The sequence below is a fragment of the Curtobacterium sp. UCD-KPL2560 genome (assembly GCF_001705035.1).
Classification (GTDB): Bacteria; Actinomycetota; Actinomycetes; order Actinomycetales; family Microbacteriaceae; genus Curtobacterium.
In genome coordinates, this window is record NZ_MCIG01000014.1 from 1 (window position 1) to 53,305 (window position 53,305).

Sequence of the window (53,305 nt, forward strand, 5' to 3'; positions counted from 1 at the left end):
GGGGCACGGGGCGGGCACGGGGGCGCCCGGGAACGACGAAGGCCCCGCCGCAGTGCGACGGGGCCTTCTGTGTTGTGCGCTCGAAGGGACTCGAACCCCCAACCTTCTGATCCGTAGTCAGAAACGATGTGCCCTATCCGACTTGCAATCTGTCAGATGTGCCTACTATCGTGTCACACGTGCTTCCAACGGCTTGCACAAGCCGATACCGATGTCTACACGGATCGGCCACACCAGCCCGGGAACACGAAAGGGGGCCGCGACCCTGCCAGGTCACGGCCCCAGCCCCACCAGTGAGTCAGCACCAGAGGAACACCATGCACCGTACGACGAACCGCCGACGTAGAAGAACGACGCACACCGGCGTCCTCAGCGACGGCCGATGGGGCGCGCACGACAGAAGATGAGCCGGCGCCGCGGGCGCCCACCAGGAGGACCGCGTGACGAACCGCACCCGCGGCAAGGGCGAGGGCGCCGTCTACCGCGTCCCCGCCGACAAGGCACTCCCCCTCGAGTACTGGACGGCGAGCGTCGAGCTCCCCGCACGGGACGGGAAGCGGCGCCGGAAGGTCGTCCGGTCGAAGGACAAGGCCACGGTGCTCAGGAAGCTCCGGGCCCTGCAGCGCGACCTCGAGCGGACCGGTGACCTGCCGACGGCATCGATGACGCTCGAGGCGTGGCTCCACATCTGGTTCGAGCAGATCGCAGTCGAGCGCGTCCGGCCGAAGACCGCGGCGACGTACCAGTCGCTCATCGTGCAGCACATCATCCCCGCGATCGGGGGCGTCCGGCTCGACAAGCTCGAGCCCGCCCACGTGCGGCGGCTGCGCGACGCGATCACGGCGAAGGGCCGAGCTCCATCGACCGCGCTGCAGGCGCACCGGGTCCTCGCGACCGCGCTCCGCGACGCCGAGCGAGAGGGGCGCGTGACGCGGAACGTCACCACGCTCGTCGACGCGCCCCGCCGAGGCCGCGTGTCGCTCGTGACCCTCGACGCTGCCGCCGGCATCCGCATCCTCGACCACGCGTCGAAGGACAGCGTCCGCATGGGCTCGCGCTGGGCGATGGCTCTCCTCACCGGCGCCCGCCAGGGCGAGTGCCTGGGCCTCGAACTCGACCGAGTCACCGCCGACCGGCTCGACATCTCCTGGCAGCTCCAGCGACTCACCTGGTCGCACGGCTGCAACCCGCCGGAGCCCCGCCGACCGCGCTGCGGTCGCATCCGCGGGACCGACTGCCCGGACCGGTACCTCCGCGCACCCGCCGACCACGAGGTCCGCCACATCAGCGGCGGCCTCTGGTTCACCCGCCCGAAGTCAGCCGCCGGCTGGCGGACGATCCCCCTCGTCGAGCCGCTGCGGTCGATCATCGAGCGGCGGCTCGAGGTCGCGGCGTCCGAGCCGAACCCGCACGGTCTCGTGTGGACGGCCCCGCCGAAGCGGGACCCGTACGTCGAGACGCCGCGCCCGCTCGACGGGGCACCCATCGACCCGGCGAAGGACAACTACGCCTGGCACCAGCTCCTCGCCGACGTCGGCGTCCGCGACGCTCGGCTCCACGACGCGCGCCACACGACCGCGGACCTTCTGCTGCAAGCCGGCGTCGCCGAGCCGGTCATCATGGAGATCCTCGGGCAGTCGACGCTCTCGGCGATGCGCGGCTACCTGAGCCGGGGGAACCACACGCTCCTAGGCGACGCTCTCTCCCGCATCTCCGCCCGCCTGACGACGGACGTTCCACCAGACGCGCCAGAGCTTTCCGCTCACGCCTAGCTCCGCGGCGATCTTCGCCGGGTCCTGCGTCCACGCGCAGATTTCCGCCGCCTCCTCGTCGTCGATGAGGTGGAGCGCGGCGTACCGATCGGCTTGCACCTCGTGCTTCGGTCGGTCGTCGCGGTGGCCGAGGTCGGCGTGTCCGATCTCGTGAGCGAGGGCCGACCGGTCGTGCACGGCACGCATGCCGGACCTGATGACGATGAGGTTGTGGTCCGGGTACCAGAAGCCGTTCGCGGATCGGATGGGGCGGTGGATGACGTCGATCCCTAGCTGCGCTGCGTGCTCGTAGGGGTCGTACCGTCCCACTCGTTCCCCCAGTCTGGTCAGTCGCTCTCGTCGGTGTCGGACTCCGGGTCGCGGGGGTTGGCCGCGCGCGCCTCGGTTGTCGTCTCGAGCTGGTCCGCGCTCCAGGTGCGCAGGTCGGTCACATTGTGCGTGGCCTCCACCGACATTCGCTCAGCGTCTCGGAGCGCCTCGGCGTACAGCACGTCAGCGGGGACGCCGATCGCCTCGGCGACACGCTGGAACGACTTCGACGGGATGTCGACCTTCCCGTTCATGTACCGCTGGATCGTCGACAGGCTGATGCCGGAGCGCTCCGCGATCTGCTCGCGGTTGAGGCGCTGCTTCGCGTACGCGCCCCGCAGGACGGCCGCGAGGGCCTGGTTGATGAAGTCCGAGGGCTGGGGCACGACACCAGAGTAGCGGCGGAAACTGCCACATCTGACAAAAAAGTAGTCGAATCGGCTTGCACAAGTCAGAAGTGACGGGTAACTTGCCACATGTGACAAGAAGACTCCCCGCCACGGACCCGGCTCAGCGCATCGCTGACGCCATCGTCTCCCGTGGCACCGACACGGCCACCGTCGCTCTCGCCGCCGGCCTGCCCGTCTCGGACCTCGAAGACCACCTGCGCACGGGTGATCTGACGATGGCCGAGATCGTGCGGGTCGGCGGCGTCCTGCGTCTCGGGCCGTCTGACCTCTACGGAGCCACCGCATGACCCAGACCACCATCGACGACGCCCCTGCCGTCGAGCTCCCCCAGCTCTCGGACTACGTGAAGTTCGAGAAGCTCGCGTACGCCGTACCGACGTTCGCGACCCTCGTGGAGGTGTCCGAGGACACCATCCGGAGGAACATCGACGCCGGTGCCCTGACGGTGAGATACCCGACGACCGCCGGCCGCAAGCCGATCGTGTTCATCGAGGACGCCGTCAACTGGCTGCGCCACCTCCCGACCGAGAAGCCGAGCGCAGCATGAGCACCCTCGTCGCCCACCGCTCGCACACCGGCACCCTGAGCGCGCGGAAGCCAGCGGACCTCCGCACCGAACTGGACCGAGCGATCGTCCCGGCCTCGGCCGCCGCGCGGGCCAGCGTCACCGCCACCGTGAAGGCGCGGTGCGGTGAGCAGGCCGCGCAGGTGCTCGCGATGCTCGGGCTCCCGGTGGCGTCGTGAGGGCCGTGCTGGCGCTCGTCGCCCTCTCGTTCGTCGCCGCGCTGTTCGCGTCCGCCGCCGACCGGTACTCGGTCGTCTGGGCCGCGCTCGCCTGGGCCGTCGTCGTCCTGTTCGTCGCCGCCCTCCTCCGCCTCCACTCCGTCATCAACGCCGAGCCGGCCGACGAGTGACCAGGGCGCACGGCGTCTGCTGCGCCTGCCCTGTCTGCTGGCCCACCTCATCGAGCCCGCTCGACGACGACCGCGACGGCAAGGCCATCGCCAGGGCCGCCGAGCTCGACGACCCGACCGACTGCGACTGACCACCGCAGCGCCTCTCCGCGCCCCACTCCGGGAGCGCGTCATCAGCCATCCCCTCAAGGAGAACATCGTGACCAACCCGAACCCCGCACCACTGCGAGTCCTCGCGCTGAACGTCGAGAACTACAAGCGCCTCACCGCGGTCGAGATCAGACCGGACGGCGACGTCGTCCTCATCGGCGGCCGGAACGCGCAGGGCAAGACGTCCATCCTCGACGCGATCTACGCCGTGCTCAAGGGCGGCGCCGCTGCCCGCGAGACGGTGCAGCCGATCCGCGACGGCCAGGACACCGCGGTCGCCCGGCTCGAGATCGGCGACGAGCACGGCACCGTCGCCTACGTCGCCACCCGCCGGTGGACGAAGGACGACGCCGGCACCCTCACCGTCGAGTCGTCCGACCACGCGCGCTTCTCGTCGCCGCAGAAGCTCCTCGACGGGATGCTTGGCTCGATCACGCTCGACCCGCTCGCGTTCACCCGCATGGACGCGAAGAAGCAGCTCGCGACGCTCATCGACGCCCTCGGCGACTCGCTCGGGTTCGACCCCGTGAAGCTGGACGCCGAGCGGAAGGGCGTCTACGACCGCCGCACCGAGGTCGGCCGGGCCGTCACCCGCCTCGAGGGGCAGCTCGGCAGCTACCCGGCGCCGGACCCGACGGTCCCCGCCGAGGAGGTGTCCGCCGCGGACCTGCTCGCGACGGTCGAGGCCGTGTCGCGGCAGAACCGCGCGATCGACACGGCGATCGAGACCGCACGGCAGGCGCGTGCCGACCGAGAACGGGCGGCCGACGCGCTCGTCGCCGCGCAGAACGCCCTCACGGCTGCGACCACCCGCGCGACGGAGACGGTCGCGGCGGCTCGGGCGCTCGGCGACCGGGACGACCCGCAGCCGTTCCTCGATCAGCTCGCCGAGCTCGACAAGGTGAACGAGCGGGTCCGGCAGCAGCGCGACCGCGCCGCCCTCGCCGAGGAGCTGTCCGACCGGAAGCGGGAGCAGGCGCAGCACACGCTCCGCCTCGAGGAGATCGACCGGCAGAAGGCCGACGGCATCGCTGCCGCGAAGCTGCCCGTCCCCGGGCTCGGCTTCGACGCCGACGGCGTGACGCTCAACGGCATCCCGTTCTCGCAGGCGTCCACCGCCGAGCAGGTGCGAGTCTCGACCGCCCTCGCGATGGCCGGCGACCCGACGATCCGCGTCATGCGCATCGACGGCGGCGAGTCCCTCGACTCCGATTCGCTCGCGATCGTCGAGCAGCTCGCCGCGGAGAAGTCGTACCAGGTGTGGATCTCCCGGGTCGACGAGTCTCGGTCGGTCGGCTTCACGATCGAGGACGGGACGGTCGTCGCGTGAGCGCCGCAGAGGCCCGCGCTGCCCTCGAGGAAGCGCATCAGCACCAGCTTCGGGGCCACGACTACGACGCCAACCAGTCGATCGCGAAGGCGCAGGCTCTTGCGACGATCGCCCTCGCCGAGGAGCAGCGGACCGCGAACCTCATCGCCCTGTTCGACGAGGAGGGCCCCGAGGTCTTCCGTGCTCCGGAGATCCCCGCGACGAGCATCGGCACCCCGGTCGAGCTGCGGCAGGCCCGCCGCGCCGCGAGCGAGGCGGTCCGGACGCAGTACCTCGTGCTCGCCGCCGACATCGCGGAACGGCTGGATCTGTCGTGATCGCGCTCGTCGTCCTCGGCGCCGTCACCGGCGCGCTCGGATGCACCGCTTTAGTGCAGTGCCTCGCCCCCATGTTCGACCGCTCGCACGAAGGGAGCACCCACCGATGACCTGGCAGGACCGCATCATCGTCGACGGCCGCGACCGCGACCTGTGGCTCGGCGCACGCCGGCAGGTGATCGGCGCGTACGACGCGAAGAAGCTCGCGAAGCCGACGAGCGTCGACAAGTACCTCGCGTCGAAGCTCGCCGAGAAGTCGTTCACTGGGAACGCCTACACGGAGGAGGGGCACCGCTGGGAGCCGCTGATGCTCGCCTACGCGGGCATCCCGCAGAACAGCGCGCTGATCCACTCCCTCGACGAGCCCGGCCACGCGGCGACCCCGGACGGGCTCCGCGTGAACCCGGACGGCCGGCTCACCCTCGCCGAGTGCAAGGCCCGCCTCGGCCGGATCACGGACGGCCCCGAGCGGGAGGAGTGGCGGCAGCTCGCGTGGCAGTTCCGCGTCCTCCCCGAGGCCGACGAGATCGAGTTCCTGTGGGTCGAGCTCGTCAAGAACGAGCACGGCGAGTGGGACCTCCGCGAGGGTCTGCACGGCATCCCGCGCCGGCTCGTCGTCACCCGCGACCACCCGAAGGTCGTCGAGGCGCTCGCCCTCATCGTCCCCATCGCCACTGACCTCCTCGCGCGGCTCCGCGTCGCGCTGACCTACGAACGGAGAGCCGCATGAGCACCGAGATCACGACGTACGTCCGGGCGACGCTCGCCGAGAAGCGCGACTACGTGCAGACGATCGCGCAGGCCGGCGAACTGCTGCCGAAGGGCCTCTGGCACAACGTCCGGAACCCCGACACGAACATGATGGAGCAGCGCCCCTCCCCCGGGAAGGTCATGCTCGTCGTCGAGACGGGCCTGATGCTCGGCGTGCACCCGATGGCCGCTCTGCAGGGCATAGACGTCATCGAGGGCCACCCGACGATCAAGCCTGCGCTCATGTCGGCGCTGCTCCGGCAGGCGGGGCACTCGCTCCGCATCCGGCAGACCGGCTCCGTCCGCGGCGGCGACCTCGCCGTCACGACGACGCTGATCCGCAAGGACGACCCGGAGTTCCCTTACGAGTACACGTGGACGCCGCAGGACGCCGTCGACGCGGGCCTGCTCGACTCGTACGCGCCGGACGCCGAGGGCGTGTGGCGGCCCCGGGCACGGTCGAAGGACGGCAAGCCGCTGCCGTGGGAGCTGTTCACGGCGCGCCTCTGCCGGTGGCGATCGCTGTCCGACGCCGCGTCGGCTGGCGGCGAGGACGTCCTCATGGGCCTGCACTACACGGCCGAGGAGCTCGGCGCGACCGTAGACAGCGAGGGCGCCGTGGTCGAGGCAGGCCCCGCCGAGCCCGCGACTCCGGCCCGTGCCTGGTCGGATGAAATCGCGGCCGCGACGACGCACGAGCAGGTCGAGGCGGTGCTCGACGAGGCTCGCGCCAGCGACGAACTCACGGACGCTCTGCGCACCGCGGCGATGACCCGCCACGGCATGCTCGGCGCCCCGGCTGCGGAACCGGCAGAGCCCGACGTCGAGCCCATTCCTGAGGTCGAACCTGAGCCCGTCGTCGCCCAGCCGACGGGAGAGCCTGCGCCGGTGTCCTCGCCTGAGCTCTCCGACGACGCCTGGTTCGAACAGGCTGAGGCGGACGCTGCCCGGTACGGAGGCCAGCCGTGAGCACGCAGGACATCGCTCGGATGGACACCGGCGAGATCGTCACCTACGAGCCCGTCACACCGATCGAGCTCGAGTTCATGATCCGCGAGCTCGGCGAACGGCTCGAGCGGGCCGTGCCTGCGATCAAGCAGATGTGGCACGAGCGGTACGAGGCCGAACGAGCGCTCATCAAGGCGCGCGCCGAGGCGCTGCTCCGGTCGAAGGCGATGAGCGTGACCGAGAAGCGCGCGGAGGCGGACCTCGCGGTCATGCCGCACCGGCTCGACTTCGACCTCAAGAAGGAGACCCTGCACGCCGCCGAGGAGCTGCAGAAGGCCCTCGCTGCCCGCCTCATGGGCCTGCAGAACATCAACAAGGTGCTCGGCCAGGCCTACGGCGCCTCGCGCTGACCCACAGACCACCGGCCGCCCGGCCGGTTCATCCCAGGAAGGGAACACCCATGTCCAAGGACGAGACGCAGAAGAAGCCCGGGAGCTTCGCCGCGTTCCTCGCGTCGACGAGACCGAAGACGGACCTCGAACTGCACGAGGAGCTCACGAAGCTCGTCGCCGCGATCGAGGAGACGGGGAAGGGCGGCACGATCACGCTCACCCTCGAGCTCAAGCCGATCGACGACGCCGTCAGCGCCCTCAAGGTCAACGACAAGATCACCGTCAAGCGGCCCGAGAAGAACCGTCAGGGGTCGATCACGTACGTCGACCGCGACCACACGCTGTCCCGCCGCGACCCGTCGTCGATGCCCCTCTTCGACGACGACGACATCCGCAATGCACCCGCCCACGACCCCGCCACTGGGGAGATCAAGGAGCTCGACGCATGACCAACTACACCGACACCCCCGAGGCCGCCGTCGTCGCGGACCTCGCCCGCCAGGCCGCCAGCGCGGAGGCTCTGTCCCCGGGCGTCGTCTACGGGACGGCCGGTCACGACGGGTCGACCCGCGTGGTCGACACCGACGCCTACGCCGACTCCCCCCGGCACATCACCGCGGCTCGCGTCGTCGGCGACGCCGAGTCGTTCGTCCGGTACGTCGAGAAGCATGTCATCGACGGGCACACCGAGGTCTACGCCGACACCCCGACGTCGAACGTCATCGCCGTGCTCGACTCTCACGACGCATCGCAGGGCGGGTGGCAGAAGCACACCGCGCGCCTCGAGCTGCGGCACACGAAGTCGTGGGATGCGTGGACGAAGGTCGACGGGAAGCTCCTCGAGCAAACCGAGTTCGCCGAGTTCATCGAGCAGCAGGCCCTCGACGTCCGGAAGCCGGACACCGCGGTCCTCATCGAGCTCGCGCAGTCGTTCCAGGCGAAGTCGTCCGTCGACTTCGAGGGCGGCGAGCGGCTCGACTCCGGGCAGGTGCGGCTCAACTACAAGGAGACCGTCTCCGCCCGCGCCGGCCAGAAGGGGCACATCGAGATCCCGACGGAGCTCGAGCTGCTGCTCCGCCCGTACATCGGCGGCCCCGTGTACCTCGTCGTCGCGCGGTTCCGGTACCGGCTCCGCGGATCGCAGCTCGGTCTCGGGATCGTCCTGCAGCGCCCGCAGGAGATCCTCGACGCCGCGTTCGCCGACATCGTCTCCGAGATCCGCGACGGCAAGACCGTCACGAAGGACGGCGAGACGACCCAGGTGCACGACGGCATCCCCGCGAGCGTGCCGGTCTTCTCCGGCCGCCCGTAGCTCAGCCGGGGCGGTGGCCTCTTGCACAGGCCACCGCCCCACCCACACTCCACCCCCTTGCGAGAGACACAGCATGGAACCCCAGGATCGCACGGTCGCCCCGCTCGTCGGCGGACTCGACCTCTCCCTCACCGACACCGGAATCGCGACGATCACCGCGGATGGCCGGATCATTGTCAGCCGCGCCCGCTCCGCAGGCAAGAAGACCGACTCCCTCGCCACGAAGGCCCAACGCTTCGAGCAGCACGCCGACGCCATCTGCGCTGCGGTCGCTGACTGCGCGGACGTCGTCGTCGAGTCGCCCGCCTACGGCATGCCTCAGGGCGCCGTGGATCTCGGCGGCCTCCGTTGGCTCGTACTCACCCGTCTGGTCGCCGCTGGCCACCGCGTGCACGAGATCAACCCGATGCACGTCAAGAAGTACGCGACCGGGGAGACCCGCGCGGACAAGGACGTTGTGCTGGCCTCGGTCGTGAAGCGGTACCCGCAGGCCGACGTGACGAACAACAACACCGCGGACGCCGTCGTTCTCGCCTCGATGCTCGCCCGCCACGTCGGCCACCCCGTCGAGAACGAGCTGTCGCAGGCCCGCTGGGACGCGTTCGGGAAGGTTGCGTGGTCCGCTTGAGCTCCTACAGCCAGACGAGCGAGATCGCGTCAGCCGCGGCACCAGTGATAACACCTGAACCGACGATTACGGCGTCACGGAGCGCGATGGTGGGCGCGTTCCTCAACGATCGTGCCTGCGCGCGCAGAATCGAGTTCGCCTGGCCGTACGAAACCTGGTCAGGATCCTCGGGTGCCCGCGCAGCGTCGAAGTCGCGCTTGTCCTGGGTTGCGGAGCGATACACCCGCCACAGCCCGAGCAGCGTGAGCACGACCGAAGCGAGGATGAGCGCTCCGACGAGCAGCTTGAGCGACAGCATGCGGCTGAGCGTAGCGGGAGCTCCAACGTGATCGGCCCGAAGGCCGACCAGCCGACCACCACGGATGCGCGGCGCGCGTACGCGATCGTGACCGAGCGCGACGAGCAGCAGTGCCAGCGGTGCTGGCGCGGCGGCGTCGCGCAGCGGGACCACCGGAAGAACCGCTCGCAGGGCGGCCGGACGGCGGCGTCGAACCTGCATCTGCTCTGCCCGGACTGCCACCTGTGGAAAACGGACCACCCCACCGATGCCGCGCACGACGGCTGGGGCGTCCCGGGATGGGCCGAGCCTGAGGCGTTCCCGGCCCGCAGGTGGGTGCGCACGGGCGTCGGGACGCTCCGACAGGCATGGGTCCTCTACGACGACGAGGGCGGCGTGCACGAGATCAGCGCCGCCGAGGCGCGAAGACGAATGGAAGGAGGTGGCGGCTGATGCCTTGGTTCAAGGTCGACGACGGGCTGCCGTCCTCGAGGAAGGTGCTCGGCATCCCCCGCCGGGACCGCCTCGCGGCGATCGGGCTGTGGACTCTGGGCGGCGCGTGGAGCGCGAAGGAGCTGCAGGACGGCGCCGTGCCGAGCTACATGATCGTCGAGCTGGGCGGTACGCGACGCGTTGCCGAGGCTCTCGTGACCGCCGGCCTCTGGTCGCGCACCTCGACGGGCTACTCGTTCGTGAACTGGGACGAGTTCCAGCCCACGAAGGCGGACGTCGTCGCCGCTCGGGAGAAGAACGCCGAGAAGCTGCGGAAGTGGCGGCGTCGTAACCAGGAGCAGAACCAAGAAGAAACCGGGTCCGTAACCGGGTTACAGGACGGTTCGGATGAGGTTCGTAACCCTGCCCCCGTCCCGTCCCGTCCCGACCCGACCTCTCCTCCTACCGGAGGAGAAGACGTCGCGGACCGCGCCGACGTCACCGAGCTCTGCGAGCTGCTCGCGGACCTCGTCGAGGAGAACGGCTCGAAGCGGCCCGCCGTGACGAAGGCGTCGCGCGACTCGGCCCGGCTGCTCCTCGACCGCGATGGCCGCGAGCTCGACGCCGCGAAGCGCCTCGTGCGGTGGACGCAGGGCGACTCGTTCTGGCAGGGCAACGTCCTGTCGATGCCGACCTTCCGCAAGCAGTACGACCGGCTCCGGCTCGCCGCGAACCGCCAGCTCGAGGAACGGCGCCAGAGCTCACCGCGCACCAACACCCGCGACGCCGAGCTGCTCGCGTTCGCGACCGCCGCAGACACCTCGACCCCCACGAGACAGGAGATCACCCGATGATCGAGCCCGAAGTGCGCCGCCTCCTCACGCTCATCTCTGGCGGCTACGACAACCGCAAGCTGTCGGCCGTCACCGCTGAGGTGTGGACGATGGAGCTCGGCGACGTCGACTTCGATGTCGCGTGGACCGCGGTCCGCAACCACTTCCGGAAGCCCGCGCCCCGCGAGTACCTGGATCTCGGCGTGCTGCTCGAGCAGATCCGGGTCGACACCCGGCAGACACCGGCGGCGATCGAGGAGGACGTGCGGTCGGCGAAGGCGCGCGGCTTCATCGAGGCATCGTGGCCGGCCCGGCAGGCGCTCCCCCGCGACGTCGCTGCTCGGCTCGCTGCGGCACGCATGGAGTTCGCGATCGCGGCGGAGGCCATCGAGGCGGGCGTCGTCGAGACGCCTCGAGCGTTGACGGTGGGGACGGTCGGGCGGGAGGTGCCCGGATGAGCGACGACGCGTGGGCGAACTTCGTCGCGCAGCTCGACCCGGCCGCCGTGGAGGCGGAGCGGATGCGGGTGCACGGCGACCTCGACGCCGAGCGGCCGTGGTCTCGGCAGGACCACGAGGTCCGGTTCGCCCACGACTACGTCCGTCGCGACTTCTGGGCGCGGATGCGCGGCGAGGTTGAGCGGCGCACGGTCCGCAGCCAGATCGCGGACGCCGACCGGGAGATCCGCGCCCGCGGCTTCGACCAGGGCGTCACGGCGGCGGACGACAGCGACATCGAGGCGGCCATCCGGTCGTACTCGCAGAGACAGGCGGCCGAGGCCGCAGACGCAAGGACAGCAGCATGACCGACAAGACCGTGAAGGCCACCGCCTTCCTGCAGATCGAGCCCGAGTGGCCGAGCTACCTCGGCGCGGGCGACCGCGACAACCCCGCCAGCGTCCGCGGCGCGAAGGTCGTCGCCGTCACCCAGCGCCGCTCCCCGAAGCCGCGCGCCGGTGTCCTGGAGGTCGCCGTCACCGTCGAGATCCCCGCGAGCGCGTTCGTGCCCCTGCGCCCGGAGGCGACCATCGTGATCCCCGCGGACCTGACGATCGCGCACCCCGTCGTCGTCGAGGCCACCGACCCGAACGAGGAGGCCCGCTGATGGCCGGCGAGACGATCATCACCGTCGTCGGCAACCTCACCGCCGACCCGGAGCTGCGGTACACGCAGAACGGCCTCGCGGTCGCGAACTTCACGATCGCGAGCACCCCGCGAACCCTGAACCGACAGACGAACGAGTGGGTCGACGGCGATGCGCTGTTCCTCCGCGCGTCCGCATGGCGAGAGTTCGCCGAGCACATCGCCGGCAGCCTCACGAAGGGCGCTCGCGTCATCGCGCAGGGGCGGCTCCGGCAGCGGAGCTATCAGGACCGTGACGGGCAGCAACGCACGAGCATCGAGCTCGAGGTCGACGAGATCGGCCCGTCGCTCCGCTACGCGACCGCGCAGGTCGTCCGGGCGGCGCGCGGCGGGAACGGCGCCGCGACCGGCGGCGGCCAGCAGCCCGGGGCGCACTACGGGCAGCAGGTCGACCACTCGGCCACGGGCAACGCGTACCAGGGCAACGCCTGGCCCGCGGACCAGGCGGGCCAGCCGGGCGGCGCCCAGGGGCAGGACGTGTGGGCCGGGCAGCAGTCCTTCGACGACGAGACGCCGTTCTGATGCCGCTCACGCAGGGCAACGACACGGGCGGCTACGACTTCGGCGACCCGAAGTCCCCGAGCTACCTCACCGCGGCCGAGCAGCGGGCCGCCCGCGCACGACAGCTCCGCGAGGAGCACGACACCAGGAGAGCCCAGTGACCACCACCACACCCGAGGTCGACGACGAGCTCGCGATCGCGCTGCTCGTCGAGCGCGCACGTCGCCGCCTCGCCGAGGCCCCCGAGCTCGTCGAGTACGTCCGCATCCGCCGGCTCCCCGGCGGCGCGGTCCGTGACGGACAGCCGGGCGCTCCGTCCCGCACCCCGCCCGCTCCGCTGCACGTCGGTGCGCTCGACGACGCCGACGCCCTGTACGTCGACCTCGTCGGACACGTCCGCCGGTGGGCCCGCGACTTGTCGATCACGACGCTCAAGGTCGCGCTCCGCTCCGGGCAGTGGACCACCGACGGGGTGCTGCTCGGCTTCCGGTCGACCACCACCCCGCCCGGCGCCGCCGAGCTCACCCGGGACCTCACCGGCTGGCTGCTCCTCCACCTGGACCGGATCGCCGCGCACCCCGGCGGCCCCGAGTTCCTGTGGGACGTCGCGCACGCCGTCGAGCTGGTCTACTCCCGGTTCCCGCTCGAGGCCCGCCCCGACCGGCCACACTGGAAGCGGCCCTGCGAGCAGTGCGGCGAGTACGCCGTCACCGCCGACTGGTCCCCCGACGCGGAGATCCGTGACGTCACCGTCTGGTGCGAGTCCTGCTCCCACGTCCTCGTGTCCACGGACTCCGCCGGCACCGTCCACGTCCGCGGCACCGAGTCCCCCGACCAGCGCACCGCCGGCCGGAAGGTCGCCCGCATCGTACGGCAGATCGCCGTCGGCACGTCCGTCCCCCGCATCGAAGGAGCACCCGCATGAACGCCCTGCAGAACCTCATCGACGTCGCGACCGGCAAGACCATGCACCTGTTCGACGGCCCCTGCCCGGACCACGTCGAGGGTTGGGACAGCCGCGACGACGAGTGCCCCGCCTGCCGGGTCATCGTCGCCGCCGAGCGCCAGCAGACCCAGCCGCCCGCCCCCGCGGTCACCCCGCTGGAACCGCTCCACCTGACCGAGGCAGGGGCCGCGTCGTTCCACGCCGCCATGCAGGACCAGCACGTGCCCGCCTCGCTGCCGACGCGCGAGCAGATCGCAGAAGCGATCCGGTACGTCTACGACGTCGAGATAGCGAAAGTCACGACGCCGGGCAAGCCGTACCCGGCGGACTACCGGGCGGCCGACGCCGTGCTCGCCCTGCTCTCGCGGCCGACCCCGACCGCCGAGGAGGCGGAGTGCGGCGCGCGCCACCCGCACTTCCCGGCAGTCACCTCGTCGTGCACGCAGCCGCTCGGCCACGACGGGCCGCACGCCAGCGTGGACGGCTACATCCAGTGGCCGGAGGAGGGCGACCGTGGCTGACCCGTGCACCCCGTCGACCGAGCACGTCCGCGCGGTGTACGCCGGCCAGCACGGCGCGATCCTGGCGGACGAGCACGGCCGTGAGTTCGACCGGTGGCTAGCCGAGCACGACCGAGAGAGGATGACCCCCATGACGGACACGAACTGGGACGAGCTGCCCTGGATCGAGCGAGCGACGATCGTCGCGACCGAGAGCCTGTGGCGAGACGCCGGCACCCGCTTGACCTACGCTGCTGAGTCCGCACGGAACCCGGCGGACACGCGGGTGTCGTCGAGGACGCTCACCCACTACGAGGGGCGCGTGCAGGGCCGGCACGCCGATCTCGGCGAGGTCTCGTCGGACGGGACGACCGTGACGACCAGGGTCTCGACGCCGAAGGTGGCGAGCCGCTGGGTCGACGAGCCGCGGTGACCGGACTCGACCCGAAGCGGCTCGTCACCCTCCGCGACGCCGAGAAGCTCGTCGGCCGCTCCCGCCGCACCCTGCTCGCCTGGCAGGCCGACGGGATGCCGACCGAGCTTCTCGGCGGGACCCGGCACGTCCGCGTCTGCGACCTCCTCGACTGGCAGCGGGAGAACGGCCGCCGCCACGGCCGCGCACGCGATTACCTCTGACACCCGAACGGGGTACACCCGAACTGCACCCCCAGGGTGATATGCTTCGCATGCACCACGACTCGGCCCGGACATCTGTCCGGGCCGTTCGTGTATCCGGGCTACCGGCGGCGCGGCGAGCGTCGATCAGCGGAACCACACATCGTGCTCTCTCGCAGAGCGCGCGCCTCGCGCCTCGGCGCCCCTCCGCACTCGCCCTCGATCTTCCCCGTGCCCGCCGACACGCACCGCTACCGCACACGCCGCAACCGGACAACCGCAGCCCAGCCCCGCTGCACTCGTCGCCTTGCTCACCGAGCGGGCTTCCGGACGCCGCCAGCGAACCACCGCACGCGGCGCGAGCACGGGGAACCCCTCTCCGGGGTAGGGCGTCAACGCGTGTCCCGCCATGCACGCGAAGGTCCGCCGCAGTACGGCCGCTGATTCTCCCGGCCGAGACGACCTGCGCCCACCCCTGAGACCCCGACCACGAGGAGACACCCGTGCCCGACACCGTCGCCACCTGCCCCCGCTGCGGATGGGCCTCCGAGCCCACCGCCGACCCGGCACCCGCGCTCGCCTACCACCAGGCGAACGACTGCCCCGAGCGGTAGCCCCGATGGCCGGCCTCAACCTCGGCGCCGACTTCAACGCCGCGCTCGTCACCCTCGCAGGGTGGGACCAGAACGCAGTCGACGCCTCGACCCTGTCGATCGCGTTCGTGAACCAGGGCGGCCAGACCACTATCCGCGCCACCGCGACCGCGAACGTCGACACCAACGCGCTCAACGCTCTCATCCGCGAGTACATCCCCGCACCACCCGAGCCGACCCCCGTCGACCCGCCCGCCACGGACACCGATGTCCTCAAGGCCACCACGGATGAGCCGGCCGCCTGACGCGGACGACCCGCACCTCACCGCGCACCGCACCCGGCGCAACCGCAGACCCGACCCGCCCCTACACCCCGAGACCCTCGCGGAACTCGACCTGGTCATGGACGACGTCATCGAAGACCGGAGCTGAGGGAGAGCATGAGCGCGTTCAGCCCCCGGCAGATGTTCCTCCTCGACGAGGCCTGCAAGCCGATCGCCGAAGCGTTCGACGCGACGCCCTACCTCGTCGGCACCGCCGTCACCCCGTCCGCAGGGGGACGCGGAGACTACCGAGACGTCGACGTCCGCCTCATGCTCGCCCCCGAGCGGTACGACGCCCTCCACTCCGTCGCGCCCGACCTCATCCCGTTCCTCGGCATCGCGATCGGCGAGTACCTCGCGTCCCTCACGGGGCTCCCCATCGACTTCCAGATCCAGCACGCCGACGTCGCCAACGACCGCCACCACGGCAGCCGCAACCCCCTGGGCCTCCGCACCCTCGCGAACTACCGAGGAGACGCGCACCCCGAGGCCTGACCACCCTTCGATGAGCGTCCAGGCGGCGCACGGAGACGAGAACCATGACCGACGAGGCCCAGACCCTTGGCCCAGTCCAGGACCCCGCCGTACGCGCACGAGTCGCCGAGCTGCACGCGTCCGGCATGGGGCGCAACGCGATCGCGTCGGAGCTCGGTCTCGGCACGTCGACGGTCACCCGGATCGCGAAGGCCCTCGGGCTGGACTTCTCCCGCGCGCAGACGGCGGTCGCGGTCGCTGCCCGGGTCCGGACGCTCAAGGAGCGACGGGCGGACATCGTGGCGCGGCTCTACACCCGGGCGGAGGCGAACCTCGACCGGCTCGAGGCAGAGACGTTCCGGACGCTCGTCCGTGGTGAGGGCGGCGCGGAGCACGCGACGACACTCGACTTCGTCCCGCCCGAGCACGACCGGGCGCTCGTCGCGACGATCAGCACCGCGCTGACCGCTGCCGCGAAGCTCGAGCTGCAGGACGGCGACCAGAAGGCCGACGACGCGAAGTCGCTGCTGCGGAACCTCGGCGCGGCGCTGCAGGCCATCCCCGACGGGGACGAGTAGACGCCTCGGTCCGGGTGTGTTCGGGTCACGCCCGGGCCGGGTGCTACTTCGCCTGGCGCTTCGCCTTCACCCTGGCGACGCGCGCTGGCCCTTGGAAAACCTCGCTGAGCACTTCAGCCATCAGGGCGAGGATCTCCTCCGAATCGGTGTCGTCGATGGGGACGTCGATGTCACCGTGTGCCATGTCGTTCCCCGCGAAGCGCACCTCGTGTGCAAGTTCGGCGATGGCCGGTCGGATGAGGCCGGCGTCACGCATCGCGTCGATCTTCACGGCGAGAGTGCCCCGATCGATGCCCTTCGCCTTCGCAGTTGCCTCTACGACAGTGCGCGCCATGAGCACTGCGGCCATGTGGTTCCCCACGGACCGACTCGAGTAGGCCTCTCTCGCCGCGCGAGCGATCGACTCTGGCACGTCGGATACATCAGGGCTAACGCCGACCCGCGGCCACCAGTCGATGTCTTCGTCCCTGACGGACGTGAGGGCGCGGTTGACCCAGGTGATGTCCTGACCCTCGATGCCGTTGGGAGGGAAGAGAGTTGCGTCACCGGTCGACGGCTCGGAGCACTGGTCACAAGTCGCCGCGAACTGCACTCGCCCCCCGGACCGCGTGAGCGATCCCCACCGGAGGGTGAAGTGCGAGTAGCTCTGGCAGAAGGGGCACGTCGTCGAGGCCATGCCGCCATTCTGACCGATCCTCGGGGGTGAAGGTGTCCCTCGACTCGTTCGTCCGGTCCCCGTTTTCCGGGAAGCAGCTCCGCAGCATCCGTGACTGCACCGCCTCGGTCAACATCTGGGACGGGTCGATCCGTGCCGGCAAGACGCTCGTGTCCCTGTTCGCGTGGATGATCTTCATCGCCGACGCCCCGCCCACCGGCGAGGTCGTGATGATCGGCCGGACCCGGGAGTCGATCGCCCGCAACATCTTCGGCGTGCTGCAGGACCGCACCCTGTTCGGCGACCTCGCTGACCAGGTCGTCTACACGCCCGGCGCCCCGACCGGCTACATCCTCGGCCGCCGCGTGCACGTCATCGGCGCGTCCGACGTGAAGGCCGAGAAGACCATCCGAGGCATGACCGTGGCCGGCGCGTACGTCGACGAGGTCACCGTCATCCCCGAGGAGTTCTTCACCCAGCTGCTCGGCCGCATGTCGGTGAAGGGCGCCCGCCTGTTCGGGACCACGAACCCCGACAACCCAGCGCACTGGCTCAAGCGGAAGTTCCTCGACCGCATCGCCGAGCTCCCCGACTGGCGGTACTTCCAGTTCCGGATGACCGACAACCCGTCGCTCACCCCCGAGTTCATCGCCGCGAAGCACCGAGAGTTCACGGGCCTGTGGTTCCGCCGGTTCATCCTCGGCGAGTGGGTCGCCGCCGAGGGCGCGGTCTACGACATGTGGGACCCCGACCGGCACGTCGTCCGCTTCGACGACATGCCCCCGATCCGCCGGTTCCTCGGCGTCGGCATCGACTACGGCACGAACCACGCGACGTCCGCGATCGCGCTCGGCCTCGGCTACGACCGCCGCCTGTACCTGATGGACGAGCTCCGCATCGACGCCGCCCAGTCGCAGCACCGGTTCACGGACTCCGAGCAGGCGCGCCTCGTGAAGCAGTGGCTCCCGAAGGCGCACATGCCCGAGGACTACGGCCTCAAGCCGGAGTGGATGATCGCCGACCAGGCCGGCGCGTCGTTCCGCGAGGAGCTGTCCCGCGACCGGCCCGGCGAGCCGCCCGTGCACACGCACGCCGCGGACAAGGACGTCAAGTACGGGATCAGCACCATCGCGTCCCTCCTCGGCGACGACAACCTCCGCGTCTCCGACCGCTGCCAGGGTTTCATCACCGAGGCACCCGGCTACTCGTGGGACCCGAAGCGGGTGCAGGCCGGCCACGACGAGCCGATCAAGGTCGCCGACGACTCCCTCGACGCCGGCCGGTACATCGTCACCACGCTCGAGCACCAGTGGCGCTCCGAGCTCCGCACGCTCACCCCATCGTTCTGACCCGAGGAGGTTCGGATGCCGCTGCCGATCAGCGACCCGAAGGCCGCATGGCCGCCGGCCCGCCTTTCGAACGTCCTCGGCAAGGTCAAGGAGTGGGACGCCTGGTGGACGGGCGACCTGGACCGCCTCGCGGCCGTGTACGGCGGCGTCGACGCGACCCGGCAGGCGACCGGCGGCGCGGTCGTGAAGGTCGCCCGGTCGGTCAAGCGCTGGTTCGTCGGGGAGCCGACCGCCGGGCAGGACCGGAACACGAAGGTCCCGATGCCCGTCGCGGCGGAGATGTGCCAGGCGTCGTCGGACCTGCTGTTCTCCGACCCGTTCACGGTCACGGTGAAGGCGGCGAAGACGCAGGCGCGGCTCGACGAGATCCTCGACGATGACTTCCACACCACGATCGCGGAGGCCGCCGAGATGGCGGCAGCGCACGGCGGCGTGTACCTCGTCGCGGCGTGGGACGACAAGGTCGCGCAGCAGGCGTTCCCCACGGTCCGCGCCACCGACCAGGCCGACCCCGAGTTCCGGTTCGGCCGCCTCACGGCGGTCACGTTCTGGTCCGTCGTGAAGACCGAGGGCGACAACGTGTGGCGCCACCTCGAGCGGCACGAGATCGCGAACGGCGTCGGCGTCATCCTCCACGGGCTCTACCAGGGCACGGCCGACACGCTCGGCATCAGTGTCGGCCTCGACCACTCCGAGGTCACCGCGCCCCTCGCCGTGCACGTCGACCTGAACCTGCCCGGCACGATCACCACGGGCAGCCCGGGCCTCGCGGTCACGTACGTCCCGAACCAGACGCCGAACCGGCTGTGGCGCACCGACACCGTCGGCCGGAACCTCGGGCGGTCCGACCTCGACGGCACCGAACGTCTCATGGACGAGCTCGTCGAGACGATGTCCGACCTGATGCGCGCACGCCGAGCCGCTCGTGCCCGGGTGCTGTACTCGAAGCCGCTCGCCAAGTCGATGGGCGTCGGCAAGGGCAACGCGATCGACACCGCGCAGGAGACCTACGTCGGCGTCGAGGCGCTCGGCGGCAAGGATCAGGCACGGCTCACCGACATGGTGCAGGTCGTCCAGCCCACGTTCGACCCGACCGGGTACCTCGCGACCGCACGGGCTCTGCTCGAGCAGATCGTCGAGCTCGCCGGCTACTCGGCGCAGACGTTCGGCCTCGACACCGGCTCGTCCGGCGACTCCGCCGGCAGCCGCACCGCGACCGAGGTCGAGTCGCGGGAGCGGCGGTCGCTGATGACCCGCGGCCGGAAGCTCCGCGAGTGGAAGCCCGCGCTGCTCCGGTTCGTCGAGAAGCTGCTCCTCGTCGACGCGCACGTCTTCGCGACGGGCGCGACCGACGTCACGGACCTCGCCATCGAGTTCTCCGACGGTGTGCAGGACAACCCGCTCGCCCTCGCGCAGACCGCGCTCGCCCTGTACCAGGGCCAGTCCGCGTCCGTCGAGGAGCGCGTGGCGATCCTGCACCCCGACTGGCAGGACACCGAGGTGCAGAAGGAGGCCGCGAAGATCCGCGAGGAGTTCGCGCTCGGCGGCCTCAACGACCCGGCGATGGCCGGCTTCGACGCGAACACCGAGGGGGCCGCCCGTGGCGACGAACCAGGAGCCGCAGAGCCGACCGACCGCTGAGGCCGTCGCGGCGCTCGTCGCACTCCATATCGCTGCCGAGTCGCACCTGCTCGACACGATCACGGAGATCCTCCGCCGGTCGGGGTCGCTCGCGTCGGCGCTGCCAGGCATCCGCCGCGTCGTGCGGCAGGTCGTCCAGCAGCTCGCCGCCCGCACCCCGGCGCTCGTCGACGAGGTCATCAACGGGGAGCTGATCGACGGCGCCGCGACCGCCGAGCGGGAGGTGCTGGCGGACATCGTGCAGCTCACCGACGGCGGGGCGCAGAAGGCGATCGAGGGTCGCATCCGGCGGGTCCTCGGCCGCGAACTGCCGGCGGGCGCGTCCAGGGGGTCGCCCGGCGGCATCCCGCCTCGCCGGCCCCCGGGCTCGGCGCTCGTGCCGGCGGGACGGCCGCGGGACTTCGACCTCAGCGTCCCGACGTCGGTGCGCGCCGAGGCCGCGATCCGGGAGTCGCTCGTCTCCGAGCTGCAGGACGTGCGCCGCCGCATCACCCGCCTCGACAACGACATCTACAAGATGCTCGCCCCGCAGGCCGCCCGCGTGCAGGTGCTCGACGTCGAACTCACCCCGGCGCAGGCGCAGGCGATCGCGTGGCGGGACTTCACGTCGAACGGGATCACCGGGTTCACCGACAAGTCCGGCCGCGAGTGGTCGCTGTCGGCGTACACGGAGATGGCGGTCCGGACCGCGGCGGCCCGCGCGTTCAACGCCTCCCACCTCGAGCGGATGCACGCGATCGGGGTGCGCTACTTCACCGTGTCCGACGTCGGCTCCCCGTGCCCGCTGTGCCTGCCGTGGCAGGGCGCTGTGCTGACCGACGGGACCGTGCCCGCCCCGGAGCTGCGGGTCGACGCGACGATCGCGGAGGCGGCCGCACGAGGCCTGTTCCACCCGAACTGCCGCCACTACCTCACCGCCGTATTCCCCGGCATCACCACGCTCCCGCCCCGTCAGGAGTGGACGCCCGCGCACGAGGCCCGCTACCGGGCCGTGCAGAAGCAGCGCCGCCTCGAGCTGGCGGTGCGGAAGGCAAAGCGGCAGCAGGAGAACGCGCTCGACGGCGACCGGGCGGCCGACGCGAAGGCGAAGGTCCGGGCGGCGCAGAAGCGGCTCCGGGACCACGTCAACAGCCGCGACGACCTCGCCCGCAACTCGCGGCGCGAGCAGCCGCACCTCCGCGACGCGTACGCGCAGATCCCGCTCTTCACCAGCTAGGAGGCCGACGTGATCCTCGGCATCGGGTCCACCGTCACCTACCAGGAGCGCGTCTGGACCGTCGTCGCGACGTCCGCGCACTCTCGGTTCCTGCAGTCCCTCGACGGATGCTGCAGCACCCGCGTCAACGTCGACCGTCTGGTCGCCGCCCCGTGACCGAGAACCGGTGGCCGCTCGGCCCCGTCACCGACCTACCCACGTCCGGCCAGGCGCCGGACACCACCCCCGAGGAACCCAGGAGGCTCCCGTGACCCGCATCGTCCCCAGCACCGCACTCCCCGTCATCGCCGACCGTGACGGCCTTGCCGTCATCGGCCGCACCCGCCACGCTCTCATGGGCATCCGCTACGAGGAAGGCGAGGGCGGCGCAGGCGACGCCGGTGCCGGCGGCTCGGAGGGAGCCGGGACCGGCTCCGAGGGCGGGCAGGGCGGCGAGAGCGGCACCGGAGCGGGCGCCGAGGCGCAGGATGTCGCGTCGCTCCCCGCCTGGGCGCAGAAGGTCATCACCGATGCCCGGAACGACGCGGCCCGGTACCGCACCGGCAGCGAGACCGCCGCGAAGACCGCCGCCGAGAAGGCGCAGCAGGAACTCGTCGACAAGATCGCGATCGCCGCCGGCCTCAAGCAGGACGACGCGCAGGACCCCGCGAAGCTCGCCGCCGCGGTGCAGCAGGCCCAGGACGCTGCGAAGGCCACCGAGCGCCGCCTCGCCGTCTTCACGGCCGCCGCGGACACCGCGCAGGCGAACGCGCTCCTCAACCGCCTCGACTTCACGAACTCCATCGCCGGGCTGGACCCGACCGATGCGACCGGCATCGCCGCAGCTGTCAAGGCCGCGGTCGACGCCGACCCCTCGCTCAAGACGACCCGGGCGGTCGGTGCGAGCACGGCAGACACCGGCACTGGAAGTGGCGAAGGTCAGCCGATCACCGAAGCGCAGCTCGCGCAGATGACCCCCGAGCAGATCGACAAGGCGTACCGCGAGGGCCGCCTCAACAGCCTGCTCGGCTAACCCCGAAGGGACCCACCGTGGCATTCGTCCACTTCCGCCCGACGATCTGGAGCGCCCTGCTCCTCGTCGCGCTCCGCAAGAACCTCGTCTACAGCGCCTTCACCAACCGGGACTACGAGGGCGAGATCGCCGAGGCTGGCGACTCGGTCCGCATCACCTCGGTCGGCCGCCCGACCGTCGGGACGTACGTGCCGTACGTCACGAAGATCGACCCCGAGCAGCTCTCGGACACGTCCCGCACGCTGATCGTCGACCAGCAGAAGTACTTCGCCTTCGAGGTCGACGACGTCGACAAGCGGCAGGCGAAGGGCGACGTCATGCCGCAGCTCAAGGACGAGGCCGCGTTCGCCTTCGGCGACGTCGTCGACCAGTACCTCGCGTCGTTCTACACGTCGATCCAGGCCGCGAACCAGCTCACCCCGCTGACCATCGCGATCTCGAAGCCGACGGACTTCTACGACAAGGTGCTCGTCGCCCTCAAGGTCCGGCTCGACAAGGCGAACGTCCCCACCCAGGGTCGCTCCGTCGCGATCACCCCGGAGCAGCACGGCCTCCTCCTGCTCGACCCCCGCTTCGTCAAGGCGAACGAGTCGGGCACGCAGGACGGCCTCCGCAACGGCCAGGTCGGCCGCGCCGCGGGCTTCGACATCATCATGTCGAACAACGCGCCGGTGCTGAACGCCTCGACGGGCCAGTCCGTCGTGATCGCCGGCAACGACCGCGCGATCACCTACGCCGAGCAGATCAACAAGACCGAGGCGTACCGCCCGCAGGACTCGTTCTCGGACGCCATCAAGGGCCTGCTCGTCTACGGCGCGAAGAACGTCCGCCCGGACAGCCTCGCGTCGGCCATCGTCACCATCGACCCGCTCAACTGAGCGAGGAAGGGGCAGCCTCATGGCACGTTCCAGCATCACCGCCGCCGCGCTCGTCGCGAACGGCTCCATCACCGACCCGACGGGCACCGCGACCGGTGTCGGCGACGGGAACGGTGTCGTCGTGGCGGGCGCGTTCCTCGAGCGCGTCCTCCTCCGCGTCGCGAACGGCGGCGGCTCCTCGGCGACCGTGAAGGTCAAGGCTGGCTCCGGCACCGCTGCCCTCGCGGCCGGGCAGGGCGACCTGTTCATCGCGGTCGGCGCGGGCGCAACCGCGTGGCTCGGCCCGTTCGAGTCCGCACGGTTCCAGCAGGCCGACGGCTCCCTCGCGGTCGACGCGACGGCCGCCGTCACGGTCACGGCGTTCCAGGACACCCGCATCTGATGGCGGCCGAGGACACCGTGCACATCCTCGGGGAGGGCGGCGGCATCTTCGAGCTGTCGCTGCCCCTCCACGAGACGATCGCCGACAAGCTCAAGAAGGGCCTCGTCCGCCGGGTCAACGCCGACGGCAGCCCCTACGACGAGCACGCTCGCCCGGCCGGCACCGAGCCGGCCGACAAGCGCCCCGCGGTCAGCGCCGCGAAGGACGTCTGGGCCACCTGGGCCGTCGCCGAGTCGGAGCGCCGCGGCGAGCCGATCTCGATCGACGACGCGCAGGCGCTCACGAAGGACGTCCTCATCGAGCGCTACGGCGTGAAGGCAGAGACGACCGAGACCGACGAGCAGCGCGCCGAGCGCGAGGCCGCCGAGCTCGACCAGCTCAAGGCCGACGCCGCACTGTTCGACGTGCCCGCCGAGGGCACCGCCGACGAGATCCGCGCCGCGATCGCTGAGAAGCGGTCCCAGCAGAAGAACGACTGACCCCTCGAGGAGGCGGGCATGACCAGCAGCACCATCCCGGACACGCTCGCCTCCTCCGAGGCGTTCTCGCAGTTCTGCACGGCCCGTGGGGTGAGCCTCCCGGCCAACGCCGGGGCGCTCCTCTACGGCGTCACCCCGCTCGTGCTCGACGCCACCTCCGGCGCCCGATACGACACCGACCCGTCGACCGGCCTAGCCACTGACCCCGCGATCGCGAAGGCCCTCGCCGACGCGACCTGCCTGCAGGCGCTCGCCTGGTCGAAGCTCAACATCGACCCCGACACCGGCGGCGTCGTCACGGCCGGCGTGAAGACCGCGAAGGGCATCGGCACCGCCCGGATGTCCTACGCCGACACCGGCGAGGCCGCCGCTGCCCGCACCGCCGCCGTGTCCGGGCTCGTCCCCGCCGCGGTCGCCCGACTGCGGCAGCTCAACCTGCTCGACGCGACCGCGTGGAGCCAGGGATGAGCGCCGACGACCTCGACGAGTTCTGGGTCCACACGATCACCGTCGAGACGTACCTCGGCGAGGGCGGGAACGGCGTCGCCTACGCGGCACCCGTCGACGTGCCGTGCTTCATCGACGGCGGCACGAAGATCGCACGGACCGCGACCGGCGAGCAGCTCGTCGTCGCAGCGCCCATGTACGCGCCGCTCGAGCACGCCGGCACGCTCACCGCTGGGTCGAAGGTCACCGTCCGCGGGCGGCCCGCGCGCATCCTCGCCGCGACCGTCTACGACTCCGCCGGCCTCGACCTCCCGGACCACGTGCAGATCGCCCTCACCTGATCGGAGCCTCCGTGTCGATCGAGTGGGAGGACTCCTTCGACTGGGACGGCCTGCAAGCCCGGAAGGCCGCCGCCGTCACCCCCGCGGTCGCCGCCGGCATGGAGGTCGTCCGGCAGGTCGTCACCCCGAAGGTGCCCGTCGAGATGGGCCACCTCGTCGGCTCCCCCAGCGTCACCGCGGTCGGTCACGAGGCGACCATCCGGTACGGCGGCCCGTACGCCCGGTACCAGGAGTTCGGCGTCTACTACCGATGGGGCATGCGCGGCGCGCCGCTGAAGCACACCCACGGGCAGTCCTTCTACCTGACCACGGGCATCGTCGAGGCCCGCGACCCCGCCCTGCGCGCGTGCGCCCGAGTGTTCGAGGAGCGCCTGTGACGATCCCCGCGTCCCCCGTCTCGCAGCTCCTCACCGCCGTCGCCGAGCTCCTCGACGAGGCCGGCGTCGGCGTTTGGTCCCCCGGCGCCGGCACCTACGGTCCGGACGACGTCCCGATCTTCCGCGGCACCGAGCGCCCCGTCGACAACCCGCAAATCATCCTCAACTGGGTCGACACCGACCAGCACCCGGAGATCACGCAGGGCGACGGCATCCTGCAGGTCGCGATGAAGGGCCTGCCGAACCAGCCCGCCTCCGTCGACGACCTCGGCTACGCCGTCTTCGGCGTCCTCCACGGCCTCACCCAGCAGGCCGCCGGGGACGCCCTCATCGTCCAGTGCCTCCGCCGCAACAGCGTGCCGATGGGCCAGGACGAGAAGCTCCGCAAGGAGCGCGCGGACCAGTACGACGTCGTCGTCGAGTGGCCGCCCACCAGTCACCGGCTCTGAGCCGGTAGGTCCCCAGACCAGCCCTCCCCCGTGGGGGCACTTCCGCATGCCCACACACCGCCTCAGGAGGCACCTCCCATGCCCACCGCACTCGCACGCAAGTTCGCACTGCAGGTGACGAACGACCTCACCCTGCAGTCCGGCTTCATCCCGGTCAAGGGCGTCAACGACCTCGCCCACAACATCAACCCGAACCTCGAGGACGCGTCGGACTACGACGCGAACGGGTGGGCGTCGTCCGAGGTCACGATGCAGGACTACTCGATCGACGCAGGCTTCTACCGCCGCGTCAACGCGGGCGTCCTCGACCCCGGCCAGGAGCTCATCCGCGCCTGCATCGGCCAGTTCGACTCCGCGGCCCGGCTCGGCTTCCGGATGTTCGACAAGACCGGCGGCCCGGAGGCGTACTCCGGCGTCGTCATCCCGACGTGGAAGCGCTCGAACACCGGCGTGAAGAACCTCGACCAGGTCACCGCGACGCTCACCGGCACCGACGTGCCGCTGAACATCGGCATCACGAACCCGTACCAGGTGACCCTCAACCCGGTCGTCACCGCCGTCAGCCCCGGCGGCAAGGGGTCCGGCACCGCGGTCGCGATCAGCGGCACCGGCTTCACCAACGCGTCCGCCGTCAAGTTCGGCGCGACCGCCGCGACGTCGTTCTCCGTCGTGTCCGACCAGCTCATCACCGCGATCCTCCCGACCGGCTCGGCCGGGGCGGCGCCGGTCACCGTGACCACGCCGGTCGGCACGAGCAACGCCGCCGCGTACACGCGCGCCGCGTGAGACCCCGGGGCCGCCGTCTCTGGGGACGCGGCGGCCCCGGCCTTCCCCATCAGTCCCCGCCCCTCACGCAAGGAGTCCCCAGCTCATGACGTTCCGCGACTACTACGAGCTCGCCGACCCGCTCGTGCTCCCGATCCGGGAGAAGAACTACGAGATCCCGCCCGCCACCGCCAGCGACGTGCTCCGGTACCGGCTCTACATGGAGGCTCTCGAGGCGGGCACGCTGCAGCCGGAGGACCGCATCGACGACGAGGACTACCTCGTCACGTTCCTCGGGACCGCGCTCCTCGAGATGCGCGACGACAAGGTGCACCCGGGCGTCATCGACCACGCCGCGCAGACCGCGCTCGCGGAGGCCCTCGCCGGCCGAGAGATCGCCGAGGTCGTCTGGAACGCCGCCGACCCAAAAGCGCAGAGCGCCCTGCTGCAGGCCGGCCTGCTGGCGAGGGCCTCGATGCGATCGACCAGTACGGACGAGGCGAGTACGACGAGCTGACCGGCACGTGGGAGTGGTACGAGGTCCCCGCTGAGGTCACCGCGACGAAGACGAAGGCGGACTGGGGCGCGATCCTCACGCACCTCGACCTCCTCGCGTTCGACATGCAGCGCCACCTCGGCCTCCGCCTCACCACGGTCCTCCACACGCACACGTGGCGCGAGTTCGCCCACCTCGTGTCCGGGCTGCTCGGCCTCGAGGAGCACCTCGTCACGCCCCGCGGCGTGACGTCGATCCCCGCGACGCTGCTCGGCTCGCGCTTCACCACCACGAACGACGAGGAGCCCGCCGATGAGTGACACCGAGATCGGCGGGATCACCGGGTTCCTGCGCCTCGACGACTCCGACTGGGACCGGAAGATCGCCCACGCCAAGGAGCAGGCCCGCGAGCTCGGCGCGATCAGCCCGACGATCACGGTAGACGCCGACACCGCGCACGCCGAGGAGCAGCTCCTCGCGTTCGCGGCGTTCGCCCGGGCGATCGGTGCCGAGTCGGTCACGGTCGACGTCACCGTCGACCAGCACACCAGCGGCGTCGGCGCGGCCCAGATCGGCGCGCAGGCTGTCGCCGCTGCGGCCGCCATCGAGGCCGCCGAGCACGACGTCGCTGAGGCCTTCGACGACGTCGCCGAGTCCGCTGCCGCTGCCGCTGCTGCCGAGGGCGCCCTCGCCGCCGCGCAGGGCAGCGCCGCGGCATCCGCGGAGACGGAGGCGGAGGCCCTCGACGACGTCGCGTCCTCGGCCGAGGCGGCCACCGCGTCGCAGGCTGCCCTCGCCGCCGCGTACATCCAGGCGGTCAACGCCGCGTCGTCCTCCGCCGTGGCGCAGGAGGCCGTCGCCGATGCCCAGCACGACGCCGCGCAGTCCGCCGTGCAGGCCACCGCCGGGGAGACCGCCCTCAGCGCCGCGCAGCGCACCGCCGAGCAGGCCGCGCGCCGCGCGTCGATCGCGCAGATGCGCCTCGACGCGCTCCGCGGCACCGGCCAGGCCACCGCCCTGCAGCTCGCCGGAGCACAGCTCGCCCTGGACGAGGCCCTCGAGCGCGCATCGGCCGCCGCGCGCCGGGCGGGCATGTCGCAGGAGCAGCTCGACGCCGCCCAGCAGGCAGCGACCGCGTCGGCGATCGCTGAGGCCGCCGCGCAGAGCGCGAACGCCAGCGCCTCGAACTCGCTCGCGTCGAGCCAGGAGAAGGTCGGCTCGCTCGCCGGCTGGGTCGCGACCGGCATCGGCGCGGCCGTCGCGATCCTCCCCGCCGCGACCTCCGCCGCCGTGGCCTACGGCGGCGCGCTCGTCGGCATGGGTGGCGCTGCGGTGCTCGGCATCCTCGGCGCGGTGCAGGCCGTGAAGTCCGGGACCGCCGTCGGCGAGCAGTTCTCGGGGGTCCTTGACAACCTCAAGGGCGACCTCGACTCCCTGTCGAACACCGCCGCGGTCGCCGTGCTCGACGACTTCGGTCGCGCCGAGCGGTCGGTGACCGGGAACCTGCCGGCGCTCAACAGCCTCGTCCGCGAGCTCGGCTCCTCGGCGGGCCGCGCGGGTGCGGACATCGTCGGCGGGGCGGTCACGGGCCTGCTGGTCATGCGGCCCCTGCTCGTGTCGGTGGAGGACACCGTCGAGTCCGGGGCGTCCGCGTTCCGCCGGTGGGCGGGCAGCACGGACGGGTTCGTCCGGTTCGTGAACGACGCCGGCCACGACCTACCGCAGCTCAACAGCGCCTTCGGGTCGCTCACCGGCGGCGTCGTCAACTTCTTCGGCGCCATGCGGCCCGCGGGCCCCGTCGTCCTCACCCTCGTCGAGGGCGTAGGCAACCTGCTGACCGGCTTGTCGAACCTCGGCCCGGTGCTGCCGGCGATCGCCGTCGGTGCCGGAGGGGCGTTCCTCGCCTTCCAGCTCTGGAAGGGCGTCAACGCGATCCTCGCCGGGGTCGACGCCGGGGCGACCTCGCTCGCGGCGACGTGGGCGCGTGTCAGCGCGGGGCAGTGGAGCGCCGCCGCCTCCGCGTCGGCGAACGCCGCAGCCACCACCGCGGAGGGCGCTGCTGCGTCCGGCGCGGCGGCGAGCACGACGCTCCTCGGCCGTGCGCTGACGTTCTCGACCGGACCGGTCGGGCTCGTCATCGGCGGGCTCGGCGCCCTCGCGGCGATCACCGGCGTCGTGATGTCGGCGACGCAGCAGAACACGAAGGCCGCGGCGGACTACTCGTCGGCGCTGATCCAGGACAACAACGCGATCGGGCAGAACACCGCCAAGCTCGCCGCGCAGTCCCTGCAGCAGGCCGGCGTGCTCGGCACCGCGAAGCAGTACGGCCTCAACCTCACCGAGCTCACCTCGGCGGTCACGGGCAACAGCGACGCGCAGGAGCGCGTCAACGGTGTCCTCGACAAGCAGATCGCGAAGTACGAGGCGCAGGCTGCCGCGGCCCGCCTGGGGTCGAACGGGCAGTCGGCCGCCGCGCGCATCGCGGGCGAGCACGTCGACGCGCTCAAGAAGCTGCAGGGCGAGCTCGAGGGCACGACCGACTCGATCGCCAAGGAGAAGAAGCAGCTCGACGACGCGAACTCGGCGTCGTCCGGCGCGGCGAACGCGGCGAAGTCGCAGGCCGCCGCGTACGGCATGACGACGACGGCGTACCGCGACGCCGCGGCCGGCGCGCGCGACCACACCGCGCAGGCGAAGGCCGCGACCGAGGCCATGCAGATGGAGAACGACGCCGCCGGCCTGCTGTCGAACGCGCTCACCCTCCTCAACGGCGGGGCACTGTCCGTCGCGCAGGCCCAGACCGGGGTCGCGTCCGCGGTGAACCAGGCCAAGGACGCGTTCAAGGACAACGGCAAGGCGATCGAGGGGAACTCGGCCGCCGCGGTCGCGAACCAGCAGGCGATCCAGCAGCAGGTCTCCGCCGCGCAGCAGATGGCCGAGGCCCAGGCGAAGGCCACGGGCTCCACCCAGGCCGGCGTCGACGCGTACAAGCAGTCGAAGGCGGCCATCGAGGACGCACTCCGAGCGCAGGGCGCCCTCACCCCCGAGGTGCAGGCGTACATCGACAAGCTCTACGACGTCGACAACCTCAAGGTGAAGCCCACCCAGCTCGAGGTCGACACGTCGCAGGGCGACTTCGGGATCCAGCACATCAAGGACGCGATCGCGTCGGTGCCCGACAAGCACGACACGAAGGCGCAGGCGCTCGTCGACGAGGCAGAGGCCCGGCTCCGGAACCTCAAGCAGAACATCGACTCGGTGCCGGCGTCGAAGCGGACCGAGATGCAGGCGTCGATCGCGGACGCGTCCCGGCAACTGCAGATCCTGCAGGCGCAGATCGACGGGATGCGCGGGAAGACCCTGACGATCACGCAGCGGACCGTGCTCGTAACGGAGGCCATCAACTCAGGGGCGGCGCCGGGCGCCGCGAAGGCGGCGTACAACGCGCACGGCGGTACGGCGGGCGTGGACGGCATCCGGACCCAGCGGTTCGCGGCCGGCGGCACCTCCGGCGGATCGGTGTGGGGCACGTCCGGGTCCTCGTTCAGCGACAGCATCCCGACGTGGCTGTCGATCGGCGAGGAGGTCGCGTCCGCGCAGGCGATGACCTACCCGGGCGCCCGGTCGGTCGTGAAGGCGATCAACTCGGACCCCGCTGCGGCGATGCAGGCCATCACGCAGAAGTCCGACGCGGCTCCGGTCACCGTCACCGTCATCAACAAGACCGGCCTGTCCACGCTCGACGACCTGATCGAGCTCCACATCGAGAAGAACGGCCGGAAGCGCAAGCTCACGCTCGGCGCCGGACGACAGGCAGGAGGCATCTGACGTGCCGATCCGGAACACCGTCACGAATCCGAACGCCCTCGGAGGGACGGCCAGCCTCGAAAACGAGGCGAGTACGTCCGTCGCGATGTCGGCCGCAAACGGGCGCTATACCGTCACCTCAGGCGCAACCACGCAGGCAACTGCCCGCCTGGCGCTCACCCAGCGCCCCGCAGGTGCCAGCGGGCAGACATGGGGTGCGCGGGCGACGCTCACGAACCCCGCGTCAACGGCACGCTCTGTGTCGTTGGTCGTCGTGTTCTACAGCGGCACCGGCTCGACCATCGGATCGGTTCTCGGCACCGCAGTCTCCACGCAGACCCTCAGCGCATCCGGTATCGGGTCGTTCAGTGTGTCAGGCGTCGCTCCGGCGGGTACGGCGTCGGTGGGGCTGCAGGTGCGACGAGAGGCCGGCACAGGCGCGACGTCCTCGGACGTCGTGTGGGCGTCGGCGCTGTTCCTCGTGCAGATCACCGACGGAACGGCGACCGTTCCCCCGTACGGCGACCCGAACACGGACCCGACGCACTGGTTCTGGGACGGCGCCGCGAACGCGTCGACGTCGTACAAGGTGCTGAACACGCCGAAGCTCACGCTCATCGACGACGACGTGAACGGGCCCCGCGTGCTCGTGCTCGTCCCCGAGGGGGTGCCGGGCACGCAGACGGTCACGCTGTCGCGGACCGCGGGCGGGCGCACGATGCGCGTCCGCGGCGGCGTCGGGCTGTACGCCGTCGGCGGCGCGTCGGCGCTCGACGCGGAGGTGCCGTTCGGGGTGCCGGTGACCTACCAGGCGGAGCAGTTCGACGGGACCGGGCAGTCGCTCGGCTTCACGGACGCGTCACCGATCACGGTCAACGAGGCGCTCACGTGGGTGTCGCAGCCGCTCTCCCCCGGGTCCGCGATGCGGGTCCGGCTCAGGGTCGGGTCGACCGCCAGCCTGACCCGGCCCTCGCCGGGTGAGGTCGTCGTGCCCGAGGGCGCGACGGTGGGCCGGATCATCTCCGGGCAGCGCAGCGGCGTGCACGGCACGCTCGTGCTCTCCGTCGGCAGCCCGGCACAGGCGGACGCGTTCGACGCACTGTGGGGCGGGTACGGCCAGGACTTCCCGGCCGTCATCTGCATCCGGACGCCGCCGAACGTCCCGCTGCCGCCGGTGCTGTTCTGGGCGTGCCTCGCCCCCGAACGGCAGTCCTCCGGGGCGAACAAGGCGATCCGGTACGTCCTCCCCGGCTCCGAGGTCGCGCCGCCGTCCGCCGGCCTGGTAATCCCGACGCTCCGGCGGAAGGACATCGACGCCGCGTACCCCACGCGCGCCGCACGTGCGGCCGCGTACCAGTCCCGCATCCAGCGGGACACCGACTACACGAAGGCCGGTCTCGCCGGCCCCTGACGACGGGAGACCCATGCGGCCCGGTTCGAGCGCTCTCCGAGACGTCCTGACCGGGTCGTTCGACCGTCGCTGGCTGATCGACGTCTTCTACGACGGAGTCCGGGTGCTGCAGGACGTCCCCTGCACGCGCCCGGACTTCACCGACGACGGCGGCCAGCTCGTGCAGTCCACCGGGACGACGACGATCGTCTACCAGGGCGACTTCGCCGACTCGGTCGCCCCGACCGACGTCGGCGACCTGCTCGCCCCGTTCGGCGCGCAGGTCGAGGTCTACATGGTCGTCTCCGCCGGGCCCGGGTTCACCGAGCGAGTCCGGATGGGCCGCTACATGATCGCCGAGACGCCCTCGGTGGTGACGTCGCGGTTCCTGTTCAACGGAGGCGCCGCGTCCCGCGGGGACCGCATCGACCTCACGCTCAAGGATCTGTTCTACGGCGTGCAGGTCGACCGGTTCGACGCCCCCGGGTCTCCGCCGTCGCTCGCGTCCGCGTGGGCGGAGGTGCAGCGGCTCACCGGGCTGCAGGTGACGAGGTCGATCGCGGACGGGCCGATCCCCGCGACGGTCGCGTACCAGGAAGACCGACTGCAGGGTGTCTACGACATCGCGAACTACTCCCTCGACGCGGTCGCGTGCCTCACCGCCGACGGGACCGTGTCGATGCGACCGAACGTGTGGACGGCACCCGTCGACACGCTCCGATGGGGCGACACCGGCACGCTCGTCGACGTCTCGCGGGGCCTGGCGAACGACTCGGTCTACAACAAGGTCGTCGTCCGCGCGTATGACTCCACGCAGGGCTCCGCGGTGCTCGCCTCCGGCGAGATCACCGACGGCCCGCTCCGCACCCGGAACCGCGACGGCTCCCTCTCGCCGTACCGCCGCCGGCCGACGTTCTACTCGTCGCAGTTCATCACCACGCAGGCGCAGGCCGAGAACTACGTCGCGAAGTGGCTGCCTCGCGTCTCGCAGCTCGCCGCGGTCGAGGTCACCCTCACCGAGGTCGTGAATCCGCTGCGCGAGGTCGGCGACGTCCTCGCCGTGCAGCGGGTCGGTGAGCAGTTCACGGCACGCGTGACCGGCATCCGCCGGGGCACCGCGGCGACCCAGGAGACCACCGTGGAGGTGAAGCGACGATGATCGACGAGCTCGATGACCTGCAGAAGGCGCTCGGCGGGAAGTCGAAGGTCACCGCGTTCGTCGGCCGGTTCGTCTCGGCGACCGCGACCGGCTGCTTCGTCGACGTCGGCGGCGGCCGTGTGCCGGCGCAGTTCGGCTCCGACTACCTGCCCGAGGTCAACGAGTCCGTCAACGTCCTGTTCATCAACGGCACGCCGTTCATGATGGGGCCCGTCGGCGCGAAGCCCGGGAAGGGCACCGTGCGCTCGGTCGCCTCCTCCCTCGTCACCCTCGACACCGCGTACGGCACGGTCGTGTGCCCCTACAACCAGGCGGTCACCCCGTCCACCGGGCAGGTCATGCGCATCGGCTGGCGAGAGGGGCCGTTCGCCGAGGCCGTCATGTCGACGTCTCCGAAGCCCGCGGACCCGCCCCCGGCGCCCGGAGGCGGCACGTCGACGCACGTCGACGTGTTCACCGCCCTGGACGCCGGCTCGTTCAACGGCCGGTGGTGGACCGCGCAGGTCCGCGCCGACGACTCCGACCTCGGCTGCTGGTTCTACGGCTCGAAGATCAGCGACACCATCCCTGCGACCGCCCGCGTCCAGGCGGTGCAGGTGTACGTCTCCGCCGACAAGATCTACGGCAACCCACCCGTCTTCGCCGTGCACCCGCACCAGTCGAACCCCGGCGGGGCGCCGACCCTCGGCGCCCTCTCGCCGATCGGCGTCGCGCCCGGCTGGGTGACCCTCCCTGCCGGGTTCGGCGACGTCCTCAAGGCCGGCGGCGGGTCCGCCGGGGTCGGCGTCGCGCACGGCGGCTTGAACATCTTCCGCAGCCTCGCGCAGGACGGTCAGTCCGGCGCCCTCCGCATCACCTCGGTCTACTGACCGCATCCCCGTTCCCCTCCCTCCACGCCCGCCGCCGCGCGGGCGTTTCGCATGCAAGGAGCCGTCATGGCACAGGACTCGTGGGGTCCCAAGCACCAGCCGCAGTACTCCAACGTCGGCGTCCCCGCCGACGCCGCGGACCTCTCCCAGATCGCGAACTTCGCGGCCCTGGTCGGCAACCGCAAGGTCGACACGTCCGCCGTGCGCTCGGCACTGGCCGCCGACGAGAAGTGGCCTGGCCTGCAGTGGTACGAGACCGACACCCTCGCCAACTGGCTGTACGTCGCCGACTCAGGCGGCGGTTCCGCGGGGTGGGTCAACCCGGACATGCGGTTTGCGCAGTTCACGACCCTGGCGGGCGGTGTCCCCGATGGTGGCCCGTTCTCGCAGGGAACGATCACGGCGGTCGGCGGGAAGACCGTCGGCGGCGGGTTCGCGACGCTCGCGAACAACCAGATCACGCTGGCCCCGGGCGTCTACGACATCTCGTGGACGCTCAAGATGAACGTCTCGCAGCCCACCAACGCCCGCACCGGCTACGTGCAGTTCGACATCGGTGAGAGCGAAGCGTTCCGCACGGAGTACGGGCCTGGCGGCGACACGGCGTGCGCCAAGGGGTCGTTCATGCTCACCCAGGCGACCGCGCCGACGTTCTCTTTCTACAAGCAGGGCGGCGGCACCCCGAGCGTGACCGGCACCATCCGCATCCGGAAGGACGCCTGATGTCGGCGAACGGGCAGCTCACGGACGCCGAGCTCGTCGTCGTCCCGAACACGGCGGACGTCACCACGATCGGGGTGCAGCGCGTCGCGGTCGCGGTGCTGCCGTACCTCCTCGCCGCGGCGGCCGAGTTCCGGCAGGAGACCGGGCAGAAGCTCGTCCTCGCCGAGGGGTACCGGTCGCTCGCGACGCAGATCGACTACTTCAACGCCCGCTACCACGTCGTCGCCTCTGGCGGCGTCTGGTGGAACGGGATGCGGTGGGCGAAGAACGCCGGGGCCGCGAAGGCCGCGGTGCCGTCGACGAGCCCGCACGGGAACGGCGGCGCGGTCGACCTGTGGTCCGGCGTCGACACGTCTTTCACCTCGAGCAACCACGAGGTGTGGGTCCGGGTATCCGCGAAGTACGGGTGGACGAACACCGGCACCGGCTTCGGGGAGCCCTGGCACCAGGAGTGGTCCGCCGCCCGCGTCACGAAGCGCGTCACCCTCACCGCGGCGCTCGTGCGCCCGGCTGCCTCGTCCGGGGCGATCACGAACACCATCACCGGCCGCCCGGCGGCCACAAGCGTCCAGGAGGACGACATGCCCAGCATCGAGCTCGTCAAGCAGGACGGGGACACGTCCGGCACCGTGTGGATGTCCCGCGACCGGATGGAGCGCCGCCCCCTGACGGCGGCCGACTTCGCGGACGTCGCGTACTGGGTCGGGAAGCAGTTCGGCGAGGACGCGGCGAGGGTACAGGTCGTGCGCAGCCTCACCGCGTTCGGCATCGACATCTCGGCCCGCCCGGACACGTACGAGCTCGTCAAGGACACGCACGGCGACGGCACCGTCTACCTCTCGTTCAACCGCGTGCTGCTCATCGCCCTCACCAGTGCCGCGCTCCCGGCCGCCGTCTGGTGGCTCGGCAAGCGCGGCTACGACAACACCGTCTCGCTCACCGACAACCTGGCCGCGTTCGGCGCGGCCCTGCACGCCTAGGAGGCCTGCCATGTTCCAGCGCTACACCACCGCCCTGCTCCCGCTCGGCATCGCGATCCTCGGGGTCCTCGACGCCGCCCGCGCGACCGGCATCGCCCTGCTCGGCTGGCAGACCATCCTGCAGCTCGTCATCCTCGTCGCGACGACCGGCGCAGCGTTCTGGCTGCCGCTCGTCCCTGGCCGGTGGGCGGGCCGGTGGAAGACCGGCGCCGCGATCGTCGGCGCGGTCGCGTCCGCGCTGATCGCGACGATCCCCGACGGGCACTTCACCACGGCGACGCTGATCCTGTTCCTCACCGCCGCGCTCAAGGCAGTCGCGACGGAGGTCGGCGTGCAGATCCGCGTCGACGCCGCGAAGGTCATCGAGGCCGGCTCGACGGACGACCCGGGCGTCCCGTCGATCACGGCGCTGCCGGACCCGACGAAGGTGTCCGACGGTGACCCGGCGATCGTCGGCTCCGAGCCCGCGCCCGCCTCGGCGCCCTGACCATCACGACACCCCAGGAAGGGGTCAGCATGCCCGACGATCGGCCAGACGACGTCACGCTCGGTGAGGTGAACCGGAACCTGCAGGCGTTCAAGGACGACATCAAGGGCGACCTCCGGGAGCTCCGCGACGGGTTCGTCTCCAAGGAGTCGTTCCGCGCGCTCGAGCGCACGGTGCAGGAGATCAAGGAGTCCGCGAAGTTCCGGGTCGGGTCGTGGCTGTCGGTCGCCGGCATCGTCGTCTCCGCCGCGGTCGCGGTGTGGGCGACGCTGCGGGGTGGTGGCGCATGAGGCACCTGCTCACCCGGGGCCCGCGGTGGCTGCGCGCGCAGAACCTCGTCATCATCATCCCCGTCGTCGCGATCGTCGTCGTGCTCGTCGCGCTGTACGTCTCGCAGGCGCAGACGATCGGCGTGCAGCGGGACCGGATCGGGGTGCTCGTCGCGCAGAACGGCCGGCAGGCGGACCGGCTCGACGCGGCGTACGCGGAGTACACGAAGCTGTACGGGCAGGCGAAGCAGTCAGGGGTGCAGCCGACCACGGTTGCACCCTCCGCGCTGCCCGGGCCGACCGGCAGCTCCGGCAGGGACGGTCGCGACGGCCCCCGGGGCGCGGACGGCCGCGGCATCGCCTTCGCCCTGTGCACGGCGACGGGCTGGGCGGTCACCTACACCGACGGCGACACCGAGAACGCCGGCCAGTGCGTCGGCGACTCAGGGGCGGCCGGCAGCCCCGGCGCTCCGGGCACGACCGGCGCGGCCGGCGCGAACGGCGTCGACGGGCAGCCCGGCTCTCCGGGAGCCGACGGCGCGCCGGGCGCGACTGGCCCCCAAGGCGAGCCCGGCGCTACCGGGCCGGCCGGCACCGGCGTCGCGTCCGTGTCGTGCACGACGACCGACGACGGAGCTACCGCGTTCAGGTTCACCCTGACCGACGGCAGCGCCCAGGACGTGCCCGCGCAGTGCATGCCAGCGGGAGCGACACCAGCACCATGACGACGGCCCCGGCCGCGCTCTCACCGAGCGTGGCCGGGGCCGTTTCGTCGTAAGTCAGACTCGTCTTCCTCTTGCCGAGCGACGTCGGAACTCCCCGCGACCGACCTTCCAGGCAGACCGGAATCGTGCGCGGACAGTCCTAGGGTCAGGCCGGGCGAAGAGCTTCTGGTAGACCTGCTGAGTCGAGGGCCGACGCCACGTGATCAGGTGCTCCGCGATGTCCTGGAGCGGATGCCGGTTGACGCCCGCGTCCCACTCCTCTCGCGTTATGTTCACTCGCACCGACTTGTCAGGCTCGACTAGCGCGGAGGCGATGTACTCACCAGTCATGCGTCGATCGCTCCTCAGCACCTGCACGTCCGTTGCGTCTTCGCCGGTGCGGTTGTAGAGGAGCACGTGGTCGTCCTGCACCTCAGGCGTCCAGTCGGGCCGGTAGCGGGTGTTGTGGCGGTAGGTCAGCCCCGTGAAGGTCGCGGCACCGAGCGCGACGGTGGTCGGGATGGCGAACTTGAGGAGCTCCCACCAGGAGAAATCCATGCCGCTAGATCGCCACGACGAAGTGCACGAGCAGGGCGAGCAGGCTTCCACCGACGGCGGCGGCGAGGGTCCAGCCGACGATGAGGCCGCCGATGTTCGCTCGGCGGACCTGCGTGGGGGTGCGCACGGCGAGTCGGGCGTGGTGCTCGTCGGCGGACTGCTGGGTGGGGTGCGCGGTCAGGCATCCGGGGTGGTGCCAGACTGTGCGGCGGCCAGGCCGGCTGCTGGTCGAGACGGAGAACGGGCCCGGCAGGGGGATGCTCACGCGGACGCCCACGGTTAGACCGCCTCGGTCGGACGAGGCCGAAGCGCGTAGATGATCGCGCTCGCGATGAGGAGCACGGCGGCGATGCCGAACGCGACGAGCGCGGCCACGGTGGCGGGCTGCATGCCGGGTCCCTGCATCATGGCGGCGGAGTCAGCGAGACTCCCGCCGGAGAGGACGTTGCGGTAGGCGGCCGACGTCGCTGCGTCCTCGGCGGCCTGCTGCGCGTTCGCTCCGACGCCGAGGAGGATGCAGGCGACGACGACGACGATGATGGCTGCCGCGATCGCGACGAGCGCGCCCCGAGTGTGCGAGGTCAACGGCGTCCGGGCTGAGGTGCTCATGGTGAGCATCACTCTACGGCGGTGGGTCCGACACCGCTCCCCCTCGTCCGCGGGCGGACAGCGTCGCGCCAGACCCACGCGCAGTCGGCTCCCTGCCCGCGCCCCCACTCGACGAGCACCGCGCGCTCCGTGTACGCGAGCACGCGCCCCTCGACCTCGAGGATGCGGTTCGGGAACTGCACCCAGGCGAGCACGTCGTCCGGCCGGGGCAGGTCGACCTCCGGGCCGCCGCGCGCTGCCTCGGGGAGCGAGTACGCGTCGACGAGCCGCCACCGGTCCCGTCTGCGCACTGCCACCGACGCACCGTAGCCACGACCCACCGACACCGTGGTCGACGTCAGAGCTGCGCGAGCGTCTCCGCCTCGGCAGCGAGCGCGGCCCAGTCGATCTCCACGTCGTCCGCGGCGGCGTTGAACTGAGCGAGGGCGCTGGCCGTCTGGTGGGTGCTGGCGAAGAGCGTACCCGGCAACTCCGCAGCGAGGGCCTGGAAGGCAGCAGCCAGCTCGCGGAGGCCGGCGAGGTCGCTCTTGTTCAGAGCGCTTGCCGCCTGACGGGCGTGCTTCGCTGCCGCCTTCCGGGCCGACGAGGGCAGCGTGGGCGCCGCTTCGAGGAGGTGACGGTGAAGTGCTGCCACGAGCGCGGCAGCTTCGTCGTAGCGCTCGCTGGATCGGCTGGCGACTCGCGTGTAGCGGTTCGCCGCCATCTCGACGAGGCCCTCGGACGCGAGTCGGGCGATGGCCTCGCGCACGGGGGTGCGCGACACGCTGAGCCAGGCGGTGAGGTCGTCGTCGTTCAGACGCTCCCCGGGCTCGAGCGTGCCGTCCTCGATGGCCTCGAGCATCTTGGCGTAGACGACGTCGCGGAGGAGAACTCGCGGGGCAGCGGTCACTGCAGGCTTCGGCACTGGCATGCGTACATCGTATTCCAACGGTCCAGCTCAGGCCAAGCCTCCGCCCGCTCTCGAGCCCTACCGAGACTTCCCGTCGCGCTGCTCGAGCACACGTCGTCTGACGACGTCGCGCCGAACCCATGCGCGCTGTAGGCGGCCCTGCCATGAGATCTGCACGTAGACGGCGACATCGGACCGGGCGACGGCGAACGCCTTCACGCGGAGCGGACCGATGTGCTCGAAGACGGCAGGGTCGACCCACACCGGCTCCGGCTCGTCAAGCTCGACGGGTTCGCCGATCTGGCTGAGGGGCAGCGACTCGACCGCGTACACGGGGACATCCTGGTGCTCGGGCGGCGCCCACCGGTGTTCGGCCATGCCGACGATCGTCGTCGGGGCCGCCGACATCACACCTCGGACAGAGGCATCCCGTCGATGACGCGAAGCACCTCGGCCCACTCGTCGAACTGCGCGTCGTCCTCGTCGACGAAGGCGCTCGCGGGCCTGACGTGCCAGCGGTACTCGTCGTCGGGTGTGTGCCGCACGGTCGCGACGCGTCGGTCGGCACGACTGAAGACCCACACGTCAGCGCGTCCGCGCGTGACTGCGGTGATGCCAGCGGGCCGGTCGAGAAGGACGGTCTCATCGAGCGGCATGGTCATGGGATCGGTCATGGCAGCAGGCTGCCACGGCCTCGGCACGACCGGGGCGGCGCGCCGGCGCCATGGGTTACAGCACCGTGATCCACCGGGGGAACGACGAAGGCCCCGCGGCTACTGCTGCGGGGCCTTCTCTGCGTTTCGGCGACTCCGGGCTACACCCGGGGCTACACCTCATCCGTACTTCCGTGCGCTCGAAGGGACTCGAACCCCCAACCTTCTGATCCGTAGTCAGATGCTCTATCCATTGAGCTACGAGCGCATCCGGCTTTCCAGCCGAACCGGCCTTGCGGCCGTGGAAGACTCTACAACAGGTCCGGCGCGGACGCGAATCGAGCTCCTCCGGGGCGGCCCCTCGGCGTGTCGCGCGGGTCAGGCGACGGTCGACTCCTCGTCGAAGACCTCGGCGAGGAACACCTGCAGCGCCTGCCACGACCGACGGTCCGCGCGCTCCTGGTACTGCGCACCGTGGTCCGGCGCGTCGGTGCCCGGCACGGCGAACGCGTGCATCGCGCCCGCGTAGGTGACGACCTGCCAGTCGACCTCGGGGGCGCCGCGCATCTCGTCCTGCCACGCGGTGACCGCGCTGTCCGGGACGACCGGGTCCGAACCGCCGGTCAGCACGAGCAGCTTCGCGCGGATCGCCGACGCGTCCGACGGGTCGTGCGCGATGAGGCCGCCGTGGAACGACACCGCACCGACCAGGTCGGCACCGGTCCGGGCGAGCTCGAGGGCCCCGGAGCCGCCGAAGCAGTACCCCATCACGACGATGCGGGAGTGGTCGACGTCGGGGTCCTCGCGCAGCCGGTCGAGCCCCGCCGTGAGCCGGGCGCGGAACAGCGGCAGGTCCTGGTAGAACGAGCCGGCGACCTCGGACGCGGTGTCGTCGCCGGGACGGACGCCCTCGCCGTAGACGTCGGCGCCGAACGCGACGTAGCCGAGCCGGGCGAGCATCGTGACGCGGGCCTCGACGTGCTCGTTGACGCCGTGCCAGTCGTGCACGACGAGGACGCCGGGACGCGGCCCGGACACGGCGTGGTCCTTCGCCAGGACACTGAGGAGCGCGGTGCCGTCGTGGTCGTGACGAACGGGCTCGACGCGGACGTCGGAGCCGGCGGGAGCGGGGACGGTGGACAGGACGTCGTCGGTGGTCTTCACGGTGCGCGACGTTACGCCGCGCGACCAGGAACGGGTCGGGAGGCGCGTGGCGGGCCCGCACCGCGCCTCCCGTCCGACCGCTCGCACGACGGGAGGCGCGTCACCAGCCCGCCACGCGCCTCCCGCCCGACCGCGTCAGCAGTCGACGTTGTCCCAGCCCTCCGGCCCCTCGGACCCGGCCGCGTAGTCGTCGAGCGGCGTCTCGCCGGAGCGCCACGCCTGCAGGAACGGCTCGACGACCTTCCACCCCTGCACCGCGCTGTCCCCGCGCACCGACAGGGTCGCGTCGCCCTCGAGCACCCCGGCCAGGACCTCGCCGTAGGCGCTCAACCGCCCCGGGTTGAACGTCGTCGACAGCGAGGTGTGGTCGATCGTGTACGGGTCGCCGGGGCCGTTCACGTTGAGCTCGAGCTGCATCTCGTCCGGGGCGATCCAGATGCGCAGCTTGTCCGGCCGCTCGGGCCCGGTCAGCCCGTTCGGCACGTGCGGGGAGTCCTTGAACGTCACGACGATCTCGCGGCGCTGCTTCGCGAGCGCCTTGCCCGACCGCAGGGTGAACGGCACGCCGGCCCAGCGCCAGTTCGCCACCTCGACGGTGAGCTGCGCCAGGGTCTCGGTGCCGAGCGAGGGGTCGACGCCGTCCTCGTCGACGTAGGCCGGGAGCGACCGGTCGCCGATCGTGCCCGCCGTGTACCGGGCGCGCTTGCCCGCCGCGACCACGTCGCCGCCCCACGGCCGCACGGCCCGCAGCACGAGCTCCTTCTGGGTGCGGAGGTCGTCGGCGTCGATGGACGCGGGGGCCTCCATCGCGACGACGGCCATCACCTGCAGCAGGTGGCTCTGGATCATGTCCACGAGCGCGCCGGCCTTGTCGTAGTACCGCGCGCGGCCCTCGAGCCCGAGGGTCTCGTCGTACACGATGTCGACGCGGGCGACGTGCTGCGACGACAGCAGCGGCTCGATGATGCGGTTCGCGAACCGCAGCCCGAGCAGGTTCAGCACGGTCGACCGGCCGAGGAAGTGGTCGACGCGGTGGATGCGCTCCTCCGGCAGGAACGAGTGCAGCAGGTCGTTGAGCTGTTCGGCGCTGCGGGCGTCGGTGCCGAAGGGCTTCTCGAGCGCGAGCCGGGTGCCGGCCGGCAGGTCGAGGTCCTTGAGCTCGGCGCAGCTCTTCTCGGTGACCGCGGGCGGGAGCGCGAAGTAGATCGCGGGGTCGTGGTGGCACGCGGCGAGCAGCGCCTCCAGGTCGTCGGCGTCGGTGACGTCGGCCTTGCGGTAGGTCGACGCGTCGACGACCGCCCGGAGGCGCGCGCTCAGCCGCTCCCCGCCGTCGTGGGCGCCCTCGTCCTCCTCGTTCTTCGACGCCTGCGCGTTCTCGAAGGAGGTCCGCACCTGCGCCTTCCAGTCGGCGTCGGAGAGGTCCTCGACACCGGCCCCGACGAGCTGGACGTCCCAGTCCTCCTTCACCTCCAGCAGGGTGGCGAGGCCCGGCAACAGCAGGCGCTTGGACAGGTCGCCGCTGGCTCCGAGGATGAGCAGGCTGGTCTGGAGGCTCGACATGCCCCAGAACGTACTCACGCGTTCCGGCGCGTGGCCGGGCTGCGTCGGTACGGTGGGTCGAGTCCGTCGCGGAGGAGCACCATGAGCAGTGGGTACGGAGGGCGACGCATCCGCGTCGCGGTGGTCGGCACCGGGATGATCGCGGGGGTCCACGCCCGCGCCGCGCGTGCGGCCGGCGCCGAGGTCACCGGCGTCCTCGGTCGGACGCCGTCGCGGTCCGACCAGGTCGCGGAGCAGCTCGACGTGCCGCGCGGGTACGCCTCGCTCGACGACGTCATCGCCGACCGTCCCGACGTCGTGCACGTCTGCACGCCCAACGACCAGCACCACCCGCAGGCGCTCGCGGTCATCCGTGCGGGCATCAACGTCGTGTGCGAGAAGCCGCTCGCGATCGACGCCACGCAGGCCGCCGAGCTCGTCGCCGCCGCCGACGAGGCCGGGGTCGTCGCCACGGTGCCGTTCGTGTACCGGTACCACCCGATCGTCCGGGAGATCCGCGCCCGGGTCGCCGCGGGCGAGCTCGGTCGGTTGCTCGCGGTGCACGGGCACTACCTGCAGGACTGGATGCTCGACGAGGACGCCTCGAGCTGGCGGGTCGACGCCGGTGCGGGCGGACTGTCCCGGGCGTTCGCGGACATCGGGTCGCACTGGTGCGACCTGGTCGAGTTCGTCACGGGCGAGCCCTTCGCGTCCGTCTCGGCCGCGACCGACGTCGTCTACCCGACCCGACCGGCGGCCTCGGGGCCGTCGTTCTCCGGTTCCCCCGACCCGGACCCGGTCGCCGACGCCTCGCAGCGCGCCGAGGTGACGACCGAGGACACCGCGGTCGCGACCTTCCGCACCGCCACCGGCCGGATCGGCAACGTCGTCGTCTCGCAGGTGGCCGCCGGGCGGAAGAACCGGCTCTGGTTCGAGGTCGACGGCACCCTCGGGTCGGCCGCGTTCGACCAGGAGCAGCCGGAGTCCGCGTGGTTCGGCAACGAACGCGGCGCGCAGATCGTCGTCCGCGACCCGGCCCTGGGCTTCCCGGACCAGCGGCGTCTGGCGGTCGTGCCGGCGGGGCACCCGCAGGGGTACCTCGACGCGTTCGCGGCGTTCGTCGCCGACACCTACGCCGCGGTCCGCGCCGAGGGCGACCGTTCGGCCTGGCCGGACGGACTGCCGACGTTCGCGGACGGGGCCCGAGCGGCGCAGGTCATCGACGCGGTGGTCGGCAGCGCCGCCGAGGGTGCCTGGCGGCAGATCCGGTAGGACCCGGGACACCGGCGTGACGCGACGTGGGCCTCCCGCGGGCGCGCCGTGGGCCTTCCGCGGGTACCCGCGGGCACCGGGGAGCTGAGCGCGTACAGGAACCGGCGAGCACGGTGGGGGCATGGGCCAGACCGTGAGCGACTTCGTCATCGACCGCATCAAGGCGTGGGGTGTGTCCCGCGTGTTCGGGTACCCCGGGGACGGCATCGGCGCGTTCGACGGCGCCCTCGGCAAGGCGGACGGCAGCGAGCGCGCGCTCGAGTACGTCCGGCCGACCCACGAGGAGATCGCCGCGCTCATGGCGACCGCGCACGCGAAGTTCACCGGCGAGGTCGGCGTGTGCGTCGCGACGTCGAGCCCCGGAGCGTTCCACCTGCTCAACGGCCTGTACGACGCCCAGATGGACAACCAGCCGGTCGTCGCGATCGTCGGGCAGCAGGGCCTGGCGTCGATGGGGTCGTTCACGCAGCAGGAGTCGAACCTCGAGCGCGTGTTCGCCGACGTCGCCTGCTACGTCGAGACGGTCGCCACGCCGGACGCCGTCGGGGTCGTCGTCGACACCGCCTTCCGCACCGCGATGCTCCGCAAGCAGCCGGCCGTCGTGGTCCTCCCCCACGACGTGCAGGCGATGGCGTACGAGGCACCCGCCGCCGAGCACTGGGTGTCCCGGTCGAGCGACGTCGCGCCGTCGACGCGGATCACTCCGCCGCAGGACGAGATCGCGCGGTTCGCCGAGATCCTCAACGCCGGCGAGCGCATCACCTTCCTCGTCGGGGCCGGTGCCCGGGGTGCCACCGACCTCGTGCTCGCCGCGGCCGAGAAGACCGGCGCCGGCATCATCACGGCGCTGCGCGGCAAGGACGTCGTGCCGTCCGACGTGCCGTACCACACGCAGCAGGTCGGGCTCCTCGGCTCGCGTCCGAGCCTGACGCAGATCAAGGAGTGCGACACGATCGTGCTCCTCGGGACGAACTACCCGTACGGCGAGTACCTGCCCGCGAGCGGTCAGGCGCGCGGCGTCCAGGTCGACATCCGGCCGGAGATGATGGGCCTGCGCTACCCGACCGAGCTCAACCTGTGGGGTGACGTCGGGTCGACGCTCGAGGCGGTGCTCCCCCTGCTGCACGGCGACCCCGACACTGCGTGGCAGGACAAGCTCGCCGGCGAGATGCGCGAGTGGGAAGCCGAGATGGACCGCCAGGCCGAGGTGCACTACAGCGACGGAGTGAACCCCCGCCGGGTGATCCGCGCCGTGAACGAACGGCTGCCCGAGGGCGTCACCGTGACGTGCGACGCCGGCACGACCGCCGACTGGTACGGCCACCACATCCGGCTCCGCCGCGGCATGCACGGCGACATGTCCGGCCGCCTGGCGACGATGCTCGCGGCGATGCCGTACGCCGTGACCGCCAAGTTCTCCTTCCCGGACGCACCGGCCGTCTGCACGATCGGCGACGGCGCGTTCCAGATGCTCGGCATGAACGAGCTCATCACCGTCAAGAAGTACATGGCGCAGTGGCCGAACCAGCAGCTCGTCATCGTCGTCGTGCACAACGACGACCTCGGGCAGGTGTCGTGGGAGATGCGGACCGAGGACGGCAACCCGATGTGGTCCGGCTCGCAGGACGTCGAGTCGATGGACTACGCCGGGTACGCCGAGCTGCTCGGCTTCACGGGCATCGCGGTCCGGAGCGACGACGAGGTCGACGCCGCCGTCGAGCGTGCGTTCGCGAACCCCGGCGTGACGCTCATCGACGCCTACGTCAGCCGCAACGTCCCGCCGCTCCCGCCGCACATCACCGCCGAGTACGCGATCAACACCGCGAAGAGCCTGCTCAAGGGCGACCCGCAGGAGCTCGGCGTGGTGAAGGACTCGGCGAAGGCGATGGCCGCCGAGGCCGTCGAGCGCGTCAAGGGTGCCCTCGGTCGCGACTGACCCCGCGCCCCGCCCTGGCCCCCGGACGCGGGCCAGGGCGGTGCCGTGTGAACTCCGCGTGACGTGTTGCGGCACCCCCTGGCGTGTTGCTGAGGGATTTCGTAGGTTCGTCGCCGATGAACACCCACACCTCCCCACGCCGTCGGCGCCTGGTCGGTACCGCGACCCTCGCGACCGCCGGTGTCCTCGTAGCCCTGTCAGCCCCGTCCGCCGCCCTCGCCGCCGACGGTGACGTGACGATCGACCTCTACAACGTGAACGACTTCCACGGTCGGATCGCCCAGTCCATCTCGGTGACGTCCGGCAAGCCGACGCCGCGGGACGGCGACGCAGCCGGCGCGGCCGTCCTCGCCGGCGCACTGGACCGGTTCCGCGGCGCCGACCCGTCGCGGTCGGCGTTCGTCAGCTCCGGCGACAACATCGGTGGTTCGACGTTCGAGTCCTTCATCCAGCAGGACCAGCCGACGATCGACGTCCTCAACCAGATGGACCTGTCCGTCAGCGCGATCGGCAACCACGAGCTCGACCGCGGTCAGACCGACCTGCGCGACCGGGTCATCGGCCCGGACGGCGCCCGCAACGCGAAGTGGGACTACGTCTCGGCGAACATCCTCGACGCGGCGACCGGGAAGCCGGCGTTCGACCCCTACGCGATCCAGGAGATCAGCGGCAAGCGGGTCGGGTTCATCGGCGCGACCGTCGACCTCGTCGGGCAGGGCCTCGTCAGCCCGGCCGGCATCGCAGGCTTGCGCATGGGCGACATCACCACCGAGGTGAACAAGGTCGCCGCGCAGCTCACCGACGGCGACGAGTCGAACGACGAGGCCGACGTCCTGGTCCTCCTCGTGCACGACGGGGCCGAGTCGCCGAACGTCGCAGACCTGTCCGGCGGTTCGGACTTCGCCCGCGCCGTCCGGGGAGTGACGCCGGACGTCTCGGCGATCCTGTCGGCGCACACGCACCAGACCTACGTGCACCAGGTGACACTCGCCGACGGCAGCACGCGTCCGGTGATCCAGACCGGTTCGTACGGCTTCAACCTCGGCCACGTGCAGCTCACCGTCGCTGCCGACGGGAGCGTCCGACCGACCAAGGCCGAGAACATCCGTCTCGTCGACGCGGGGACCTTCGCCCCGGACGCGAGCGTGGCGGCCACCGTCGACACCGCGGTGAAGGAGGCCGATCGGCTGGGTGCCGTGGTCCTCGGCTCGGTGGACCGCGACATGAAGCGCGCCGTGCAGACCAACGGCTCCGAGAACCGCGGCGGCGAGTCGACGCTCGGCAACTTCGTCGCCGAGGTGCAGCGTTCCCAGACCCAGCGCCAGGGCTCGCAGATCGCGTTCATGAACCCCGGTGGCCTGCGCGCGGACATGACCGCCGGTGCCGTCACCTACAAGCAGGCCGCCGCGGTCCAGTCCTTCGCGAACACGCTCGTCGTGCTCGATCTGACGGGCGACCAGATCCGCCGTGCGCTCGAGCAGCAGTGGCAGCCGTCGACCTCGAGCCGCCCGTTCCTCAAGCTCGGCACCTCCGAGGGCTTCTCCTACACGTACGACCCGCTCGCGGCCGCCGGGTCGCGCATCACCTCGATGACGCTGAACGGCACACCGATCGTCGCCGGGACGACCTACAAGGTGACCGTCAACTCGTTCCTCGCGACCGGCGGGGACAACTTCGGCGCGTTCAAGGAGGCCGCCGTGAAGCAGGACAGCGGCAAGGTCGACCTCGAGGCACAGGTCGAGTACTTCACTGCGAACCCGAAGGTCGCGGTCCGACAGGACCAGCGCGCCGTCGGCGTCCGGGTCTCCGGGGTCCCCGAGGGTGGACTGCGCCCTGGCGACCCGGTGCGGATCGACCTGTCGTCGCTGACCTTCAGCAGCGCGGCCGACCAGGGCGGCACCGTCTCGGTGGGCGCCGGAGGAACGACACTCGCGTCTGCCCCGATCGACACCACGGTGGTCGACACCACGGACGAGCAGGGCCGCGCGACCCTGACGTTCACCGTCCCCGGGGCGACCGCCCAGCCGGGCACCGAGCAGCCGCTCGCCGCGCGTGCGGTCAGCCGGGCAGCGGTGGCTCCCACCGCCACGACGGACCAGCCGCTGGTCGTCACCCTGCCGAACGGCCAGACGATCACGCTCGCCGTGACCGTCCCCGTCGCGGCCGTCGTCGACCCGGGCACGCCGGGTGGCGGCGGCACGACCGCCCCGGGCACCGGCGGCACGGTCGGCGGCGGCACCGCCGGCGGGACCGTCGGCGGCGGGACCACCGGCACCGCCGGCGGCACCGTGCCACGGACCGGTTCCGGGTCCCTCGCGTGGACCGGTGCCGAACTGGTGCCGGCCGGCGTGGCCGCGGGCCTGCTGCTCCTGACCGGGGCGACCGCCATGGTCCTGGTGCGTCGTCGCCGCCTGCAGCACGAGGCGACCGTCGAGGCGGACTGACACCGCGCCTCCCGGCTCGATCGCGGACGGGCCGTCCCACCCAGGTGGGGCGGCCCGTCCGCCGTGTGGGGGGCCGTCGGACGACGGGCTCGTCCCACCGATCGTCCGCGGATCGCACCGGGACTGCTGACGGTTCCACGACGGGGGTACGCTCGGCGTGTCGCACCGCGACGCGTCGCGCCGGGTCGCCTCCCAGGGCCGGACGGTGGTTCCGTTCGTCGGACTCCGTGACGCGGGTGCCCTCCGTCTCCAGGGAAACGACGGAGGGCACCCACTCACCCCACCCGGCGGCGGGTCCCGGCGCCTAGTGCGTGGTCGGCGTCCCCGCGTCGACCGGCACCCCGGCAGTGCCCGCAGCGACCACGTCCGGCGCCTGCACCGCGAACTGCGTCCGGTGCAGCTCCTCGTACCGGCCGCGACGTGCCAGGAGTTCCTCGTGTGTGCCCCGTTCCACGATCGAGCCGTCCTCGACCACGAGGATCTGGTCCGCACTGCGGATCGTCGACAGCCGGTGCGCGATCACCATCGCCGTCCGCCCGTCGAGCGCCTCGCTCAGGGCCGCCTGCACCGCGGCCTCGGACGTCGAGTCGAGCGCGGCGGTGGCCTCGTCGAGGATGACGACCCGCGGCTGCGCCAGCAGGAGCCGGGCGATCGTCATCCGCTGCCGCTCACCGCCGGACAGCCGGTAGCCCCGCTCCCCGACCATGGTGTCGAGCTGATCGGGCAGCGACCGGACGAGCGTCTCGAGCCGCGCACGGCGCACGGCGTCCCACACCTCGTCGTCGGTCGCCTCGGGCCGGGCGAGCCGGAGGTTCGAGCCGATGGTCTCGTGGAACAGGTGTCCGTCCTGGGTCACCATGCCCATCGTGTGCCGCATCGAGGCGAAGGTGACGTCACGGACGTCGGTCCCGGCGAGACGCACCGCACCGCTGTCGACGTCGTACAGGCGCGCGAGCAGCTGGGCGATCGTGGACTTGCCGGCGCCGGACGACCCGACGAGTGCGACGGTCTGCCCCGGCTCGATGCGGAACGACACCCCGTGCAGGACCTCGTCGCCGCCCCGGGTGTCGAGTGTGGAGACCTCCTCGAGCGAGGCGAGGGACACCTTGTCGGCGGACGGGTAGGCGAACCGGACGTCGTCGAACTCCACCGACACCGGGCCGTCCGGCACCACGACGGCGTCGGGTCGCTCCTGGATGAGCGGTTCGAGGTCGAGCACCTCGAAGACGCGCTCGAAGCTCACCACCGCGCTCATGATCTCGACGCGCGCGTTCGCCAGGCTGGTCAGCGGCGCGTACAGGCGGGTGAGCAGGAGCGCGAGGGTGACCACGTCGCCGGTGTTCAGCTGCCCACCGAGCGCGAGGGCCCCGCCGAGCCCGTACACGAGCGCCAGCGCGAGCGCGGAGACGAGCATGAGCGCGGTGACGAAGACGAACTGCAGCATCGCGGTGCGGACCCCGATGTCGCGGACGCGGGCGGCCCGGACCCGGAACTCCGCGGACTCGTCGTCCGGACGGCCGAACAGCTTCACGAGGGTGGCGCCGGGCGCCGAGAACCGCTCGGTCATCTGCGTGCTCATCGCGGAGTTGTGGTCGGCGGCCTCCCGTCGGAGCGCGGCGAGCCGGCTGCCCATCCGACGGGCCGGCACCAGGAACACCGGCAGCATCACCACGGCGAGCACGGTCACGAGCCACGACGTGCTGAGCATGACGCCCAGGGTGAGGACCAGCGCCACGAGGTTCGTCACGACGCCGGACAGGGTGCCGCTGAACGCCTGCTGCGCGCCGATCACGTCGTTGTTGAGCCGGCTGACGAGGGCACCGGTCCGCGTTCGGGTGAAGAACGCGATCGGCATCTTCTGCACGTGGTCGAACACGGCGGTGCGGAGGTCCAGGATGACGCCCTCACCGATCCGCGCCGAGTACCAGCGGGTGAGGAGCGATGCGGCGGCGTCGGCCACCGCGACCAGGGCGATCACGACCGCGAGCCAGACGATCGTGCCGACCGCCCCACGAGCGGCGATGACGTCGACCACCTGACCGGCGAGCACGGGCGTCGCGACCGCGAGGAACGCCCCGACGACGGACAGGGCGATGAACACCACGAGCTTCGCCCGGTACGGCACCGCGAACGTCATGATGCGCCGGACGGACTCCCGCGAGAAGCCGTGCTTCCCGTCCCTCGCGGTGGAGATCTTGTAGAGCGAGCTCCAGGCCGCGCCTTCCATGCTCATGGTGTCCCCTTCCGGCCGCCACCGACCCGGGTGGTCCGGGGGCGCGGGTCGTCCCCCGTGGCGGGGACCAGGGAGTCAGGATACGTCGGGGGCGGGGAGCGCCGCGGCCAGCGTCAGCGGAACAGCTGCTCCCCCACGTACGACCCCTTCCGCGGTGCCGGCGGGACGGCGAACACCCCGGAGCCGATGTGCGACACGTACTCGTTCAACCGGTCGGACGCGCCGAGCTTCCGCTGCAGCCGCGTGAAGTGCTCGGGGTCGTTCACGTAGGCCGCGAACAGCAGCCCGGCGTCGAGCTGGCCGTACTGGTTCAGTCCGTCCGTGTAGTTGTAGCCGCGGCGGAGGATCTTCACGCCGCCGTTGTTCTCGTGCGCAGCGAGCGCGACGTGGGACCGCGGGTCGATCGCGGTCCCGCCGTCCGACCCGGCGCCGTGTGCGGCGGCGTGGAAGTCCGGCGTCGTGTGCTCGCTCCCGCCGGACAGCGGCGCCCCCTCGACCTTGGTCCGGCCGAACACGCGCTGCTGGTCGCTCACCACGTCGGCGTCCCACGTCTCCAGGTTCATCCGGATCTTCCGCACGACCTGGTAGCTCCCGCCCGCCATCCACCCGGCGTCGTCGTCGAGCCACACGAAGCGGTCGTACTCCTCGTCGGTGGTGACGTTGCGGGTGCCGTCCTTGAAGCCCATCAGGTTGCGCGGGGTCGACTGCGTGGGCCCGGCCGAGGCGCGGCCGAAGCCGATGACCGTCCACCGCACGGTCGCGGTGCCGCGGGCCATCCGCGCCAGGTCGCGCACCGCGTGGTACGCCACCTGCGGGTCGTCGGCGCAGGCCTGCAGGGACAGGTCGCCGCCGGTCAGGCCGTCCTCGAGCGCGTCGCTCGGCAGGGTCGGGATCGCCGCGAGGTGCGCCGGCCGCTTGGACGCGAGGCCGAAGCGCTCGTCGAACACGCCGGGACCGAGCCCCACCGTGACCGTGAGCGACGCGGGCCCGAGGTCGAGCGCCTCGCCCGTGTCCGCGCCGACGCCGTTCCCGTGCGCGGGCTCGACGCTGCCGATCGTCCGACCGGCCTGCAGCTGCGCGATCGCCGCGGACCACCGGGCGAGCAGGACCTGCAGCTCGGTCGCGGTCGACGCGGTCAGGTCGAACACCATGAAGACGCAGTGCCGCTGCGGGGTCGTCCGGATGCCGCCCTGCGGCTGCCGCGCGGCGGTCGCGTAGAACGGCACCTGCTGCGACAGGTCGATCGACTCGTCGGCGTTCCCCGCGGCACGGAACGGGTCCACCCCGGTCGCGGCCGCGGAACCGGCGATCCCGGCGGCCGCCCCGACCCCGGCACCCGCGGCGGCGAGGCCGGCACCGAAGAGCCCTCGGCGGGAGACGTGCGGTGCGGTCACGCGGTCGCGACCTTCTCGGCCAGGCGGGAGAGCGGGTCCTGGAGCGCCTGCACCTGCTGCGAGATGCGGTTGGCGTCCTTCGCCTTCGCGGCGTCGTCCCACGTCGTGAAGCCGCCGAGGGCGTTGCCGTCGCGGAAGCCGTCCATCATCGTGTTCGTCGCGTCGAACTGCGCAGCGATCTGCTTCGTGAGCGCCGGGTCGACCTTCGTCAGGCCGGGCTTGAGGTACGCGAAGGCCTGCCGGGCGCCCTCGACGTTCGCGGCGAGGTCGACGAGGTCGATGTGGCTGTACGCCTCCTCCTCGCCGGTGACCTTGTTCGACTGGACCTCCTCGAGGAGCCCGGCCGCGCCGTTCGCCAGGTCCTCGGGCTTGTACTGCAGCGTCGGCACGAGCTTCGCGAGGAGCTGCACGTTCTCGGTCAGGTCCGCCGCGGTCTGCTTCGTCGACGCGGTGATCGCACCGGCCTGGAACAGGTCCTTCTCGACGGCGTGGAAGCCGCTCCAGCCCACGGCGTCATCGAGGTTCGACGCACGCATGTCCACGAGGTAGTCGAGGTTGCCGGCGTTGTCCGTCGCGCTGTGCCCCTTCTTCACGAAGCCGTCGACGTCGCTCTCGACGTGCTCGTAGAACGGCCGGGCAGCCGCGTAGTCCCGCTTCGCCGCCTCGAGGTCGCCCTTGTCGACGTCGGCCTGGAGCTGCTGGACGGCGGTCACCATGTCGGTGACCTGGCCGTCGACGTACGTCGCGTAGCCCTTCGCACCGTCGGCGAGCAGGGCCGCGGCACTGCTCCCCGCGGTCGCGGCGGCCTTGCCGGTGACGGTGAAGTCGGTGAGCTCCTCGGTCGCCCCGGGGCAGTACACCTGGTACTTCCCACCCGTGAGCGTCGCGGTGAAGGTCACCGGGGCCAGACCGGGCGCGAGGTTCTCCTTCTCGCCGAGGATCCGCTGGTCCTGCAGCAGCTCGACCTCGGTGATCGCGGTCGAGCTCTGGTTCTCGACGCGGAACGTGACGGGGCCCGCGGGGACCTTCGTGGTCGACACGGCGCAGGCGTCGGAACCGTCGTTCGTCAGGGTGATGGTGACGCGCGAGACCTTCCCGGTGCCGCCGGTGGCGTCGTCGGCGGGGGTGCTCGCGGCGCAGCCGGTGAGCGCGAGGGCGGTGACGGTGCCGAGGGCACCGAGGGCGATCAGGGGTCGGACGGTCCTACCGAACGGCATGGTCGAGGCTCCTTGCAGGGACGTCGGCGGGCGGTCCGCGCGACGGGTCGGTTCCGGGGGTGGTGGTCGTGGGGGC

At 71.6% G+C, this 53,305-nt stretch carries 70 protein-coding genes and 1 tRNA gene; 54 read left to right on the forward strand and 17 right to left on the reverse strand.

From position 1 onward, the window contains the following. Window positions 1-440 precede the first annotated feature (440 nt). Entirely contained in the window at window positions 441-1,772 is a 1,332-nt protein-coding gene (locus BEP24_RS05590) for a site-specific integrase (RefSeq protein ID WP_065961191.1), read from the forward strand. Here the strand turns inward: BEP24_RS05590 and BEP24_RS05595 are convergent. Continuing rightward, the gene (locus tag BEP24_RS05595; RefSeq protein ID WP_065961193.1) at window positions 1,689-2,081 is read right to left on the reverse strand and encodes an ImmA/IrrE family metallo-endopeptidase; all 393 of its coding nucleotides are present in this window, start codon (window positions 2,079-2,081) and stop codon (window positions 1,689-1,691) included. The genes BEP24_RS05590 and BEP24_RS05595 overlap by 84 nt on opposite strands. 17 nt (window positions 2,082-2,098) lie before the next feature. After that, window positions 2,099-2,467, reverse strand: coding sequence for a helix-turn-helix transcriptional regulator (locus BEP24_RS17440; RefSeq protein WP_065961194.1), 369 nt, complete (start codon window positions 2,465-2,467; stop codon window positions 2,099-2,101). A 56-nt stretch (window positions 2,468-2,523) separates the two neighbouring features. On the opposite strand from BEP24_RS17440, the gene BEP24_RS17445 reads away from it, so the two are divergent. The 12 genes from BEP24_RS17445 to BEP24_RS05655 all read left to right on the forward strand — a co-directional run bounded on the left by BEP24_RS17445 (window position 2,524) and on the right by BEP24_RS05655 (window position 9,232). Then, window positions 2,524-2,778: a hypothetical protein gene (locus tag BEP24_RS17445; RefSeq protein WP_171898732.1), complete on the forward strand. Its 255-nt coding sequence runs from the start codon at window positions 2,524-2,526 to the stop codon at window positions 2,776-2,778. After that, complete coding sequence (locus tag BEP24_RS05610) at window positions 2,775-3,038, forward strand: hypothetical protein (RefSeq protein ID WP_065961198.1); 264 nt, start codon at window positions 2,775-2,777, stop codon at window positions 3,036-3,038. Before BEP24_RS17445 ends, BEP24_RS05610 begins: the two co-directional genes overlap by 4 nt. Then, the gene (locus tag BEP24_RS05615; protein ID WP_065961202.1) at window positions 3,035-3,235 is read left to right on the forward strand and encodes a hypothetical protein; all 201 of its coding nucleotides are present in this window, start codon (window positions 3,035-3,037) and stop codon (window positions 3,233-3,235) included. Before BEP24_RS05610 ends, BEP24_RS05615 begins: the two co-directional genes overlap by 4 nt. Beyond that, window positions 3,232-3,405: a hypothetical protein gene (locus BEP24_RS17450; RefSeq protein ID WP_171898733.1), complete on the forward strand. Its 174-nt coding sequence runs from the start codon at window positions 3,232-3,234 to the stop codon at window positions 3,403-3,405. Before BEP24_RS05615 ends, BEP24_RS17450 begins: the two co-directional genes overlap by 4 nt. 199 nt (window positions 3,406-3,604) lie before the next feature. Continuing rightward, the gene (locus tag BEP24_RS05620; RefSeq protein WP_065961207.1) at window positions 3,605-4,885 is read left to right on the forward strand and encodes an AAA family ATPase; all 1,281 of its coding nucleotides are present in this window, start codon (window positions 3,605-3,607) and stop codon (window positions 4,883-4,885) included. Continuing rightward, complete coding sequence (locus tag BEP24_RS16940) at window positions 4,882-5,202, forward strand: hypothetical protein (RefSeq protein ID WP_065961211.1); 321 nt, start codon at window positions 4,882-4,884, stop codon at window positions 5,200-5,202. The genes BEP24_RS05620 and BEP24_RS16940 overlap by 4 nt, the downstream gene beginning before the upstream one ends. A gap of 106 nt (window positions 5,203-5,308) precedes the next feature. Then, complete coding sequence (locus BEP24_RS05630; RefSeq protein WP_065961213.1) at window positions 5,309-5,932, forward strand: hypothetical protein; 624 nt, start codon at window positions 5,309-5,311, stop codon at window positions 5,930-5,932. Then, the gene (locus BEP24_RS05635; protein WP_065961216.1) at window positions 5,929-6,921 is read left to right on the forward strand and encodes a hypothetical protein; all 993 of its coding nucleotides are present in this window, start codon (window positions 5,929-5,931) and stop codon (window positions 6,919-6,921) included. Before BEP24_RS05630 ends, BEP24_RS05635 begins: the two co-directional genes overlap by 4 nt. After that, window positions 6,918-7,310, forward strand: coding sequence for a hypothetical protein (locus BEP24_RS05640; protein ID WP_065961218.1), 393 nt, complete (start codon window positions 6,918-6,920; stop codon window positions 7,308-7,310). The genes BEP24_RS05635 and BEP24_RS05640 overlap by 4 nt, the downstream gene beginning before the upstream one ends. 50 nt (window positions 7,311-7,360) lie before the next feature. Beyond that, window positions 7,361-7,741, forward strand: a complete 381-nt coding sequence (locus tag BEP24_RS05645; RefSeq protein WP_065961221.1) for a hypothetical protein — start codon at window positions 7,361-7,363, stop codon at window positions 7,739-7,741. Continuing rightward, window positions 7,738-8,604 carry a DUF2303 family protein gene (locus BEP24_RS05650; RefSeq protein ID WP_065961223.1) on the forward strand — a complete coding sequence of 289 codons (867 nt, stop codon included), beginning with the start codon at window positions 7,738-7,740 and terminating at the stop codon, window positions 8,602-8,604. The genes BEP24_RS05645 and BEP24_RS05650 overlap by 4 nt, the downstream gene beginning before the upstream one ends. Before the next feature lie 73 nt (window positions 8,605-8,677). Next, the gene (locus tag BEP24_RS05655; protein WP_065961224.1) at window positions 8,678-9,232 is read left to right on the forward strand and encodes a hypothetical protein; all 555 of its coding nucleotides are present in this window, start codon (window positions 8,678-8,680) and stop codon (window positions 9,230-9,232) included. Between the two features lie 4 nt (window positions 9,233-9,236). On the opposite strand, the gene BEP24_RS17455 is transcribed toward BEP24_RS05655, so the two are convergent. Next, window positions 9,237-9,530 (reverse strand): hypothetical protein, encoded by a 294-nt coding sequence (locus BEP24_RS17455; protein ID WP_065961225.1) that lies wholly within the window; start codon window positions 9,528-9,530, stop codon window positions 9,237-9,239. A gap of 27 nt (window positions 9,531-9,557) precedes the next feature. Between BEP24_RS17455 and BEP24_RS05665 the strand changes: the two genes are divergently transcribed. The 14 genes from BEP24_RS05665 to BEP24_RS05725 all read left to right on the forward strand — a co-directional run bounded on the left by BEP24_RS05665 (window position 9,558) and on the right by BEP24_RS05725 (window position 16,446). Continuing rightward, the gene (locus BEP24_RS05665) at window positions 9,558-9,962 is read left to right on the forward strand and encodes an HNH endonuclease signature motif containing protein (RefSeq protein ID WP_065961227.1); all 405 of its coding nucleotides are present in this window, start codon (window positions 9,558-9,560) and stop codon (window positions 9,960-9,962) included. Further along, window positions 9,962-10,795: a hypothetical protein gene (locus BEP24_RS05670; protein ID WP_065961229.1), complete on the forward strand. Its 834-nt coding sequence runs from the start codon at window positions 9,962-9,964 to the stop codon at window positions 10,793-10,795. The genes BEP24_RS05665 and BEP24_RS05670 overlap by 1 nt, the downstream gene beginning before the upstream one ends. Continuing rightward, window positions 10,792-11,232, forward strand: a complete 441-nt coding sequence (locus BEP24_RS05675; protein ID WP_141693364.1) for a hypothetical protein — start codon at window positions 10,792-10,794, stop codon at window positions 11,230-11,232. Before BEP24_RS05670 ends, BEP24_RS05675 begins: the two co-directional genes overlap by 4 nt. Beyond that, window positions 11,229-11,579: a hypothetical protein gene (locus BEP24_RS05680; RefSeq protein ID WP_065961234.1), complete on the forward strand. Its 351-nt coding sequence runs from the start codon at window positions 11,229-11,231 to the stop codon at window positions 11,577-11,579. Before BEP24_RS05675 ends, BEP24_RS05680 begins: the two co-directional genes overlap by 4 nt. Next, window positions 11,576-11,878, forward strand: a complete 303-nt coding sequence (locus tag BEP24_RS05685; RefSeq protein ID WP_065961235.1) for a hypothetical protein — start codon at window positions 11,576-11,578, stop codon at window positions 11,876-11,878. The genes BEP24_RS05680 and BEP24_RS05685 overlap by 4 nt, the downstream gene beginning before the upstream one ends. Beyond that, window positions 11,878-12,438 carry a single-stranded DNA-binding protein gene (locus BEP24_RS05690; protein ID WP_065961240.1) on the forward strand — a complete coding sequence of 187 codons (561 nt, stop codon included), beginning with the start codon at window positions 11,878-11,880 and terminating at the stop codon, window positions 12,436-12,438. The genes BEP24_RS05685 and BEP24_RS05690 overlap by 1 nt, the downstream gene beginning before the upstream one ends. Next, on the forward strand, window positions 12,438-12,578 hold the full coding sequence (locus BEP24_RS17460) for a hypothetical protein (protein ID WP_171898734.1): 141 nt from the start codon (window positions 12,438-12,440) through the stop codon (window positions 12,576-12,578). Before BEP24_RS05690 ends, BEP24_RS17460 begins: the two co-directional genes overlap by 1 nt. Beyond that, window positions 12,575-13,342 (forward strand): hypothetical protein, encoded by a 768-nt coding sequence (locus BEP24_RS05695; protein ID WP_065961242.1) that lies wholly within the window; start codon window positions 12,575-12,577, stop codon window positions 13,340-13,342. The genes BEP24_RS17460 and BEP24_RS05695 overlap by 4 nt, the downstream gene beginning before the upstream one ends. After that, window positions 13,339-13,884, forward strand: a complete 546-nt coding sequence (locus tag BEP24_RS05700; RefSeq protein WP_065961246.1) for a hypothetical protein — start codon at window positions 13,339-13,341, stop codon at window positions 13,882-13,884. Before BEP24_RS05695 ends, BEP24_RS05700 begins: the two co-directional genes overlap by 4 nt. Beyond that, window positions 13,877-14,296: a hypothetical protein gene (locus BEP24_RS05705; protein WP_065961247.1), complete on the forward strand. Its 420-nt coding sequence runs from the start codon at window positions 13,877-13,879 to the stop codon at window positions 14,294-14,296. Before BEP24_RS05700 ends, BEP24_RS05705 begins: the two co-directional genes overlap by 8 nt. Beyond that, window positions 14,293-14,499 (forward strand): hypothetical protein, encoded by a 207-nt coding sequence (locus BEP24_RS05710; protein ID WP_065961248.1) that lies wholly within the window; start codon window positions 14,293-14,295, stop codon window positions 14,497-14,499. The genes BEP24_RS05705 and BEP24_RS05710 overlap by 4 nt, the downstream gene beginning before the upstream one ends. A gap of 598 nt (window positions 14,500-15,097) precedes the next feature. Then, complete coding sequence (locus tag BEP24_RS05715) at window positions 15,098-15,376, forward strand: hypothetical protein (protein ID WP_065961250.1); 279 nt, start codon at window positions 15,098-15,100, stop codon at window positions 15,374-15,376. Window positions 15,377-15,511: 135 nt separating this feature from the next. Next, window positions 15,512-15,889 (forward strand): hypothetical protein, encoded by a 378-nt coding sequence (locus BEP24_RS05720; RefSeq protein ID WP_065961253.1) that lies wholly within the window; start codon window positions 15,512-15,514, stop codon window positions 15,887-15,889. 44 nt (window positions 15,890-15,933) lie between these two features. After that, window positions 15,934-16,446 carry a helix-turn-helix domain-containing protein gene (locus tag BEP24_RS05725; protein WP_141693365.1) on the forward strand — a complete coding sequence of 171 codons (513 nt, stop codon included), beginning with the start codon at window positions 15,934-15,936 and terminating at the stop codon, window positions 16,444-16,446. 43 nt (window positions 16,447-16,489) lie between these two features. Here BEP24_RS05725 and BEP24_RS05730 read toward each other — a convergent pair whose 3' ends face one another. Further along, entirely contained in the window at window positions 16,490-17,122 is a 633-nt protein-coding gene (locus tag BEP24_RS05730) for a DUF4145 domain-containing protein (protein WP_083230127.1), read from the reverse strand. 26 nt (window positions 17,123-17,148) lie between these two features. On the opposite strand from BEP24_RS05730, the gene BEP24_RS05735 reads away from it, so the two are divergent. From BEP24_RS05735 to BEP24_RS05845, 24 genes are all read left to right on the forward strand, one after another. Next, window positions 17,149-18,450: a phage terminase large subunit gene (locus BEP24_RS05735; protein WP_065961257.1), complete on the forward strand. Its 1,302-nt coding sequence runs from the start codon at window positions 17,149-17,151 to the stop codon at window positions 18,448-18,450. A gap of 15 nt (window positions 18,451-18,465) precedes the next feature. Further along, entirely contained in the window at window positions 18,466-20,091 is a 1,626-nt protein-coding gene (locus tag BEP24_RS05740) for a phage portal protein (RefSeq protein ID WP_065961258.1), read from the forward strand. Further along, window positions 20,051-21,307: a phage minor capsid protein gene (locus BEP24_RS05745; RefSeq protein WP_065961259.1), complete on the forward strand. Its 1,257-nt coding sequence runs from the start codon at window positions 20,051-20,053 to the stop codon at window positions 21,305-21,307. The genes BEP24_RS05740 and BEP24_RS05745 overlap by 41 nt, the downstream gene beginning before the upstream one ends. 9 nt (window positions 21,308-21,316) lie before the next feature. Then, window positions 21,317-21,463: a hypothetical protein gene (locus tag BEP24_RS17465; RefSeq protein WP_171898735.1), complete on the forward strand. Its 147-nt coding sequence runs from the start codon at window positions 21,317-21,319 to the stop codon at window positions 21,461-21,463. Window positions 21,464-21,554: 91 nt separating this feature from the next. Then, window positions 21,555-22,319 carry a hypothetical protein gene (locus BEP24_RS05750; RefSeq protein ID WP_065961260.1) on the forward strand — a complete coding sequence of 255 codons (765 nt, stop codon included), beginning with the start codon at window positions 21,555-21,557 and terminating at the stop codon, window positions 22,317-22,319. 17 nt (window positions 22,320-22,336) lie between these two features. Further along, the gene (locus BEP24_RS05755; RefSeq protein ID WP_065961261.1) at window positions 22,337-23,197 is read left to right on the forward strand and encodes a P22 coat protein - protein 5 domain protein; all 861 of its coding nucleotides are present in this window, start codon (window positions 22,337-22,339) and stop codon (window positions 23,195-23,197) included. Window positions 23,198-23,216: 19 nt separating this feature from the next. Then, entirely contained in the window at window positions 23,217-23,579 is a 363-nt protein-coding gene (locus BEP24_RS05760; protein WP_065961264.1) for a hypothetical protein, read from the forward strand. Then, window positions 23,579-24,058 carry a hypothetical protein gene (locus BEP24_RS16480; protein ID WP_065961265.1) on the forward strand — a complete coding sequence of 160 codons (480 nt, stop codon included), beginning with the start codon at window positions 23,579-23,581 and terminating at the stop codon, window positions 24,056-24,058. Before BEP24_RS05760 ends, BEP24_RS16480 begins: the two co-directional genes overlap by 1 nt. Before the next feature lie 18 nt (window positions 24,059-24,076). Next, a complete protein-coding gene (locus BEP24_RS05770) occupies window positions 24,077-24,526 on the forward strand; it encodes a hypothetical protein (RefSeq protein ID WP_065961267.1) in 450 nt (149 codons plus the stop codon). After that, a complete protein-coding gene (locus BEP24_RS05775; protein ID WP_065961269.1) occupies window positions 24,523-24,846 on the forward strand; it encodes a hypothetical protein in 324 nt (107 codons plus the stop codon). The genes BEP24_RS05770 and BEP24_RS05775 overlap by 4 nt, the downstream gene beginning before the upstream one ends. 11 nt (window positions 24,847-24,857) lie before the next feature. Continuing rightward, the gene (locus tag BEP24_RS05780) at window positions 24,858-25,223 is read left to right on the forward strand and encodes an HK97 gp10 family phage protein (RefSeq protein ID WP_065961270.1); all 366 of its coding nucleotides are present in this window, start codon (window positions 24,858-24,860) and stop codon (window positions 25,221-25,223) included. Beyond that, window positions 25,220-25,672 carry a hypothetical protein gene (locus BEP24_RS05785; RefSeq protein ID WP_065961272.1) on the forward strand — a complete coding sequence of 151 codons (453 nt, stop codon included), beginning with the start codon at window positions 25,220-25,222 and terminating at the stop codon, window positions 25,670-25,672. The genes BEP24_RS05780 and BEP24_RS05785 overlap by 4 nt, the downstream gene beginning before the upstream one ends. Before the next feature lie 78 nt (window positions 25,673-25,750). Beyond that, a complete protein-coding gene (locus tag BEP24_RS05790) occupies window positions 25,751-26,458 on the forward strand; it encodes an IPT/TIG domain-containing protein (protein WP_065961274.1) in 708 nt (235 codons plus the stop codon). Window positions 26,459-26,543: 85 nt separating this feature from the next. After that, on the forward strand, window positions 26,544-26,954 hold the full coding sequence (locus BEP24_RS05795; RefSeq protein WP_065961277.1) for a hypothetical protein: 411 nt from the start codon (window positions 26,544-26,546) through the stop codon (window positions 26,952-26,954). A gap of 104 nt (window positions 26,955-27,058) precedes the next feature. Next, window positions 27,059-27,253 (forward strand): hypothetical protein, encoded by a 195-nt coding sequence (locus BEP24_RS05800; RefSeq protein WP_065961279.1) that lies wholly within the window; start codon window positions 27,059-27,061, stop codon window positions 27,251-27,253. Continuing rightward, window positions 27,246-30,761: a hypothetical protein gene (locus BEP24_RS05805; RefSeq protein WP_065961282.1), complete on the forward strand. Its 3,516-nt coding sequence runs from the start codon at window positions 27,246-27,248 to the stop codon at window positions 30,759-30,761. Before BEP24_RS05800 ends, BEP24_RS05805 begins: the two co-directional genes overlap by 8 nt. 394 nt (window positions 30,762-31,155) lie before the next feature. Then, on the forward strand, window positions 31,156-32,151 hold the full coding sequence (locus BEP24_RS05810) for a hypothetical protein (protein ID WP_141693366.1): 996 nt from the start codon (window positions 31,156-31,158) through the stop codon (window positions 32,149-32,151). Window positions 32,152-32,164: 13 nt separating this feature from the next. Next, on the forward strand, window positions 32,165-33,289 hold the full coding sequence (locus BEP24_RS05815; RefSeq protein ID WP_065961287.1) for a hypothetical protein: 1,125 nt from the start codon (window positions 32,165-32,167) through the stop codon (window positions 33,287-33,289). Continuing rightward, window positions 33,286-34,158 (forward strand): hypothetical protein, encoded by an 873-nt coding sequence (locus BEP24_RS05820; RefSeq protein WP_065961289.1) that lies wholly within the window; start codon window positions 33,286-33,288, stop codon window positions 34,156-34,158. The genes BEP24_RS05815 and BEP24_RS05820 overlap by 4 nt, the downstream gene beginning before the upstream one ends. Before the next feature lie 66 nt (window positions 34,159-34,224). Next, the gene (locus BEP24_RS05825) at window positions 34,225-34,881 is read left to right on the forward strand and encodes a hypothetical protein (protein ID WP_065961290.1); all 657 of its coding nucleotides are present in this window, start codon (window positions 34,225-34,227) and stop codon (window positions 34,879-34,881) included. Beyond that, on the forward strand, window positions 34,881-35,861 hold the full coding sequence (locus BEP24_RS05830; RefSeq protein ID WP_065961291.1) for a D-alanyl-D-alanine carboxypeptidase family protein: 981 nt from the start codon (window positions 34,881-34,883) through the stop codon (window positions 35,859-35,861). The genes BEP24_RS05825 and BEP24_RS05830 overlap by 1 nt, the downstream gene beginning before the upstream one ends. A gap of 10 nt (window positions 35,862-35,871) precedes the next feature. Beyond that, entirely contained in the window at window positions 35,872-36,348 is a 477-nt protein-coding gene (locus BEP24_RS05835; RefSeq protein WP_065961292.1) for a hypothetical protein, read from the forward strand. A 29-nt stretch (window positions 36,349-36,377) separates the two neighbouring features. Further along, a complete protein-coding gene (locus tag BEP24_RS05840; RefSeq protein WP_065961294.1) occupies window positions 36,378-36,638 on the forward strand; it encodes a hypothetical protein in 261 nt (86 codons plus the stop codon). Continuing rightward, window positions 36,635-37,342: a collagen-like protein gene (locus BEP24_RS05845; protein ID WP_141693367.1), complete on the forward strand. Its 708-nt coding sequence runs from the start codon at window positions 36,635-36,637 to the stop codon at window positions 37,340-37,342. Before BEP24_RS05840 ends, BEP24_RS05845 begins: the two co-directional genes overlap by 4 nt. 54 nt (window positions 37,343-37,396) lie before the next feature. Here the strand turns inward: BEP24_RS05845 and BEP24_RS05850 are convergent, their stop codons facing one another. The 10 genes from BEP24_RS05850 to BEP24_RS05895 all read right to left on the reverse strand — a co-directional run bounded on the left by BEP24_RS05850 (window position 37,397) and on the right by BEP24_RS05895 (window position 42,754). After that, a complete protein-coding gene (locus BEP24_RS05850; protein ID WP_065961297.1) occupies window positions 37,397-37,879 on the reverse strand; it encodes a hypothetical protein in 483 nt (160 codons plus the stop codon). A 4-nt stretch (window positions 37,880-37,883) separates the two neighbouring features. Beyond that, complete coding sequence (locus BEP24_RS05855) at window positions 37,884-38,144, reverse strand: hypothetical protein (protein ID WP_141693368.1); 261 nt, start codon at window positions 38,142-38,144, stop codon at window positions 37,884-37,886. A gap of 14 nt (window positions 38,145-38,158) precedes the next feature. Continuing rightward, window positions 38,159-38,488, reverse strand: coding sequence for a hypothetical protein (locus tag BEP24_RS05860; protein ID WP_141693369.1), 330 nt, complete (start codon window positions 38,486-38,488; stop codon window positions 38,159-38,161). A gap of 8 nt (window positions 38,489-38,496) precedes the next feature. Continuing rightward, window positions 38,497-38,784, reverse strand: a complete 288-nt coding sequence (locus BEP24_RS05865) for a hypothetical protein (protein ID WP_141693370.1) — start codon at window positions 38,782-38,784, stop codon at window positions 38,497-38,499. 41 nt (window positions 38,785-38,825) lie between these two features. Continuing rightward, window positions 38,826-39,398 carry a GntR family transcriptional regulator gene (locus BEP24_RS05870; protein ID WP_083230128.1) on the reverse strand — a complete coding sequence of 191 codons (573 nt, stop codon included), beginning with the start codon at window positions 39,396-39,398 and terminating at the stop codon, window positions 38,826-38,828. Window positions 39,399-39,455: 57 nt separating this feature from the next. Then, the gene (locus tag BEP24_RS05875; RefSeq protein ID WP_141693371.1) at window positions 39,456-39,755 is read right to left on the reverse strand and encodes a hypothetical protein; all 300 of its coding nucleotides are present in this window, start codon (window positions 39,753-39,755) and stop codon (window positions 39,456-39,458) included. 29 nt (window positions 39,756-39,784) lie between these two features. Continuing rightward, window positions 39,785-40,039: a hypothetical protein gene (locus BEP24_RS05880; protein WP_065961311.1), complete on the reverse strand. Its 255-nt coding sequence runs from the start codon at window positions 40,037-40,039 to the stop codon at window positions 39,785-39,787. Between the two features lie 186 nt (window positions 40,040-40,225). Continuing rightward, window positions 40,226-40,298, reverse strand: a tRNA-Arg gene (locus BEP24_RS05885). 110 nt (window positions 40,299-40,408) lie between these two features. Further along, window positions 40,409-41,194, reverse strand: coding sequence for a dienelactone hydrolase family protein (locus tag BEP24_RS05890; RefSeq protein ID WP_065961314.1), 786 nt, complete (start codon window positions 41,192-41,194; stop codon window positions 40,409-40,411). Between the two features lie 135 nt (window positions 41,195-41,329). Continuing rightward, window positions 41,330-42,754: a glucose-6-phosphate dehydrogenase gene (locus BEP24_RS05895; protein ID WP_065961316.1), complete on the reverse strand. Its 1,425-nt coding sequence runs from the start codon at window positions 42,752-42,754 to the stop codon at window positions 41,330-41,332. An 81-nt stretch (window positions 42,755-42,835) separates the two neighbouring features. Here BEP24_RS05895 and BEP24_RS05900 point away from each other — a divergent pair, with 81 nt between their 5' ends. The 3 genes from BEP24_RS05900 (at window position 42,836) to BEP24_RS05910 (ending at window position 48,385) form a co-directional block, all read left to right on the forward strand. Beyond that, complete coding sequence (locus BEP24_RS05900; RefSeq protein ID WP_065961318.1) at window positions 42,836-44,005, forward strand: Gfo/Idh/MocA family oxidoreductase; 1,170 nt, start codon at window positions 42,836-42,838, stop codon at window positions 44,003-44,005. Window positions 44,006-44,126: 121 nt separating this feature from the next. Next, window positions 44,127-45,941 carry a thiamine pyrophosphate-requiring protein gene (locus BEP24_RS05905; protein ID WP_065961320.1) on the forward strand — a complete coding sequence of 605 codons (1,815 nt, stop codon included), beginning with the start codon at window positions 44,127-44,129 and terminating at the stop codon, window positions 45,939-45,941. 116 nt (window positions 45,942-46,057) lie between these two features. Continuing rightward, window positions 46,058-48,385: a bifunctional UDP-sugar hydrolase/5'-nucleotidase gene (locus tag BEP24_RS05910; protein ID WP_065961321.1), complete on the forward strand. Its 2,328-nt coding sequence runs from the start codon at window positions 46,058-46,060 to the stop codon at window positions 48,383-48,385. A 304-nt stretch (window positions 48,386-48,689) separates the two neighbouring features. Here the strand turns inward: BEP24_RS05910 and BEP24_RS05915 are convergent, their stop codons facing one another. The 3 genes from BEP24_RS05915 to efeO all read right to left on the reverse strand — a co-directional run bounded on the left by BEP24_RS05915 (window position 48,690) and on the right by efeO (window position 53,229). After that, window positions 48,690-50,618 (reverse strand): ABC transporter ATP-binding protein, encoded by a 1,929-nt coding sequence (locus tag BEP24_RS05915; RefSeq protein WP_253181591.1) that lies wholly within the window; start codon window positions 50,616-50,618, stop codon window positions 48,690-48,692. A 113-nt stretch (window positions 50,619-50,731) separates the two neighbouring features. Further along, entirely contained in the window at window positions 50,732-52,012 is a 1,281-nt protein-coding gene (locus BEP24_RS05920) for a Dyp-type peroxidase (RefSeq protein ID WP_065961323.1), read from the reverse strand. Further along, window positions 52,009-53,229: an iron uptake system protein EfeO gene (gene efeO / locus BEP24_RS05925; protein WP_065961327.1), complete on the reverse strand. Its 1,221-nt coding sequence runs from the start codon at window positions 53,227-53,229 to the stop codon at window positions 52,009-52,011. Before efeO ends, BEP24_RS05920 begins: the two co-directional genes overlap by 4 nt. Between the last annotated feature and the right edge of the window lie 76 nt (window positions 53,230-53,305).

Bases quoted from the DNA above. Each gene is read 5' to 3' on its own strand.
- BEP24_RS05800 (WP_065961279.1), top strand. From the start codon at position 27,059: ATGCAGCGCCACCTCGGCCTCCGCCTCACCACGGTCCTCCACACGCAC.
- BEP24_RS05840 (WP_065961294.1), top strand. From the start codon at position 36,378: ATGCCCGACGATCGGCCAGACGACGTCACGCTCGGTGAGGTGAACCGG.
- BEP24_RS05730 (WP_083230127.1), bottom strand. From the start codon at position 17,122: ATGGCCTCGACGACGTGCCCCTTCTGCCAGAGCTACTCGCACTTCACC.
- BEP24_RS05725 (WP_141693365.1), top strand. From the start codon at position 15,934: ATGACCGACGAGGCCCAGACCCTTGGCCCAGTCCAGGACCCCGCCGTA.
- BEP24_RS05700 (WP_065961246.1), top strand. From the start codon at position 13,339: ATGAACGCCCTGCAGAACCTCATCGACGTCGCGACCGGCAAGACCATG.
- BEP24_RS05615 (WP_065961202.1), top strand. From the start codon at position 3,035: ATGAGCACCCTCGTCGCCCACCGCTCGCACACCGGCACCCTGAGCGCG.
- BEP24_RS05820 (WP_065961289.1), top strand. From the start codon at position 33,286: ATGATCGACGAGCTCGATGACCTGCAGAAGGCGCTCGGCGGGAAGTCG.
- BEP24_RS05655 (WP_065961224.1), top strand. From the start codon at position 8,678: ATGGAACCCCAGGATCGCACGGTCGCCCCGCTCGTCGGCGGACTCGAC.
- BEP24_RS05635 (WP_065961216.1), top strand. From the start codon at position 5,929: ATGAGCACCGAGATCACGACGTACGTCCGGGCGACGCTCGCCGAGAAG.
- BEP24_RS05760 (WP_065961264.1), top strand. From the start codon at position 23,217: ATGGCACGTTCCAGCATCACCGCCGCCGCGCTCGTCGCGAACGGCTCC.
- BEP24_RS05845 (WP_141693367.1), top strand. From the start codon at position 36,635: ATGAGGCACCTGCTCACCCGGGGCCCGCGGTGGCTGCGCGCGCAGAAC.
- BEP24_RS05610 (WP_065961198.1), top strand. From the start codon at position 2,775: ATGACCCAGACCACCATCGACGACGCCCCTGCCGTCGAGCTCCCCCAG.
- BEP24_RS05680 (WP_065961234.1), top strand. From the start codon at position 11,229: ATGAGCGACGACGCGTGGGCGAACTTCGTCGCGCAGCTCGACCCGGCC.
- BEP24_RS05895 (WP_065961316.1), bottom strand. From the start codon at position 42,754: ATGTCGAGCCTCCAGACCAGCCTGCTCATCCTCGGAGCCAGCGGCGAC.
- BEP24_RS05900 (WP_065961318.1), top strand. From the start codon at position 42,836: ATGAGCAGTGGGTACGGAGGGCGACGCATCCGCGTCGCGGTGGTCGGC.
- BEP24_RS05805 (WP_065961282.1), top strand. From the start codon at position 27,246: ATGAGTGACACCGAGATCGGCGGGATCACCGGGTTCCTGCGCCTCGAC.
- BEP24_RS05915 (WP_253181591.1), bottom strand. From the start codon at position 50,618: ATGAGCATGGAAGGCGCGGCCTGGAGCTCGCTCTACAAGATCTCCACC.
- BEP24_RS05675 (WP_141693364.1), top strand. From the start codon at position 10,792: ATGATCGAGCCCGAAGTGCGCCGCCTCCTCACGCTCATCTCTGGCGGC.
- BEP24_RS05905 (WP_065961320.1), top strand. From the start codon at position 44,127: ATGGGCCAGACCGTGAGCGACTTCGTCATCGACCGCATCAAGGCGTGG.
- BEP24_RS17460 (WP_171898734.1), top strand. From the start codon at position 12,438: ATGCCGCTCACGCAGGGCAACGACACGGGCGGCTACGACTTCGGCGAC.
- BEP24_RS05815 (WP_065961287.1), top strand. From the start codon at position 32,165: ATGCGGCCCGGTTCGAGCGCTCTCCGAGACGTCCTGACCGGGTCGTTC.
- BEP24_RS05835 (WP_065961292.1), top strand. From the start codon at position 35,872: ATGTTCCAGCGCTACACCACCGCCCTGCTCCCGCTCGGCATCGCGATC.
- BEP24_RS05825 (WP_065961290.1), top strand. From the start codon at position 34,225: ATGGCACAGGACTCGTGGGGTCCCAAGCACCAGCCGCAGTACTCCAAC.
- BEP24_RS05715 (WP_065961250.1), top strand. From the start codon at position 15,098: ATGGCCGGCCTCAACCTCGGCGCCGACTTCAACGCCGCGCTCGTCACC.
- BEP24_RS05740 (WP_065961258.1), top strand. From the start codon at position 18,466: ATGCCGCTGCCGATCAGCGACCCGAAGGCCGCATGGCCGCCGGCCCGC.
- BEP24_RS05795 (WP_065961277.1), top strand. From the start codon at position 26,544: ATGACGTTCCGCGACTACTACGAGCTCGCCGACCCGCTCGTGCTCCCG.
- BEP24_RS05690 (WP_065961240.1), top strand. From the start codon at position 11,878: ATGGCCGGCGAGACGATCATCACCGTCGTCGGCAACCTCACCGCCGAC.
- BEP24_RS17455 (WP_065961225.1), bottom strand. From the start codon at position 9,530: ATGCTGTCGCTCAAGCTGCTCGTCGGAGCGCTCATCCTCGCTTCGGTC.
- BEP24_RS05860 (WP_141693369.1), bottom strand. From the start codon at position 38,488: ATGAGCACCTCAGCCCGGACGCCGTTGACCTCGCACACTCGGGGCGCG.
- BEP24_RS05910 (WP_065961321.1), top strand. From the start codon at position 46,058: ATGAACACCCACACCTCCCCACGCCGTCGGCGCCTGGTCGGTACCGCG.
- BEP24_RS05875 (WP_141693371.1), bottom strand. From the start codon at position 39,755: ATGGCCGAACACCGGTGGGCGCCGCCCGAGCACCAGGATGTCCCCGTG.
- BEP24_RS05670 (WP_065961229.1), top strand. From the start codon at position 9,962: ATGCCTTGGTTCAAGGTCGACGACGGGCTGCCGTCCTCGAGGAAGGTG.
- BEP24_RS05775 (WP_065961269.1), top strand. From the start codon at position 24,523: ATGAGCGCCGACGACCTCGACGAGTTCTGGGTCCACACGATCACCGTC.
- BEP24_RS05790 (WP_065961274.1), top strand. From the start codon at position 25,751: ATGCCCACCGCACTCGCACGCAAGTTCGCACTGCAGGTGACGAACGAC.
- BEP24_RS05720 (WP_065961253.1), top strand. From the start codon at position 15,512: ATGAGCGCGTTCAGCCCCCGGCAGATGTTCCTCCTCGACGAGGCCTGC.
- BEP24_RS05645 (WP_065961221.1), top strand. From the start codon at position 7,361: ATGTCCAAGGACGAGACGCAGAAGAAGCCCGGGAGCTTCGCCGCGTTC.
- efeO (WP_065961327.1), bottom strand. From the start codon at position 53,229: ATGCCGTTCGGTAGGACCGTCCGACCCCTGATCGCCCTCGGTGCCCTC.
- BEP24_RS05630 (WP_065961213.1), top strand. From the start codon at position 5,309: ATGACCTGGCAGGACCGCATCATCGTCGACGGCCGCGACCGCGACCTG.
- BEP24_RS05650 (WP_065961223.1), top strand. From the start codon at position 7,738: ATGACCAACTACACCGACACCCCCGAGGCCGCCGTCGTCGCGGACCTC.
- BEP24_RS05870 (WP_083230128.1), bottom strand. From the start codon at position 39,398: ATGCCAGTGCCGAAGCCTGCAGTGACCGCTGCCCCGCGAGTTCTCCTC.
- BEP24_RS05685 (WP_065961235.1), top strand. From the start codon at position 11,576: ATGACCGACAAGACCGTGAAGGCCACCGCCTTCCTGCAGATCGAGCCC.
- BEP24_RS05830 (WP_065961291.1), top strand. From the start codon at position 34,881: ATGTCGGCGAACGGGCAGCTCACGGACGCCGAGCTCGTCGTCGTCCCG.
- BEP24_RS05850 (WP_065961297.1), bottom strand. From the start codon at position 37,879: ATGGATTTCTCCTGGTGGGAGCTCCTCAAGTTCGCCATCCCGACCACC.
- BEP24_RS05880 (WP_065961311.1), bottom strand. From the start codon at position 40,039: ATGACCATGCCGCTCGATGAGACCGTCCTTCTCGACCGGCCCGCTGGC.
- BEP24_RS16480 (WP_065961265.1), top strand. From the start codon at position 23,579: ATGGCGGCCGAGGACACCGTGCACATCCTCGGGGAGGGCGGCGGCATC.
- BEP24_RS05770 (WP_065961267.1), top strand. From the start codon at position 24,077: ATGACCAGCAGCACCATCCCGGACACGCTCGCCTCCTCCGAGGCGTTC.